Raw genomic sequence first — 55,162 nt, 5'->3', positions numbered from 1 at the left:
CACAGGGTGACGTTTTCGCGTCGACGCGTCTCAACCATCGAGGCGCGCAGGGCCCAGTAAAGCGCCAGAACGTCGAGCCCCAGAAAGCCGACAATCGGCCAGGCCCCGGAGAGGTAGAAGATGGTGCCGGGAATGAGCGCCAGGCAGGCCGTGAATAGGACGAGATAATGCAGCCCCTTTTCGCTCAACGAGCGGTAGGGCGACAGGGTCGCCGCGAACAGGGGCGGCGAATCGGCGGGGTCCAGGGCCGGATCGGTCTGATTGGGGGTCATCATTTCGGGTCACCGGGCGTTGCGGATTTGCCTGTCGTCTCCTCGGTGACTATAGCTCCGAATGAAAAGCGACAACAATTCGACCGCCCATCAAATCCGGTTCATCAGATCATGGCCCCAGCGCGTCCCCGCTCCCGTCTCTCCAGGGCGGCGATCCAATCGATGTTCGAAAAGTTCGAGGCGGCCAATCCGCATCCTCAAGGCGAGCTCGATTATGTCAACGAGTTCACGCTGCTGGTGGCGGTGGTGTTGAGCGCGCAGGCGACCGATGCCGGGGTCAACAAGGCGACCAAAGGACTTTTCGCGGTTGCAGACACCCCGGAAAAAATGGTGGCGCTCGGCCTCGAGGGGATCACCGAACATATCCGCACGATCGGGCTCTTTCGCAACAAGGCCAAGAATGTGCTGGCGCTTTCAAAGGACCTGATCGCGCATCACAACAGCGCCGTGCCGCGCAGCCGCGAGGCGCTCGAGGCCCTGCCGGGGGTGGGCCGCAAGACCGCGAATGTCGTCCTCAATATCGCCTTTGGCGAGCCGACCATTGCGGTCGACACGCATCTGTTCCGGATTGCCAACCGCACCGGGCTGGCGCCGGGCAAGACACCGCTGGCGGTCGAAACGCTGCTCGAAAAGGTCATCCCCCCGCAATTCCTGTTGCATGCCCATCACTGGCTGATCCTGCATGGGCGTTATGTGTGCAAGGCGCGCAAGCCCGAATGCCATCGCTGCATCATCGCCGAGGAATGCCTTTTCAAGGACAAGACCCTCTGAAACCGCCCAAAATTGCCGCAGTGAGGGCCTTTGGCGTTGCGATGCGGACGCTGGCCCTTATAGTTCGCGGCTTCGGCTTCAGCCATCGAAAGGCCATCAATGCAGACCCGATTTGACGTGCTGACCATCGGCAACGCGATTGTCGACGTGCTCTCCCGCGTGGAAGAGGATTTCATCGTTTCCCAGGGGCTCAAGAAGGGCATCATGCATCTGATCGATGCGGACCGGATGAACTTCTTTTATGAGCGCCTGCCGGTCGGGGTGCAGGAAATCTCGGGCGGCAGCGCGGCCAATACGGCGGCCGGGGTGGCGAGCCTTGGTGGTCGGGGCGCGTTTGTCGGCAAGGTCGCGGCGGATGATTGGGGCCGTTTCTTCGCCAAGGACATGCACCGGATCGGATGCCATTTCGAAACCCCGATGCTCGAACATGGCAGCGAGACCGCGCGCTCGATGATCCTGATCACGCCCGATGGCGAGCGCACCATGAACACCTATCTTGGCGCCTGCCAGGAACTGACGGTCAACGACATTATCGAAGACGAGATCGGCGGGTCCGCCATTACCTTCATGGAAGGCTATCTGTGGGATCCCCCCGAGGCCAAGCGCGCCTTCGTCAAGGCGGCGGAGCTTGCCCACAAGCATGGCCGGTCGGCGGCGATCACCCTGTCGGACCCGTTCTGTGTCGACCGGTTCCGCACCGAGTTCATCGATTTGTTGCGCAGCGGCACGATCGACACGCTGCTGGCCAATGAAGAAGAACTGATCTCGCTTTATCAGACAGCAACGCTCGACGAAGCGGTGACCGCGCTCAAGGCGGATTGCAACCGCGCGGCCATCACCCGCGGCGCCAATGGCGCCATGACGGTTGTGGATGGCGAGGTGACCGAGGTGCCGGTCTATCCCGTCGAGACAGTGGAAGACGCGACCGGGGCCGGTGATCTGTTTGCCTCAGGGTTTCTGTACGGGCTCGCGACCGGGCGCAGGCATCACGACGCGCTGGCGCTCGGATGCCTTTGCGCTGCCGAGGTGATCACCCATGTCGGGGCGCGGCCCGTGGCGCATCTCAAGACGCTGGCGACGAAAGAGGGCCTGCTCGGGGGGTGACGTGATGGGCGCGGAAGCGCTCCCATCACGAGCCGCCCCGGATTTGGCGGTGGCAAGCCCCGGCTCGGAGGCCGGGGCGGCCTGAGGGTGGCATTCCACGCCCTCGTCCTGAACCTGTCGAAGGACAAGGGCTCAGCTTCCCCTCAGATTTCTTCGACCTTGATGACTTTCCCCTCGGCGTCGAACTCGTAAATGATCGGCGCGCCGGTGGCGATTTCGCGCTTGAGGATTTCCTCGGGGCTGAGGTTTTCGAGCTTCATGACCAGCGCGCGCAGGGAATTGCCATGGGCGGCCACAAGGATGGTGCCGCCATCGAGAACGCGCGGGGCGATCTCTGCCTCGTAATAGGGCAGAACACGGTCGGCGGTGTCCTTCAGGCTTTCGCCGCCCGGGGGCGGGGTATCGTAAGACCGGCGCCAGATGTGAACCTGCTCGTCTCCCCATTTCTTGCGAGCGTCGTCCTTGTTCAACCCGGCCAGATCGCCATAGTCGCGCTCGTTGAGCGCCTGGTTGCGGATGATCGTAATGTTCTCGATCTCCATTTCCTCGAGCATCAGGTCGAGGGTGCGCTGGGCGCGGGTGAGGGCCGAGGTGAAGCACAGCTCGATCTCGTAATGGCGCGCCTTGAGGGCCTGTCCGGCCCTGCGCGCTTCATCGATGCCTTTTTCCGTGAGGCCCGGGTCACGCCAACCGGTGAACAGGTTCCTGAGGTTCCATTCCGATTGCCCGTGACGAACGAGGATGAGACGTCGGTCCATTTTAGCTATTCCCCGGTGGGTTGAATTCGTGTGGTGAAGAGATGGGAGACGGTCAGTCCCGCAATCCAAGAACGTCGTGCATATCGTAGAGTCCGGCCGGTCGGTCTGCCGCCCAAAGCGCGGCGGCGATGGCACCACGGGCGAACAGCGAACGGTCCTGAGCCTTGTGGGTCAGTTCGATCCGCTCGGAAGGGCTGGCAAAGATTACCGAATGCTCGCCGATAACCCCGCCGCCGCGCAGGGTGGCGAAGCCGATCGTGCCCTTTTCGCGGGCGCCGGTGATGCCTTCGCGGGATTTGACGGCGTGGGTGTCAAGATCGATACCGCGCCCTTCGGCGGCGGCTTCACCCAGCATCAGCGCAGTGCCGGACGGAGCATCGACCTTCTGGTTGTGGTGCATTTCGAGAACTTCGATATCGAAATCGTCCCCGAGCGCTTCGGCAGCCTTTTTAACGAGGCCCATCAAAAGGTTGACCCCGAGCGACATATTGCCGGCCTTGACGATGCGGGCGCCGTTTTTCGCGGCTTCGGCGATGGCGCTGTCATGATCCGGCGCAAAGCCGGTGGTGCCGATGATGTGGATCAGACCGCGCGAGGCCGCCTCTTCGGCCAGTGCGACACTGGCATCGGGGGAGGTGAAATCGATGATCGCCTGGGCGCCTTCAAGAGCGATTGCCGGATCATCGGTGAGAGTGATGCCCAAAGGCGGTTCGCCGGCCAACATGCCGGCATCGTTGCCGAGCGCCGGGGCGTCTGTGCGGTCGAGCGCGCCGGCGAGTCTCAGCCGGTCGTCGCTCAACACGGCGGCGAGATTGGCGCGGCCCATGCGGCCGCCGGCTCCGGCAATGGTGACGGCCAGCTTTTTCACTGCGCCCTCCTTGGCGAAAGAGGCGGGATAAATCGTGTCCGGGCTATAGCAGCCCTTTGCCATGAAGCAAATGGGCGCCTGGAAATTGCAGGCCGCACAGGCATTGCCTAGTCGAGGTAGCGAATCAAGGCCTCGCGCGGCGAAAGCGCGCCAATGGCGATCTCGATCTCGGAGGTTGCGAGCTTTTTGAACCCCTCGCCCTGCGCGCTGACCGGGAAAGGAACGAAGCCGGCCCGGCGATACCAGGGTCCGTTGAACGGCACCGCGGCGAACGTCAGCAGGCTGACCGCCGGAAAGCCGGCGCCCCGCGCATGATCAAGCACGCCCCGCAACAACGCCCTGCCGATGCCGCGCTGCTGGCAGGCGGGATGGACGGAGATCTGGCCGAGATAGAGCGCATCGTCGACAGGCCGAAACACGGCGAAGGCCACCACCTCGCCCTCGATCTCGGCAATCAGCCCGGAGCCGGGCGGATAGGCGGATTTGAGGATATCGGGGGATGCGTTGGCTTCGAAAAGATAGCCGGCGAGCTCGGGCACCGTCGCATAGAGACGGTCGGCTTCGGTCTCGAGACCGGGAATGAGGGCATAATCGGATTCGCCCAGCGGGCGGATCCTGAACCCGGCTGACCGGCCTGTCCGTGTGCTCACTCGGGGATGGAATCGAGAATGGCGCGAGCGGCGGCGGCGGGGTCGGGTGCCGCGGTGATCGGCCGGCCGACAACAATATGGCTGGCGCCGCGGTCAAAGGCCATTTCGGGTGTGGCGACGCGCTTCTGATCGTCGGCCGTCGCACCGGCCGGGCGAATGCCCGGGGTGACGATGGCAAGGCCAGGCCCGGTGCCGGCCCGGGCGCGTCGGGCCTCGACGGGCGAGCACACAATACCACCCATACCCGCCTCCAAGGCCTGAAAGGCGCGTTTGGTGACCAGTTCTTCCGGTGTCTGGGAATAGCCGGCCAGTAACAGATCGGCTTCATCCATGGAGGTCAAAACGGTAACCCCCAAAAGGCAAAGGTCGCTCCCCTCTGCTCCTTTGACGGCGGCGTGCATGGCGTTGGGATAGGCGTGGACGGTCAGCATATGCGCGCCGGTTTCGGCGATGGCGGCAACGCCCTTCTCGACCGTGTTGTCGATATCGAGCAGCTTGAGGTCGAAGAAGACCTTCTTGCCGGCCCTGATCAGGGCCTTGCCGAGATTGAGGCCGTCCCCGCCATAAAACAGCTGGTAGCCGATCTTGAAGAAGCCGGCATCATCGCCCAGCGCTTCGATCATGGCTTCGGCCTGCCCCCGGCTTTCGACATCGAGGGCGACGATCAGGCGATCCTTGCGATCGACCGCAGGCATGGTGAGTGCAGCAGACGGGGTGTCGGCGGGCATGGGACGGCTCCGGGTTCTGTGAGATCGCCCGGTGATACCCCCGGCGTACGCAACTGGCAAGGGTGGCGGGCAAGGTGGCGGCGCCGGATCGGCCTAGAACTGGCGGCGGGTGATCATGAGCTGTTCGACGACGCGGTCGCAGGCCCTCAACGCGCCTTCATCGACGAGGTTCCCCTCGGCGTCGAAATCGTCCTCGATCGGTCCGATCCGCACCTGGGCCGGCACCGTCAGGGCGCCGATCTTGGTGAGGGTTTCGCGCAGATGCGACAGCCCGACCACGCCCGAGAGCTTGCCCGAAGAGCAGGCGCCAAGCCCGAAAGTGGGTCTGGCGAAGACCTTGAGCCGGGTGCGGGTCAGCCAGTCGATGGTGTTCTTGGTCAAGGGCGCGATGCCGCCATTATATTCAGGCGTGGCGAAAAAGATCGCGTCGGCCTCGCGCAGCAGACCGCCGAGTTCCATCGCTTTGTCGGGGAACTCGTTTTCCTCGAGGTCTTCATTGAAGACCGGCAGGGTGTACTCGCCCAGATCGACATAAGCCGCGTCGGCGCCGGCTTCGGCGAGCTTTTGCGCCATCAGGCGAGCGAGCCGGGCGTTGTAGCTGTCGCGCCGGACCGAGCCCGACAGGGTGAAAGCCTTGACCAAGATGTCCTCCATCCAATTATGCGTTAGGGCGGCGGGAATGTGCCGAAGACCTATCAAGGCTTTGCAGCGCTGGCCAGAATGGTTGCACTTTGAGGTAAGCCGATCGGGTCACGATCGCGTTCTGGTGACGCGAAGCCCCAAACCTTCAAGCGTCATCACCCGATTTATTCGGGTGATCCAGTCCGGACCACCCGGACAAGCCGGGTGGCGACGAAGGAGATGATTGCTGGATCCGGGGACAACGGCGCGCGCTTGAGCGGCCTTTCGAGCCACCCTTCGAGCATAGCTCTCAAAGTCTTCGGCCCTTCATATGCGCCACCGGAGCAAATCAGCCTGACGGCACGGTTCTCAGTCTCAAGGCGTTCGTCGCTTGCCGCTTCGGCCTTTCGAGCATAGCTCTCAAGGCGTTCGCACCTAAAATCGTGCCACCGGCACGATTTTGCCTCACGGCCCGGCGCTCACTAATCAGACCGTTCGAAAATGCCCTTGAGCTTGGAGAAGAAGCCCGTGGATGAGGGATTGTTGTCCTTGGTGGCGATGGCCGCGAATTCCTCCAAGAGCTCACGTTGGCGCTTGGTGAGGTTCTGCGGGGTCTCGACATCCATCTGCACATACATGTCGCCGACCTTTGACGAGCGCAGTACCGGCATACCCTTGCCGCGCAGGCGGATGCGCTGACCGGGCTGAGTGCCGACCGGGACCTGGATGCGGGCGCGGGTGCCATCGAGCGAGGGCACCTCGAATTCGCCGCCGAGCGCAGCGGTGGTCATGGCGATCGAAGCACGGCAGTGAAGATCGGCGCCGTCACGCTGAAACAATTCATGCGGCTTGATGGAGACAAAGACATAGAGATCGCCTGCCGGGCCGCCGCGCATGCCGGCCTCGCCTTCGCCAGAGAGGCGGATGCGAGTGCCGTCCTCGATGCCCTGGGGCACGTCGATGGTCAGATTACGGGTCTTTTGCCGCCGTCCCTGGCCGTGGCAGTCGGAACAGGCCTGGTCCATGGTCTCGCCACGGCCATGGCAGTGCGGGCAAGTCCGCTCGATGGTGAAAAAGCCCTGGGCGGCGCGCACCTTGCCCATGCCGTTGCACGTGCGGCAGGTGGAAAAACCGGTGCCGGGCTTGGCGCCCGAGCCTTCACAGGTGTCGCAATGCACCATGGTCGGCACGTCGATCTCGACGGTCTGGCCACCAAAGGCGTCGATCAGCTCAATCTCGAGATTGTAACGAAGGTCGGAACCGCGATGGCGGGCATTGGCGCCGCGGCGCTGTCCACCGCCCATGAACTCGCCGAACAGATCGTCGAAAATGTCGGACATCGACGAGCTGAAATCGGCCCCGAAACCGGGACCGGCGCCGCCGCCGCCACCATTGAAGGCGGCATGGCCGAAGCGATCATAGGCAGCGCGCTTTTGCGGATCCTTGAGGGCATCGTAAGCCTCGGAGACTTCCTTGAAGCGGGCCTCCGCATCCGAATCGCCGGGATTGCGGTCCGGGTGGTATTGCATGGCGAGCTTACGGTAGGCGGATTTGAGCGCCTTGTCGTCCGCGCTGCGCTCGACACCGAGGATTTCATAGAAATCGCGTTTGGACATCGGCTATTGGGCCTGGGGCTGGCGTTGCCGTGCAGAACGGGCCGGCAGAAAACTGCCGGCCCGTTCCGATTTGAATGAAGACTCAGGCGGACTTTTTCGAATCGTCCTGGCCATCGCTCTGGCCGTCGTCTTCCTTGACTTCCTCGAACTCGGCGTCGACGACATCGTCTTGTGCCTCGTCGGTGGTCTCTTCGCCTTCAGCCGCTTCCTGCTGGGCGGCGTACATGGCTTCGCCGAGCTTCATCGAGGCGGTGATCAGCGTGCCGGTCTTTTCCTTGATGGCTTCGGCGTCATCGCCTTCAAGCGCGGTCTTGAGCGCGGCAATCGCATCCTCGATGGCGGCACGGTCAGACGATTCGAGCTTGTCGCCATGCTCCTTGAGCGAGGATTCGGTGGTGTGCACCGCGGCCTCGCCCTGGTTGCGGGCTTCGGCGGCTTCGCGCTTCTGCTTGTCGGCCTCGGCATTGGCCTCGGCGTCCTTGACCATCTGCTCGATATCGGCGTCGGACAGACCACCGGAAGCCTGGATGCGGATCTGCTGCTCCTTGCCGGTGCCCTTGTCCTTGGCGGACACGTTGACGATGCCATTGGCGTCGATGTCGAAGGTCACCTCGATCTGCGGCACGCCACGCGGTGCGGGCGGGATACCGGTCAGATCGAAACGGCCCAGCGACTTGTTGTCGGCCGCCATTTCGCGCTCGCCCTGGGAGACGTTGATCGTCACCGCCGACTGGTTGTCCTCGGCGGTCGAGAAGACCTGGGACTTCTTGGTCGGGATGGTGGTGTTGCGATCGATCAGCCGGGTGAAGACACCGCCAAGGGTTTCGATGCCGAGCGACAGCGGGGTCACATCGAGCAGCAGCACGTCCTTGACGTCGCCCTGCAGCACGCCGGCCTGGATGGCGGCGCCGAGCGCGACCACTTCGTCCGGGTTGACGCCCTTGTGGGGCTCCTTGCCGAAGAATTCCTTCACGGTCTCCTGGACCTTGGGCATGCGGGTCATGCCGCCCACCAGAACCACTTCGTCGATTTCACCAGCCGAGATGCCGGCGTCCTTGAGGGCCGCCTTGCACGGGTCGACGGTGCGCTTGACCAGATCCTCGACAAGCTGTTCGAGCTTGGCGCGGGTCAGCTTGAGCTGCAAATGCTTGGGGCCGGACTGGTCAGCGGTGATGAAGGGCAGGTTCACCTCGGTCTGGGTCGAGGAGGAGAGTTCGATCTTGGCCTTTTCGGCGGCTTCCTTGAGCCGCTGCAAGGCAAGCTTGTCGCCGCGCAGATCGATGCCGTTCTCGCGCTTGAACTCGTCGGCGAGGTAATCGACCAGACGCATGTCGAAGTCTTCACCGCCGAGGAAGGTGTCGCCATTGGTGGACTTCACCTCGAACACGCCATCGCCGATTTCGAGGATGGAGATATCGAAGGTGCCGCCGCCAAGGTCGTAAACGGCAATGGTGCCGCCTTCCTTCTTGTCGAGGCCATAGGCGAGGGCCGCAGCCGTCGGCTCGTTGATGATGCGCAGGACTTCAAGCCCGGCGATCTTGCCGGCATCCTTGGTGGCCTGGCGCTGAGAATCGTTGAAGTAGGCCGGGACGGTGATGACCGCCTGTTCGACCTTCTCGCCGAGATAGGATTCGGCGGTTTCCTTCATCTTTTGCAGGATGAAGGCGGAAATCTGGGACGGAGAATAGGTGTCGTCGTGAGCCTTGACCCAGGCATCGCCATTGTCGGCCTTCACGATCTCGTAAGGGACAAGCTTCTTGTCCTTGGCGACCGTGGGGTCCTCATACCGGCGGCCGATCAGCCGCTTGATGGCGAACAGGGTGTTTTCCGGATTGGTGACCGCCTGGCGCTTGGCCGGCTGGCCCACAAGCCGCTCATCTTCCGTGAATGCGACCATGGAAGGCGTGGTGCGCCCGCCCTCGGCATTTTCAATGACCTTGGGGTCCTTGCCGTCCATCACGGCTACGCACGAGTTGGTGGTGCCCAAATCGATACCGATGACTTTAGCCATTTTTCGTCTTACCTCTTGTCTGGCGGGCTCTCCAAAGGCCCCGAAACCGGCAGCCTTTCCGATCCTTGCGGACCGCTGTAGCCCCTCTTGGGTATGAAAGTCACCCCATAAGGGAGTGTTCGGAGGCTATATAAGGAGGCTGCCCGAGGGCTTCAAGCGCCCCACCCCACAATTTGCGGGCGTTTTCGGGTTGCCGAACAGGGTTTGGAAGGCGCAGCCTTCCGGGCCCGGTTCCAGCGTGCGGAGGCGTCATGCGCCACCTACCCGGCTATCTCGATTCGACCGACCAGTACGCGCTGGCCGGCAAGGTCGCGGACATACTGCATCACGCGCCATTGTTCCAGCCCTTCCTGCCGCGCTGGGGCACGCCTTTGTCGGTGCGCATGAGCAATTGCGGGCCGCTGGGGTGGGTGGCGGACAAATCGGGCTATCGCTATCAGGCGACCCATCCGGACACAGGCCGACCCTGGCCGCCCATGCCGGGCGCATTGCTGGACCTCTGGGAGGCAGTATCAGGCTATGAGGCGCCGCCCGAGGCCTGCCTTGTCAATTACTACGCACCCACCGCGAAGATGGGGCTGCACCAGGACAGGGACGAAGCGGATGTCGACGCGCCGGTGGTGTCGATCTCGCTTGGCGACCGCGCCCGTTTCCGGCTCGGGGGCGACAGCCGCAAGGGGCCGACCGACAGTGTTTGGCTCGAAAGCGGCGATGTTGTCGTGCTCGAAGGCAAGACCCGGCTGGCCTTTCACGGTATCGACAAGGTGGAACCGGGCAGTTCGGACCTTCTCGGCGGCTGGCCGGATCTTTTCCCGGCAGGCGGGCGGCTCAACCTGACGCTGCGGCGGGTCACCGTTCCCGGCAAGGCGTCTGTGCGTTGACAGATAATGCCCGCCGATAGGTGTTAATGCGTGAGCGTGGCTACGGCTGCGCTCCGCCCCTTCGCGCGCGACAGTGCCGTGCGGCAGATCCGCCGCGAAGGGGAGACATCATGAGCGTATTTCAAGGGCAGTACACCAATTCAGGCACCGGGGTAACACTCGATCTCAACGCCGAAGACGCCAGCAAGCAGACCCTCTCCGGCACCCTGTCGGGTGTGCTCGGCCAGAGTTTTACCGTCAATGGTTCGTATCTGGGGTGGGACACGCTGCATTCGCGCTACCTGATCGAACTCAGCGGTCATTTCACGATCTACGATACCCAGCACCAGCCGCCCTCGCGGGATTACCTCGTCACGCTTGTCGGCTATGCGCCGGCCTCATCGGCCAGCGATCTCGTGCACCATATCACCTATCTGCAAAGCGGGGCCTTTGACATGAAGGGCACCGGCAATGACGTATTCCACGACCAGGTCAGCTATGTGTCGCGCTGAACGAAAACAGGCGGCCCGGAATCCGGACCGCCTCAACCTCATTGACTGGCTCAGGCCGCCACCGGCTATGGGCAGGTGACCGGCTCGGGATCCTGGAAGAAGGGCGCCTGGGTGGCGGCATAATAAGAGCTCTTGAAGTCGACCTCGATGAGAGGTTCGGCGACTTCATTGCCTTCGAAGAACATGCGCAGATAGACCGCGCCGGTCGATTTGAGCCGGAGGACCAGGAAATATTCCTCGGCGACGTCGGGAATGTCGGCGGTGCGGTAGATGAGCGCATCCCGGTAATTGAAGCGCGCCATCTGGGCGCCGACGGCCACGGTAAGCTGTTCGCGCTGGGCGTCGGACCAGTGTCCGGCCATCTTTTCCATGTACTGGTTGGCCGACTGGATCCCGCTGTCGCGCAGGACCTCGGCATAACCGCAGACCTGATCGACAGGCGCTGCCAGGGCCGGGGCGGTGGCGGCCAGTACACCGGCGGTCAGGGTCAGGGCGATGGCGAGGGGTTTGTGCATGGCGTCCTCCTTGTGCACATATCGGGCCGCGCGGTCTTCGCAGCTCTCCAGCTAGCATTCTGACGCCGGGCACGATCCAAGGCCAGCGGAAAACAAACCACCGGAACGCTGGTCAAGCGGGCCGCGAGCGGTCTATAATTGACATTCAACCACCCACGAAAGGAGAGCGTTTCATGACTGTCCTTTGTTCCCACGCGCTGCACCGGCGCGCCGGACGGGTGGCTTGCGCCCTTTTTGAATCTTGCGCCCTGTTTGCCTGACGGCCCTTTGAGGGTGCGTTCTCCCGCCGGACCCCGGTCAGCCCCGTTCCCGCCATCCCCATCCGGATGCGGGGGCAACGCACTGTGTTTCGACTTAGAAGTTCTTGCCCCATGCCCTTGCCCCATCAGGGGCGGCGTGCGGGCCAAGCGGGAAAACCGATGACCGAACCCGACAATCCGACTGAATACACGCTGGCCCAACTGGGCTGGTCCCCTTTCTTTGTGCGCCAGATCGATCCCGAAGCGCTTGATCACGCCGAGCCGGCGCGGGTGCTGGCGACCCATCGCGACGCGCTCGAGGTGGTCGGCGAAGGCTACGCCATGCGCGTGCCGCCGCTGGTGCCGCGCGCGGATGAAACAGAGGCCGCAACCGTTGGCGATTTCGTGCTTGTCGACCGGCAGGCCGGACGCGCCACCACGCTGGTGCCGCGCAAATCGCTGTTCAAACGCGGCGCCAAGCGTGGCGAATCGAAGGTTCAGCTGATCGCGGCGAATGTGGACACCCTGTTCATCGTCACGGGCTGCGACCGGGACTTCAACCCGGCGCGGATCGAGCGTTACCTGGCGCTGGCGCGAGAAGCCGATGTTACTCCCGTGGTGGTGCTGACCAAGGCGGACCTTGCCGAGGACGTGCATGAATTCATCGACATGGCGGCGCGGCTGATGCCGGGCCTGATGGTCGAAGCACTCGATGCGCGCGAGCAGGCTGCCGTCGAACCCTTGCGGACCTGGTGCGGGGCGGGCCAGACCGTGGCGCTGCTGGGATCATCAGGGGTGGGCAAGTCGACACTGGTTAACTCGCTGACAAGGCGGCAGGACCAGGAGATCGGCGGCACCCGAAAGGGCGACGGCAAGGGCCGGCACACCACCACCGCGCGGGCGATGATTCCGCTCGACGATGGCGGCTGGCTGATCGACACACCGGGCATGCGCGAATTGCGATTGGCGGATATGGAAGCCGGGCTGGCCGACGTATTTGCCGATGTCGAAGAGATCGCGTCACAGTGCCGGTTCTCGGACTGCAAGCACGAGACCGAGCCGGGCTGCGCGGTCAGAACCGCCATCGAGGACGGGTCGCTCGATGAAGCCAAGCTGCAACGCTATCTCAAGCTGAAGGCAGAGGAATTCCATGCCTCCGCCAGCATCGCCCAGCGCCGGTCCAGGGCGAAGGGCTTCGGCAAGATGGCCAAGCGGGTGCAGGCGGTGCGCAACAAGCGCAATTACTTCGAGGATTGAGGCGCACCACCGGATCTGGGTGGCAGCCAGCGGTGTACAAGACCGCCATTCCCGTGAAAACTTGGCCTCGCGCCGGCCGGGCTGGTCTGCCTCACGCCGGCGGGCTGGCCGTGAATGACGGCGGGTTAGTGCCTGGAGAGGTCGAGACACAATCTCTGACCTCATCCTGAGTTGGGAGCGCCATTGGCACGACCCTCGAAGGGTGTGCGGCGCCTGTCACCTACCCCCCGCCGTCACCCCGGCGCAGGCCGATGTCGAGTAATCAACGCAGCCACATAACGAACGAACGTTCGTTCTATACATCTGAGTTGGCTTGATTCAGGCTTCCGCCGGAATGACGGATGAGAGTGGGGCAGAACACATCCAGAAATTCAGTGTCATTCCCGCCAATATTGTCTCGCGCCGGCCGGCTAACGGGAACCCAGCGGCGGGCTATCCAGCCCGCCAAAAGGCCACTTCTGCCAAGCACGGTGTCTCACGCGCCATGACATGGCGCACTGGGTTCCGGCAATTTGCCTCACGCCGGCGGGCTGGTCGGGAATGACGCGGAGGGGATGGTATCGCCTATCTCCAACCGCCTCGTCACCACCCGACTCGTTCGGGTGGTCCATCTGGCCGCCTCCGATGGATCACCCGGCTCAACCGGGTAATGCCGGCGGTCTGGTTGGAAGCTCGACACACAATGTCTGATCTCATCCTGAGCTTGTCGAAAGATGGGCCACACGTCCCGCCCTCGCCCTTCGAGGCTCGGCTACCTCAGGGCGAGGGCTTGGGGGGATCCTCGCGCGCCCTCCCGGACTTGATCCGGGACCTCATCGCAAGCAGGCTGCAGGCTTGGGGGAAGCCTCAGACTTCCTTGTCGATATGCGGGTCTGCGCCACCGGTCTCGCCGTTTCCGGCCTCGGTTTCACCTGCCGGTTCGGCCGCCGGGGCCGGTTTGGCCGCTTTCGGCCCGCCCTTGGCGACCCCGACCATGGCCGGGCGCAACACGCGCTCGCCGATCACATAGCCGGACTGCATGACCTCGAGGACGGTCTGTTCGGGAACCTCCGGGTTCGGGATTTCGAACATGGCCTGATGGAAATGCGGGTCGAAGCGTTCGCCCTTGGGGTCGATCTTCTTGACGCCGTTCTTTTCGAGAAGCCGCTGCATTTCGCGCTCGGTCATCTCGACGCCCTCGATGAGGCCCTTCATGGCGTCGGTCGCGGTTTCGCGGTCCTCGGCGGGCAGGGTCCCCAGCGCACGCGACAGATTGTCGGTCGCGGTCAGCATGTCGCGGGCGAAATTGGAAATCGCATAGGCGCGGGTGTCACGCATTTCGCGCTCGGTGCGCTTTCTGAGATTGTCCATTTCGGCAACGGCACGCAAAAGCCGGTCCTTGAGCTCGTTGCGCTCGGCTTCGAGCGCGGCGATGATCTCGGCCTCGGCAGAGGCGGCAGACGCCTTGGTGGCATGGGCTTCGGTGGCATGGGCTTCGGCGGCACGGGCTTCGGCGGCCTCGTTTTCGGGTGCCGGCCGGTCCTGTTCGTCACTCATGGCTGCTTTGTCCATTGGTTTGAAGTTTGTCGGGGCCGCATATCGGGCATTCCAACCGAAATTTCAACCATCGCGCATGATCGCGCGCACGGTTACCGGCCCCGGCGGATCAGTTCAGAGACAACATTTGCAGTGTAGTCGACCACCGGCACGATACGCGAATAGTTGATCCGGGTCGGCCCGATCACCCCCACGACCCCAACCACCTTCTGATTGGTGTCGCGATAAGGCGAGAGAATCACCGATGAGCCGGAAAGAGAAAACAGCTTGTTTTCCGAACCGATGAAGATGCGCACGCCTTGCGCGGTCTCGGTATCGCCGAGCAGGTCGATCAGCGCCTTCTTGCTCTCGAGTTCGTCGAAAAGCTGACGCACCCGGTCGAGATCCTCGGAGGCCATGGTGTCGCCGATGAGATTGGCGCGGCCGCGCACGATCAGGGTCGGGGTGAGAGAATCACGCGCTTCGGTGAGGCTGGCGAGCCCGGTATCGATGAGCTTTGAGGTCAGTTCGTCGAGCTCGGCCTGCTTGCGCGCACGCTGGGCCTCGATCACATCGCGGGCCTCGGACAGGGTGCGTCCGACAACGTGGTGGTTGAGGTAGTTGGCCGCCTCGGTCAAAGCGCTCGCCGCCAGCCCGAGAGGCAACGGAAACAGGCGGTTCTCCACATGCCCGTCCTCGCCCACCAGGATCGCCAGCGCCTTGTCCTGATCGAGCCGGACGAACTCGATATGGCGGAGCACCGTGTCGGCCTTCGCGGTAATCACAAGCCCGGCGCCCTGGGAGAGGCCGGAAAGCACCTGGCTGGCTTCGGTCAGCACCTCCTCGACCCGGCCGGCGCTGGAGGAATGCTCGATCTGGTCGGCGATGCGGCGGCGCTCGGTCTCGTTGACCGCGCCAATCTCGAGCATGGCATCGACGAAGAACCTCAGCCCCTGCTGGGTGGGCGCGCGGCCGGCGGAGGTGTGCGGGGCCGCGATCAGGCCCAGATCCTCGAGGTCGGCCATGACATTGCGCACCGAGGCAGGAGAAAGCTGGGTCTCGAGCATGCGCGCAAGCTGGCGCGAGCCGACCGGAGCGCCAGTCTCAAGATAGCGCTCGACAAGCCGGCGAAAGATTTCCTGCGCCCGATCGTTGAGCACGGAAAAGAAGTCGCCCTGTGGATGGTTGCTGGACACGGTTTTCATGCAGACGCGGTTAATGACGCAATACGCCTGTATTTAGGCCTAAATCCGGGCGCCGCCAACCGCAGACGACCCCAAAGGCCGGTTCCGGCCCGACCGGCCCGCTTTACCGCCTCAAGGCAACAGGCTAAGAGGCAGTTCCCTACGGTTAACAGGATGTGAATCAGTGATGCGACCCTCCGGTCGAGCGCCAGACCAATTGCGCCCCCTTACCATCGAACGCGGTGTGAACCCTTATGCAGAGGGCAGCTGCATGATCTCATGCGGGGGCACGCGGATCCTGGTGACGGCGAGTGTCGAGACCTCGCTGCCGCCCTGGCGGCGCGGGGCGGGGCTCGGCTGGGTGACCGCAGAATACGGCATGCTGCCGCGCGCCACCGGCCAGCGCACCCGCCGCGAGGCGACCGCGGGCAAGCAATCGGGCCGCACCCAGGAGATCCAGCGCCTGATCGGGCGGTCACTGCGGGCCGTTGTCGACATGAAGGCAATCGGGGAAAACCAGATCACGGTCGATTGCGACGTGATCCAGGCCGATGGCGGAACCCGCACCGCATCGATCACCGGCGCCTTTGTGGCGCTCTCGGACGCGATCGGTTGGATGCAGGCGCGCGAGCTCGCCGGGCCGAACGCGATCACGACCGAGCTGGCCGCGGTTTCCTGCGGGATCTATCGCGGCACGCCGGTGCTCGACCTCGACTATGCCGAGGATTCGGAAGCGGAGACCGACGCGAATTTCGTGATGACCGGAGACGGGCGATTCGTCGAGATCCAGGGCACTGCGGAAGGCGCGCCGTTCTCAGCGGACGAATTGTCGGCGCTTACGGCGCTGGCGCAAAAAGGCGTCGGCGAACTGATCGAAGGCCAGAAACAGGCGCTTTCCCAAGCGGTGGCGGACTGAATGAACGATTTCCGGCTCACCCGCGGCACAAAGCTCGTTATCGCGACCCATAATGACGGCAAGCTTGCCGAGTTCCGCGAATTGTTCGCGCCATTCGGGCTCGACCTGACGTCGGCGGGTGAACTGGGCCTGCCCGAGCCGGCGGAAGAGGGCACGACCTTCGCCGAGAATGCCCGCACCAAAGCCCATGTAGCTGCCGAAGCCTCGGGGCTGATGGCGCTGTCCGATGATTCGGGGCTGTGCATCGATGCGCTCAATGGCGATCCCGGAGTCTATACCGCGGACTGGGCCGGGGTGCCGCGAGATTTCATGGCCGCCATGCAAAGGGTCGAAGACCTGCTCAGGAAAAAAGACGCGAAGACGCCGGCGCAGCGGCGTGGCTCGTTCAACGCCACGCTGTGCCTCGCCCTGCCCGACGGGCGCGACCAGCTCTATGTGGGCAAGGCAGAGGGCACGCTGGTCTGGCCGCCGCGCGGGGACAAAGGCTTCGGTTTCGATCCGGTGTTCCAGCCGGAGGGATTCGACACCACCTTTGGTGAAATGACCTCGGAAGAAAAACACAGCTGGTCGCCGGGCCATGTCGGGCTCTCGCACCGGGCACGCGCTTTTGCCGCGCTTGTGGAGGCGTGCTGCGATGTTTGAGATGGCCCGCGGTGGGGACAATGCGTTCGGGGTCTATGTGCACTGGCCGTTCTGCGCGGCCAAATGCCCTTACTGCGACTTCAATTCGCATGTCCATCGCGGCGCCTTTGACGAAGAGGATTTCGTCACCGCCTATGAGACCGAGATTGCGACGCTAGCCGAACGCCTGCCCAACCGGACAGTCGCCTCGGTGTTTTTCGGGGGCGGTACGCCCTCGCTGATGGCGCCGAAATCGGTCGAGCGGATCCTTGCGGCGATCCAGCGCCACTGGCAGATGGACAATCGCGTCGAGATCACACTCGAGGCCAATCCGACCAGCGTCGAGGCCGACCGGTTTCGCGGCTATCGCGCCGCCGGGGTCAACCGGGTGTCGCTGGGCGTGCAATCGCTAGACCCCGACGCGCTGGCCGCCCTGGGGCGTCTGCACACGGTCGGGGAGGCGGTGGCGGCGGTCCGGCTGGCGCAATCGATCTTCGAGCGCTCGAGCTTCGATCTCATCTATGCCCGCCCACACCAGACGCTGGAGGCCTGGGAATACGAGCTGACAGAGGCACTGGCGCTTGCGGCCGGGCATTTGTCGCTCTACCAGCTCACCATCGAACAGGGCACGCGCTATTTCGATCTCTATGAGGCGGGCAAACTGATCATGCCCGACCCGGATCTTTCCGCCGATTTCTATGAGCTTACCCAGGAGCTGACGGCGAAAACCGGGCTGCCGGCCTATGAGATCTCGAACCATGCCCGCCCCGGCCAGGAAAGCCGGCATAACCTGGTTTACTGGCGTTATGGCGAATATGCCGGGATCGGACCGGGCGCCCATGGGCGGCTGTTGATCGACGGGGTGCGACACGCGACCGTTGACGAGAAAATGCCCTTCCCCTGGGCCGAGCGGGTCAAGGCGCGCGGGCATGGCATGACGCTCGACGATGCGCTCAACCAGGAAGAACAGGGCGACGAATATCTCGTCATGGGCCTGAGGCTGGCCGAAGGCATCAGCCCCGAGCGCTATCGGGCGCTTTCGGGCCGGACGCTCAGAGACGAGCAGATCGCGGAACTGACCGGGATCGGCTTTTTGAGCCAATTGCCAAACGGCAATCTGCGCGTCACCGACAAGGGTTTTCCGGTGCTCGACGCCGTGGTCGCCGACCTCGCCGCCTGATCTGAAATCCCGAAACGGGCTTAGAGCATCTTCCCTTAAGGCATTTTGGCCGGGTCGACGACGCGCGAACCGCCGAGCTCTGCCTGTTTCATGACAAGCGCATGGGTGTTGGTGCCGTTCGAAAGGAACCGGAACACCCCGTCACGGCCGTCAAACCCGTTCGAGCGCGTCAGCGCGGTGCGCGAGAAGGGCGGGTTCGCCTTGGCCAGCGCATCGGAATTGGCGAGCAATACCGCGGTGTAGGCAAAGGTCGAGAGCGGGTGCGGCTTGGCCCCGAAAACCGGCTCATACTGCGCGGCCATGCGCTCGTAGCCGGTGGGATCGACGCTCGGATAGAACGCGCCGGCAAGATAGGGGGTCGACTGGATCTTGCTGTCGCCATCCCAGTCGGACGAGCCGATAATGGTGATGGCATTCTTGTCGACGCCCGCATTTTCGAGCAGCAAAGCGATATTGGGCGCAAAGCGGCGTTCAGGCAGGAACAGGGTATCGACCTGGCCCGACTGGATGATCGGGATGATCAGATTGGCCTGGTCCTGGAACTCGGAGAGCGAATTTTCCGAAAAGCGATAAACGCCCTGGATCGGAGTCCCGGTGGCGGCCGTTGCCGCCTGCAGGGCAGCCATCTGCACATCGCCAACCGTTGAATTGGAGACCAGCGCGACAATATTCGAGCGGCCGAGCGAACGTGCATAGTCAAGCGAGCGGCGAGCTTCGGTCTCGGGCAGAATATTGAGAAGAAAGACGCCGTCCGAGGCGACCCCGGACTGGTTGGAAAAGCCGATCACGGGTACGCCCTGGGTCCGCGCAGTGGCGCCGGCGGCACGCACGCTCTCGGCCAGAAGCGGGCCGAGAATAAGCTGCGAGCCTTCCGCGATGGCTTCGGAGGTGACCTGACGGGCGCGGGTGGAGCTGCCCTGGGTGTCCTTGATGGTGAGCTGGATATTGGCCGGAATGCGGGTGTCGCCCTCGATCGCCTGCATGGCCAGCCGTGCGGCATTGGCCATGGAGGTGCCGACATTGGCAAGGCCTTCATCCCCGGTGAGCGGCAACAGCAGCGCCACGCGCACAGGCCCGGTGCCCAGCACCTCGCCGGCGGCCGGCGGCAGGTTGGAAGGGATCTGCACGGTCTGGGGTCCGTCGATGCCGGTGGCGACCGTACCGCCGCGCGAGCCGAAGACATCGCCTGCCGGTGAACAGGTCGAGACCTGCATCAGGATCATGGCGGCCAGGGCCCAGAGCGCGGCGGTGAGCATCCCGCGCGGCCAGCGCGTCATGGCACGGCCCGCCCCTTTTTCCATGGTTGCTGTGCCCATGGTCATTGTCATCGACATGATCTTCCCCTTATTGCCCCGCCGCGTCTGATTGTCCGGAATGCATCCGGCGGCCCCGGTACGGGCGTCAAGCTATACAAAACCCGCCCCCGCGCTTAAAGACGTCATTGCGCTTTTATCCCGAAACGCGCCCAAAACGCATCAGGGGATCGAGCAGCGCGGGCGGGCATGCCCCGCCCCATGCAGACACCGGAAATGGGGCAAGAGGTGGATCGCAGCGTGACAGAGAGCGGAAAATCCCCCGAAGCCGGGCGGCGTTATGTGATCGAGGGGTCTGCCTTCGAAGCGCCCCGGCTGCCTCAAGGGCTCTATCCCGTGGCCACGCCGATCGGCAATCTCGGCGACATGACCCTGCGCGCGCTCAGGACCCTGGCGGGGGCAGATCTCATTCTTTGCGAGGACACGCGCACCTCCGGTGTGTTGCTGACGCATTTCGGCATCTCGACACCAAGACGCGCGCTGCATGAACACAATGAACGCCAGCAGGCCGAAACGATGGCGGAGCGGATTGCCGGCGGAGAGGCGGTGGCACTGATCTCGGATGCCGGCACCCCGCTGATTTCCGATCCCGGTTTCGTGCTGGTGCGCCTGTTGCGCGACCAGGGACTGCCGGTCATCCCCATTCCGGGCGCGTCTTCCGTCGTCACGGCCCTGTCCGGGGCGGGTCTCCCGACAGACGCCTTCACCTTTATCGGGTTTTTGCCATCCAAGGCAGGTGCTCGCGAGACCGCGTTGCGCGATCTCGCCGAGCGTGGCGAAACGCTGGTGTTTTTCGAATCCCCGCGCCGGGTCACCAAGACCCTTGGCGCCATGGCGGGCGTGTTCGGCAGCGACCGGCAGGCGGTGGTGGCGCGTGAACTGACCAAGGCGCATGAGACCTTTCACACCGGCACGCTCGGCGCTCTCGCCGAGGGTTTCGCGGACCAGACCGTGCGCGGAGAGATCGTCATTCTGGTTTCGGGCGCCGAGGAAAGGGTAGCGAACCCGGACGAATGGCGCGATGCGCTCACGGTGCGGCTCAACGATGTGCCGCTCAAACAGGCGGCAGCCGAGATTGCCGAGGCGTTTTCGCTGCCCAGGCGCGACGTCTATCAAGCCGGGCTTGAACTGAAGAAAGGCAAGCGCGGTGGCTGACCGCAAGCGCGCCGAGCAGTTCGGGCGCCGCGCCGAAACCGCCATCGCGCTTTGGCTGCGGCTGCGCGGCTGGCGGATCCTCGACAGGCGCGTGCGGACCCCGCGCGGGGAGATCGATCTGATTGCGCTGCATCGCGGGACACTGGTGTTTGTGGAAGTAAAGGCCCGCTTGCGGAACGCCGAAACCGCGCTGATGGCGGTCAACCAGCACCGGATCGTCGAGGCGGCCCGGTATTGGGTGGGCCGGCACCCCAACCATCAGGGGCGTGATATGCGATTTGACGTGATCCTACTTGCGTCCGCGCGCTGGCCGCGCCATGTGAGACACGCATTCGAGACGAGCGAAAGGACAACCGGGTCATGGCTTTGACGAGAAAACCCCTCAAGGTGGCAGTGCAGGCCGACCCGGCAGCGGGCCTTCATGCGGAAGGCGATTCGACCGTGGCGCTGATGCGCGAGGCGCAAACGCGCGGGCATGCGCTGTTCTACTACACGCCCGACACGCTGGCGCAGACCGGGCGCACCGTTTCCGCTTCCGTCTCGCCGATCACGGTCAATGACGACGACAAGCGCTGGTACGAGATGGGTGATGCGGCGCGCACGGATTTGCGCGAGTTCGACGTCGTTCTGCTCCGCCAAGACCCGCCCTTCGACATGGCCTATATCACCACGACCCATATGCTCGAGGTGATCCATCCCGAGACCCTGGTGGTCAATCATCCCGGCCATGTGCGCAATGCGCCGGAGAAGATTCTCGTCATGGAGTTCCCCGAACTCATGCCGCCGACACTCGTCACCCGGGACCGGGCCGCGGTGCGCGCCTTTCGCGAGGAGCATGGCGATGTGATCATCAAGCCGCTTTACGGCAATGGTGGCGCGGGGGTGTTTCATCTGCGCGAAGAGGATTCGAACCTCAACGCGCTGCTCGAAATCTTCGAGGCAACCTGGCGTGAACCCTATATCGTGCAGGGCTATCTACCGGCTGTGCGCAAGGGCGACCGGCGCATCATCATCGTCGATGGCGAGCCGGTGGCCGCGCTCAACCGCATTCCGGCATCGGGTGAAGCGCGTTCGAACCTGCATGTGGGCGGACGCGGCGAACTGGTCGAACTGACCGCACGCGACCGCGAGATCTGCGAAACGATCAGGCCGGCGCTTGTCGAGCGGGATCTGATCTTTGTCGGGATCGACGTGATCGGGGACTATCTGACCGAGATCAACGTCACCTCCCCGACCGGCATCCGCAACATCACCGATCTTGGCGGGCCGGATATCTCGCCATTGATCTGGGACGCGATCGAGAAGCGGCGGGTAGATTGACCATCCGGTGGAACAACACTGCGTCATTCTCGGGCTTGACCCGAGAATCCATGATGAAGTGACGCTCAAGAACCGGTCCCTCATCAATCGCAAGTGCTAATCGAGCAGCGCGGCCTCATGGACCCTCGGATCAAGTCCGAGGGTGACGAGGTGGTGGGGGTCAGGCCTGACACCCGGCAAACCCGCCATCGAATTTGAAACCTCAGGACGATCTCACAACTACAGCCGTCGCAGGGCCACCCGATCGATGGCGTGGTCATGGCTCTTGGTCAGAATGAGATCGGCCCGGCCGCGGGTGGGCACGATGTTTTCCGTCAGGTTGGGCAGGTTGATCGAGGTCCAGATCTCGGCGGCAAGTTCGCGCGCCTCGGTCTCGGTCAGCTTGGAAAAGCGATGGAAGAATGAATTCGGGTCCTTGAAGGCAGTGTCGCGCAAGGACAGGAAGCGTTCGACATACCACTGGCGCAATAGCGGCTCCGGCGCATCGATATAGACCGAGAAATCCAGAAAATCGGACGCGAACACCACCGGCTTGCCGGTTTTGGGCAAATCGCCGGGTTGCAGGATATTGAGCCCTTCAACGATCAGGATGTCAGGCCGGTCGACGGTGACCGTTTCACCCAGCACGTCATAGGTGAGGTGCGAATAGAGCGGCGCCTCGACATTGGGCTTGCCGGACTTGATCGCTGCGAGGAATCGCAGAAAAGCCAGCCGATCATAGCTTTCGGGGAAGCCCTTGCGCTCCATGAGCCCGCGTTTTTCGAGCTCTGAATTGGGCAGAAGGAACCCGTCGGTGGTGACCAGATCGACCTTGGGCGAGGCGGGCCAGCGCCGCAAAAGCGCGCGCAGGATGCGGGCGGTAGTCGATTTGCCGACCGCGACCGAGCCGGCGACCCCGATGATGAACGGAGTCCGTTCGCCATTGTGCTGCAAAAAGGCCGAGGAGACATGGTGCAGCCCGTGGATGGCCTCGACATAGAGCGAGAGCAGGCGGGTAAGCGGCAGATAGATCTGCTCGGCCTCGGCCATCGAGATCGGGTCGTTGAGCGAACGCAGGCGCTTGATATCCTCCGGCTCGAGCGTCATCGGCTCGTCGGCGCGCAGGCGTGCCCATTCGGCAGCGGAAAACTCGTGATAGGGCGAGAGCTCCGCCCCGAAGATGGATTCGATCATTCGGCCGGCCCCCGCGCCGTCTTCACGCATCGGCCTCGCGTTCGATGCCGGCTTCGGCAAGGCCCTGGCGGTGCTGGCGTGCGCCAAGCTCCTCATAGACCTCGCTGAGGTCGACCCCGCTGGCACGCAGGGTGACGAGCAGATGATAGAGCAGGTCAGCGGTCTCGCGGATCAGTTCCTCGCGGTCGGGTTTGACCGCGGCAATGGCTGCCTCGACCGCTTCTTCGCCGAGCTTTTGCGCGCATTTGGCGACGCCCTCGGCCATCAGCCTAGCGGTGTAGCTCTCCGCCGGCGAGGCGGTGGCGCGATTGGCGATGACCTTTTCGAGGTCGTCGAGCGTGAATGTCATGGTCCCCTCCAGGAAAGGCCCCTCCGGAAAAACTCAGGGGCAGGGCCGCGCGGCTCAGGCGGTGTCGAGCCGCATGGGAATGCCCGCTTTTGCCAGATGGGCCTTGGCCTCGGCAATGGAAAAACGGCCAAAATGGAAGATCGAGGCCGCCAGCACGGCGCTGGCATGGCCCTTGAGGACGCCCTCAGCCAGATCGTCGAGGCTGCCGACGCCGCCCGAGGCGACCACAGGCACAGGCACCGCATCGGCGATGGTGCGGGTCAGCCCGAGATCAAAACCCGATTGGGTGCCGTCGCGGTCCATCGAGGTCACCAAGAGCTCCCCTGCCCCGCGTTCGGCCATCTCAACGGCGAATTCCACCGCATCGATGCCGGTTTCATTGCGCCCGCCATGGGTGAAGATCTCCCAGCGCGGAGGCTCGCCTTCGGCGGAGACGCGCTTGGCGTCGATCGAGACGGTGATGCACTGATTGCCGAACTTGTCGGCGGCCCGGTTGACGAAATCACGGTCGCGCACCGCGGCGGTGTTGATCGAGACCTTGTCGGCGCCTGACAAAAGCAATTTGCGGATATCCTCGACCGCGCGCACGCCGCCCCCGACCGTCAACGGCATGAAGCAATGTTCGGCAGTGCGGGCGACCAGATCGAACAGGGTTGCGCGGTCTTCATGGCTGGCGGTGATATCGAGAAAGCAGAGTTCGTCCGCCCCCGCAGCATCATAGGCGATGGCGGCCTCGACCGGATCGCCGGCATCGATCAGGTCGACGAATTGCACGCCCTTGACGACGCGGCCGTCCTTCACATCGAGACAGGGAATGATGCGGTTCTTGAGGGTCATCGACTTTTCCCTTCCCGCGTCGTGTTCCCGGCTTGCGCGTCCTCGCGCAGGACGCGCTGCGGGCGACGCGTGCGACCGTCCTCCACATCGAGACAGGGAATGATGCGGTTCTTGAGGGTCATGCCGCGTTCCTCAACAATTCCAGCGCCTTGGCGGGATCGATGCGGCCATCATAGAGCGCGCGGCCGGTGATCGCACCTTCAAGGATCGCCATGTCGGGACCGGCGAGGGTCTCGATATCGGTCATGGAGGCAAGTCCCCCCGAAGCGATGACGGGGATCGAGACGGCGCGGGCCAGCTCGAGGGTCGCGGCCCAGTTGATGCCGGTGAGCACACCATCGCGATCGATATCGGTATAGATGATGGCAGCCACCCCGGCGCCTTCGAATTGCTTTGCCATTTCAACGGCTTCAAGTTCGGCGGTCTCCGCCCAGCCCTCGACGGCGACCTTGCCGCCGCGGGCATCGATACCGACCGCGATATGGCCGGGATGGGCCTTGCAGGCGGCGATGACGAGATCGGGATCGCGCAAGGCAATCGTGCCCAGAATCACCCGCGAAAGGCCCTTTTCGAGCCATGCCTCGATCTGGGCCATCGTGCGGATGCCACCGCCGAGCTGAACCGGGATATCGAGTTCGCCAAGGACCGCCTCAACCGCCTTGCCATTGACGCTCTCGCCGGCGAAAGCGCCATCGAGATCGACCATGTGCAGATACTCAAAGCCTTGATCCGCAAAGGCTTTCGCCTGGGCCAGCGGGTCGGTGTTGTAAACCGTGGCCTCGTTCATATCGCCCTTTTTGAGGCGGACGCATTCGCCGTTTTTGAGATCGATGGCGGGAAACAGGATCATCGGGTCAAGGTGTCCACTTCAGGAAATTCTCAATCAGATCAAGGCCGTAGTGCTGGCTTTTTTCGGGGTGGAACTGGGTGCCGGCGATATTGCCGTCGAGCACCGCGGCGGTCACCGGCCCGCCATAGTCGGTCGTGGCGATGACATGGGCCGGGTTGTCGGCGACGAAATGATAGGAGTGCACGAAATAGGCGTGGCCAGCCAAAACTGTGCCCGCGCCGTCCGAAAAGGGGCCGTAAATGCGGGCCTTTTCGTTTACGGCTACCTCGTTCCACCCCATATGCGGGATCTTGAGTGCGGGATCGGCCGGGGTCAGCGGCACGACCGTGCCCGGAATCCATCCCAGACCCTGATGCGTGCCTTTCTCGATGCCTTTGGTGGCGAGCAATTGCATGCCCACGCAGATGCCGAGAAAAGGATTGGCCTTTTGCCGCGCATTTTCGGTCAGCGCCTCGACGAGACCGGGAACGGCGAACAGGCCCGCGCGGCAATCGCCATAGGCGCCAACACCGGGCAGCACCAGCCGGTCGGCCCGGCGCACAATCTCCGGATCGTCGGTGACGACGATCCGAGGTGAATGGTCGAGCCGCTCGGCGGATTTGACAAAGGCGGAATGGGCCGAATGCAGATTGCCCGAGCCGTAGTCGATGATGGCGACGGTTTCAGCCATTATGCCTGTCCCTGTTCGAGCGCTTCGGCGACATAGACCAGTTCGGCCTCACGGGCGGAGGGTGCGCGCAGATCGGTGGCGTGGGTGTAGCCGCGCCGGACAAGCGCCTTGCCGCGAATAGCGGCGGCCTCGAAACCGATAAGGATGGCGACGACGAGCCCGATGCCGCCCGCCGCATCCTGACCGAAGCCGGCAGCGATGAAGGCCAAAATGACCGCGACGCCGAAATAGGCCAGAAGTTCGAGCCAGAGCCCGTGCCAGATGCACCAGAACGGCGTGAAAAGCGCGGCAGGAATGGAAAAGCGCTCGGCGAGAACGGTCAGTTCGCGCGTATCGAGCGGCGCCAGTTCCCCGCTTCTGCCGGACTTGTCTTTCTTGCCCGGATCTTTCTTGCCCGGATTGCCCTCATAAACCGAATAGATGCGCATCTGCGCCTCCGCTCACATCGCCTTAAAGCGTGCCCTTGGTCGAGGGTACGCGGTCGCCGACGCGCGGGTCGATCTCGACCGCATCGCGCAGGGCTCGGGCCAGCGCCTTGAAACAGCTTTCGGCAATGTGGTGGGCGTTCTCGCCATAGGCATTTTCGACATGGCAGGTGATGCCGGCATTCATCGAAAAAGCCTGGAACCATTCGCGCACCAGCTCGGTATCGAAATCGCCGATCTTGTCGCGCGGGAACTCGACCCGCCAGACAAGGAATGGCCGGCCGGACACGTCGATGGCGACCGAAGACCTGGCTTCGTCCATCACGAGATCGCAGCTTGCGTAACGGCGGATGCCCTTTTTGTCGCCCAGGGCCTTCTGGAAAGCCTGGCCGAGGGCGATGCCGGTATCCTCGACGGTGTGGTGCTGGTCGATATGCAGATCGCCCTTGGCGCGGATCACAAGATCCATCAGGCCGTGACGGGCCAACTGGTCGAGCATGTGATCGAAAAAACCGACACCAGTCTTAATATCGGCGCTGCCGGTGCCATCGAGATCGACGGATACGCTGATCTCGGTTTCGTTGGTCTTGCGGGCGATCTCTGCCTTGCGCATGAGCACTTCTCCGTCGCGCGCCCCGGTGCGGGGCGGAAACGGCGCTTGAGTATCAGCAATTTGGGCAAGGGGGAAGGTGGGGGTCGCCGTGCCTGGCAAAAGTAACGTCAACAGGTCCCGGATCTGCCCTCCGGCGTGAGGCCGAAGGTGTCCGGGACAGCACGAGGGTGGTCTCCAACGCCTCAGCGTTCGACCTCCTCCAAAGTACAGGCTAGAAGCCTGCCAAAAGCAACACGGGGATTGGCGCTATGACCATCAACGAGAACAAGGCCGTCGTCACGCGGTTCAACCGCGAAGTGATCGAGAAGGGCGACCGGGCAGCGTTCGAGGCGTTGGTGGCGCCGGATTTCGTCAATCACACCGCACTGCCCGGCGCCGAGCGCGGGCCCGAAGGCCTATGGACGACTTTCGAGACCATATTGCGCCCGGCCATTCCGGACCTTTGCGTGGACATCCACGATATGGTTGGCGAAGGCGAGAAGGTTGTGACCCGCAAATCGCTGACGGGCCGGTTGACCGGGCCGCTGATGGGTGCAGCACCGACCGGGGAGCCAGTCCGGATCGAGGTGATCGATATCGTCATCGTGCGGGATGGGCGCTATGCCGAGCATTGGAGCGTCAATACGATCGGGGCGCTGGTGGCGCAATTGAAGGCGCACACGCGGTGAGCGGGGTTTCGGACCGATCGGTTTTCGGATCACCCCACCCCGGCCCTCCCCGTCAAGGGGAGGGTGAAGGCCGTGCCAGATGAAGTGACGGCGCCAGACCGAACAAATGGATTACCCGGATAAACCGGGTGGTGACGCGGGTGCAAGATACCCTCGCCCTTCGAGGCTTGTTTTTTCGCGCTTCGCCTTGACCGAAAAGTCTCCAACTTTTTGGGGCTCAGCCGTCTGCTCGCACCTCAGGGTGAGGCTGGCGATTGTGTGTTGGCCCAGCCACGTCCTCTCCCGTCACCCCGGCTTTCGCCGGAACGACGGCAGAGAGTGTGGCGAAGCACATCCAGAAACTCAGTGTTATTCCCGGTTCGAACAGACCCCGGATCAAGTCCGGGGCTGCCCGAAGGAGATAGGCGGTACCTAAACCGCGCCCTCGCCGGATTCGCCGGTGCGGATGCGGATGGTGGTTTCGACGTCCCAGACGAAGATCTTGCCATCCCCCACCCGGCCCTGGCGCGCGGCCTGCTGGATGGCGTCGACGGCATCGTCAAGGATATCGTCGGCAACCACGATCTCGAGCTTCACCTTGGGCACATAATTGATCTGATACTCGGCGCCCCGGTAGATCTCCTTGTGCCCGCGCTGCTGGCCGAAGCCCTTGACCTCGGACGCGGTCAGCCCGTGGACATTGATCGCCTCGAGGGCATCACGCACTGCGTCGAGCCGGTGCGGCTGAATGACGGCCATGATCATTTTCATCGGTCCGGTCCTTTCTGTCTTTTAGAGCCGGTAGGCGGTTTCGCCGTGATGGGCGTAATCGAGGCCCTGGGTTTCCTCGTCCGGGGTGACGCGCAGGCCGATCAGGCGGCGGGTGACCAGAACGATGGCAATGGTGGCGATGATCGACCACAGGGCGGTGACCCCGACCCCGAGGATCTGCACCCCGAACTGACCAAGAAGCGTCTGGCCCTCGGCAAAGCCGGTGCCGCCGATGGCGGGCGCGGCGAACAGCACCAATGCCAGCGTGCCGGTGGCGCCGCCAACACCGTGAACGGCCAGCACATCGAGGGAATCATCGATTTTCCAGCGGTTCTTGATGAGATCGACCGCGAAATAGCACACGACACCGCCCAATAGCCCGAGCGCGAAACCGCCAAGCGGCCCGACCGTGCCCGAGGCGGGCGTGATGGTGGCGAGCCCGGCAATGGTGCCGGTGACAAAGCCGACAAGACTCGGCTTGCCGAATTTGAGCTTTTCGATCACCAGCCAGACGATGGAGGCAGTCGACGCCGAAATGTGGGTGACGAGCATGGCCATGGCCGCATTGCCATTGGCAGCGAGGGCCGAGCCGGCATTGAAACCAAACCAGCCGACCCAGAGAAGCGAAGCGCCAACCATGACCATCCAGGGCGCGTGCGGGGGCAGAACCTTTTCGGGAAAGCCTGAACGCGCGCCCAGCATGACGGCAATCACCAGCGCAGAAACACCGGCGGTGACATGAACGACGATGCCGCCGGCGAAATCGATCACACCCATTTTCGCCAGCCAGCCGCCGCCCCAGACCCAATGGACGACAGGGACATAAACAAGGATCAACCACAGGGCACAGATCAGCATGACCGCGCCAAAGCGGATGCGCTCGACAAAGGCACCGACCATCAGCGCCGGCGTGATAATGGCGAAGGTCATCTGGAAGCTGACCACCAGCGCCTCGGGCAGGCCGCTCGCCACGGAATCGCGGTCGAGCCCCAAAAGGAATATCCGGGAAAACCCGCCGATCCAGTCATTGCCGGCGGTCAACGCCAGGGTGTAGCCGCCCCCGACCCAGACAAGCGACATCAAACAGGCGATGGCGATGCAGTGCATGAGCACCGACAGCACGTTCTTGGCCTGCACGAGGCCAGCATAGAAAAGGCCGAGCCCGGGCAGGGTCATCAGCAACACAAGGGCGGTTGCCGTCAATATCCAGCTCGTGTCCGCAGCGCTCATTTCTCGATCCCCACATCGATTGCGCTTCGCCGCCGGTGTGGCGCTGTGCTGCCCAACAGGTGGGCGAAGGCTTGATTGTCCCGCCGGTTCAATACCGGGCAGGAGGGGCGCTGTCACGCGCGGGGCTTGAGTTACGCCCGCAAAAACACGGCTCTGCCGCCGATTGAGGGCGATGGTTTGCAATCACAATGCATCGGCCTACATAAGGGGCTTCGTTTGGGAGCATGAGTTTATGAGTGAACACAGCAACGATCCCACCGGCTGGCACGGCACCACCATCGTCACCGTGCGAAAAGGCAACAAGGTCGTGGTGGCGGGCGATGGCCAGGTTTCGCTGGGCCAGACCGTGATCAAGCACAACGCCAAGAAAGTCCGCCGGCTCGGCGATGGCCGCGTTGTCGGCGGCTTCGCCGGCGCGACAGCGGATGCCTTCACCCTGTTCGAGCGGCTCGAGGCCAAGCTCGAGCAATATCCGGATCAGTTGATGCGGGCCTGTGTGGAGCTGGCCAAGGACTGGCGGACCGATCGCTATCTGCGCCGGCTCGAGGCGATGATGATCGTCGCCAATGCAACAGACAGCCTGGTGCTGACCGGGACGGGTGACGTGCTCTCCCCGGACCACGGCGTGATCGGCATCGGGTCCGGCGGCAATTATGCGCTGGCGGCAGCCCGCGCGCTGATGGACACCGATTATGACGCGGAGGAAATCGCCCGGCGCTCGATGGCGATCGCGGCGGATATCTGCGTTTACACCAATAATCAGGTGGTGGTTGAAACCATCGAGACGGCCTGATGAACTTTGCGATCCGCCGATTGACCCGCGCCGACGGCGCGGCGCTCAGGGCCCTTCGCCTCAAAGCGCTGGCGGATGCCCCCGAGGCATTTGCCGAGGCCTTGGACGATGCCGAAAGACTTTCGGCAACGGAATGGCAGACCCGGGCGGAGAGCGAGTGCATTTACGGGCTTTTCGACGGCGAGACGCTTGCCGGCATGGCCCAGATCGATCGCTATCAAAGCGCGGCGACGCGGCACAAAGCCTGGCTGACTGCGGTCTATCTCGATGGGTCGCTGCGCGGGCAGGGGGCGGGGCGCTCGCTGCTGGCCCACACCATCGAGGACAGCCGGAAGCGGGGCATCCTGCAACTGCATCTGGGCGTTGGCGAGTATAATCATGCGGTCAGATCGCTTTATGAAAGCCTCGGGTTCGAGGTCTACGGGCTTGAGCCGCGCGGGCTTTTCGCCGGGGGACGCTATGTGGACGAGCATTTGATGGTCCTGCATCTCGACAAAGAGGCGGCCTCGTGAAGCAACCCAGCGCATCGGATCACGCCATCCGTCTGCTTGGCCGGGGTGACGCGGCGGTGTTTCGCGACATGCGGCTGCGCGCGCTCAAGGAAGCGCCGGAGGCGTTCGGCGCAAGCCATGAGGATACGCTCAAGGAGCCGCTGTCCTATTTCGAGGACTGGCTGACCGCGCGTCCGGTGTTCATGGCTTTCGAGATGGGTCTGGATGGTGAAACGCCCGCCGGCATGGTGGCGATGATCCGCGATCCGGGCGCCAAGATGGAGCATCGGGGGCGGCTGATCTCGATGTATGTCGCGCCGGAGGCACGGGGAACCGGGCTCGCGGCACGGCTTGTCGAAACCGTGATTGCCCATGCGCTTGAAGTCGGGGTGACGCAGATGCACCTCGTGGTGGCGGTCCATAATGACACAGCCCGGCGGTTCTATGAACGCATGGGCTTTCAGACTTACGCGACAGAGCCGCGCGCCCTCAGGGTCGGCGGCCGGTATATCGATGAATACGCAATGGTGCGCTTTTTCGATGAGGCACCCAAGGATGAAGATAATGAGTGATGTGAGCTTTTCCCCCCGCGAGATCGTTTCCGAACTTGACCGCTATATCGTCGGCCAGAAGGACGCCAAGCGCGCGGTGGCGATTGCGCTGAGAAACCGCTGGCGGCGCCAGCAGCTCTCCGAAGAAATGCGGCAGGAAGTCAGCCCCAAGAACATCCTGATGATCGGGCCGACCGGGGTCGGCAAGACCGAAATCTCGCGCCGGCTGGCGCGGCTGGCGCAGGCGCCGTTCATCAAGGTCGAGGCGACCAAGTTCACCGAAGTCGGCTATGTGGGGCGCGATGTCGAACAGATCATCCGCGACCTTGTCGAATCCGGGATATCGCTGTTGCGCGAGAAGCGCCGCGGCGAGGTGAAGGCCAAGGCCCATCTCAATGCCGAAGAACGGGTGCTCGATGCGCTTGTGGGCGCCTCGTCCTCGCCTTCGACCCGCGACAGTTTCCGCAAAAAGCTTCGGGACAACGAGCTCGACGACAAGGAAATCGAGATCGAGGTTTCGGGGGGCGGCCAGTCGAACCCGATGTTCGATATTCCGGGCATGGGCGGCAATGTGTCGATGGTCAATCTGTCGGACATGCTGGGCAAGGCCTTCGGACAGAAGGGCGTCAAGCGCACGGTCCGGGTCAAGGACAGCTATGAATTGCTGGTCAATGAAGAGGCCGACAAGCTCTTGGACCAGGACAAGCTGGTGATGGACGCCGTCGACCTTGTCGAGAATAACGGCATCGTCTTTCTCGACGAGATCGACAAGATCACCGTGCGCGAAGGGCGCGGTGGCGGCGAGGTGAGCCGCGAAGGGGTGCAGCGCGATCTGTTGCCGCTGATCGAAGGCACGACGGTCGCCACCAAGCACGGGCCGGTGAAGACCGACCATATCCTGTTCATCGCCTCGGGCGCTTTCCATGTCGCCAAGCCCTCGGACTTGTTGCCCGAACTGCAGGGGCGGCTGCCGATCCGGGTGAGCCTGCGCGCCCTCGAAAAGCAGGATTTCGTCGAGATCCTGTCGGACACAGATGCGAGCCTGATCAAGCAATATGTGGCGCTGATGCAAACCGAGGGGCTGACCCTCGATTTCACCGATGACGCGATCGATGCGATTGCCCAGCTTGCCGTGGAGATCAACGCCTCGATCGAGAATATCGGCGCAAGGCGGCTGATGACGGTGATGGAAAAGCTCGTCGAGGACATCTCTTTCGATGCGCCCGACAAATCGGGCCAGACCATCAAGATCGATGGCGATTATGTCCGCGAACAAGTGGCGAGCCTGGCCAAGAACGCGGATCTGTCGAAGTTCATCCTTTAAGGATCGTCAGGATCGAAGACGAAAGGGCGCTGAGGTTTTGGTCGTCGCATCGTTCTTGAGAAAAACCGGTACCCACTTTTTCGCACGATGCTCGAACGGCGCCCTTTCTTGTTGAGCGGGGCGGGTACGAGTGCCCAGGCTAAGACCGTCCCGCCCGCCGGCGGGCGGCGCGGTGAACGACTTCCTCGGTCAAATAGGCCAGGTCTTCTTCGGAAAGCGAATCGATGTTGGCGGCAAGGCGGTTGGCGAGCTCGGTCGCCTTGGGCGGCAGGCCGGCGGTGGGCACAGTAACCTTGGGGTCGGAGATGTCGGCCAGGCGCTGGAGCTCTTCGGCCTCGTCCCAGATGACGTTGAAATAGGCGATGATGCGCTGCAGCAGGAACCATGTGGGCTTGCCCCGGTGCCCGTGTTCAAGCGCAGACAGATAGGCGCTCGAGACGTCGAGCGCCTCGGCCATGTCCTTGAGCCTGATGCCGCGCTCGGCACGCATCTGCCGCAGTTTCTGGCCAAGCGGGGTCATCGGCGCCCTGCCCTTTTGAGCCGCACATAGATGGCACCGGTGCCGCCATGGGACTGGGCCGAGGTGCCGATGCCGGCGACAAAGGGTTTGAGCCCGGGATCGGCCAGCCAGGCCGGAACCAGATGACGCAGAATGCCGATTTGCTCGAACTGGGCGAAGCCGGTGCGCTTCACCCCCTTACCGGTGATGATCAGGACGGTGCGGTCGCCGCGCGCCACGGCCGCCTTGATAAAGCGGATCAGCACGGGATGCGCCTCGTGCTGGCGCATGCCATGCAGATCAAGGGTCGAATCGATGGGATCGCGGCCGCGCCCGATCCGGCGCTGGGTGCGCGTGTCGATGGTGGCAGGCAGCGGCTGGGCGACGAAACGATGGCCCGGTGGCGGGGTATCGGGGTCGGGCCGCACGGTGACGCGCTTTCGCGGCAGGGGCGGCGGGGCCGCCGGCTCGATGGCGGCCGTCCGGGCGGTATCCGGTTGCGCCTCGGCCTCGGGCCCAGTCGCCACGCGGCGGCCTGGCCTTGCCGGACGCCGGCGCAGGGGCTCGACCGACTTTGTGACGTCCTGCCACAAGTGCCAGTCGCTTACCGGGGCGCGGCGCCGGGGCACAAAAACCTCCCTCGCGCTCAGCTCAGCTGATTTGTGGCGACGAGCTTCCAGTTCGGATCGCGCGAGCGCACCGAGCGGGCGAAGGTCCATTCGTCGGCAATGGTGACCACCGCTTCCTCATCGCCATCGATCAGCTCGCCATCCGGATTGCGGGTGGCGGACACGACCTGGGCGTGGAATTCGACGGTGACCTGAGCGGAGCGCTTGTCGAGCTCGGCACCCACCAGCTTGACGTCGTTGAAGCCGACAAAGGTGAAATCGATCTTCTCGCCGCGGGATTCGCGGGCCGTGATCTCGCCTTCGAAGCTGTCGAACACGTCCTTGTCGAGCAGGGTCTTGAGGAATTTGCGGTCACCCTCGGCAAAGGCGGAGACGATCATCTCGTAGGCCTTGACGGCCCCATCGAGGAAACTCTTGGGAGTGAAGGTGGGGTCGGCCTCGGCCATCGCCTTGAGGGTGTTGCGGATCTCCTCATCCGCGGGCGCATAACGCTCAAGCTCGCTCTCCAGCTTGAGGGCGCGGGTTTCGGCATCATGCTGGGGCGGTTCCACCCCGCCTTCGCGGCGCGGCATATTGATGACGTTTTCGGTGCCCTGCTCCCGGTTTTCACGCCGTTCCTTGCGTTCGTAAGGATTATAGGGCTCGCGCTCATTGCCGGTGCGGGTGCCCAGCACCGAACGCAGGCGCCACAGGATCACGACAGCGAGAACCAGGAAGAAAAGGGTCGGAAGATCGAGAAAATCGGCCATAAATGCCTCGGTTCGAAGAAGCGCGGATCAAGCCCGCGCTTTGAATGTCTACATGCTGCCCTATATATAGAGGAAGATTGAGGCAAGACCACCGGTCAACCGGAGAATGGATAATTCTCCTCAATCACGAGCCGGTGAACGGACCGGCGCCCCCATGGAACCCGGCCCGAATGGCCAGCCCACAGACCCATCAGCCGCCCAAGGAGATATTTTGGCCCGCTATCTGTTCGCCCTGTTCATCATCGTTCCGGTCATCGAGATCGCGCTGTTCGTCCTGCTGGGTGATCTGATCGGCTTCTGGCCGACCATGGGCGGTGTGGTGCTGACCGCGATCATCGGGTCGCTGCTCTTGCGCTGGCAGGGCTTCAAGGTCTTCGAGCGGATCCAGACCGCCCTGGCGCAAGGCCAGTTTCCCGCCACCCCGATCGTTGACGGGGTGATGCTGGCGGTGGCCGGTGCACTGCTGCTGACGCCGGGCTTTTTCACGGATGCGATCGGCTTTTTGCTCTTCGTGCCCCAGGTCAGGCGCGCCCTGTTCAAGTTCCTGCGGTCGCGGATCACGGTCAGCGCCTACCGGGCATCCGGGCCGGGCGGGTATTCGGGCGGTTTCTCGGGCAGCTTTTCCACCGGTTCGGGCCCGCGGCCCGGTGCTGCCAATCAGGACGCGCCGCCGCGCGGAACCATCGATCTCGAGGAGGACCAATGGCGCCGCGAGGATGATGAAGACGACAGCGATCGCCGGCAGCGCTGAAAGTGAGCCCGGGCAGGCTTGCTTGCCCGGCTGGGGCAAAGATGATAGCCAGCGCCCAGCTTTTGCAAACTTCCGTTTTTTCGAATTCAAGCAGGCAATACCACAATGGCTGAAGATATTCCCGCAAATGGCGCCGCCGATGCGGCTGCCCAGGCCGCGCAGGCGGCGGGGGCCCAGCTCAACCTTCTGGGTCAGTACATTTCGGATCTGAGCTTTGAAAACCCGAACGCCCCGCAGTCGATCCTGCCGGGCAAGGACCAGCCCAAGGTGAATGTCGGCGTGTCGCTTTCGGCCAAGAAGCAGAGCGACGAGATCTACGCCTCGGAACTGACCCTGAGTGTCAAGGCGGAGCGTGAGGACAAAGTCCTTTACAATATCGAGCTGGTCTATGGCGGGCTGTTCCAGGTCAAGAACATCCCCGAGGACAAGATCTATCCGATGGTGATGATCGAGTGCCCGCGGCTGCTGTTCCCGTTTGCACGCCAGGTGATCGCCTCGACCGTTCAGCAGGGTGGCTTTCCGCCGATCATGCTGCAGCCGATCGATTTCGTGGCGCTGTTCCAGAAGAACCATCCGCCCAAGGGCCAGGTTCACGCCCCGGAGGCAGGCTCGGCCCCCAATTAAGGCGGTGCCGGTCGGCACCAGCCGATCAGGACTTGCCCAAATAGCGATCCCAGATTGGTTCGTCCGACAGGGTTTCGACAAAGGCCTTATGGGCCGACAAGGTTTCATCATCGACCCGGGCCGGCAACGGTCCGGGTCTTTGTCTGACCGGGCGCTTTTCAGCACGGTTCGCCGCTTCTTCTTCCATCTGCTGGCGCCCGAGTGCCAGGGCGACCTGCCGCCCGCCGATCAGCTCGAGATAGACCTCGGCGAGGATCTCGCTGTCCAGAAGCGCGCCATGCAGGGTGCGGCGGGAATTGTCGATCCCGTAATGCTTGCACAAGGCGTCGAGATTGACCCGCGCGCCCGGATGCACCTTGCGCGCCAGCATCACGGTATCGATGACCTTGTTGCCCAGCGGCGGTCGCGTGACCCGTTCAAGCTCGGCATTGAGAAAGCCCATATCGAAGGGGGCGTTGTGAATGATCAGCGTCGCGTCGCCGATGAACTCGAGAAACCCCTGGGCGATATCGCCGAAAAGCGGCTTGTCGGACAGGAACTCGGCTGAAAGCCCATGCACCCTGAAGGCGCCTTCGGGCATGTCGCGTTGCGGGTTGCAATAAACATGAAAATGCTCGCCGGTTGGCACGTGGTTGATCAGTTCGACGCAACCGAGTTCAACCAGGCGGTCGCCCTCGAGGGGGCTGAGGCCTGTGGTTTCGGTGTCGAGCACGATCTCACGCGTGGCCATGGCGGCAGCTTGCTCCAGTTCTTCGGTGATCGGGGGAGAGACTAGCGCTTGAGCCCGTCGCGGCAAGCCTCGATGACCTTGGCGACCTGGTTGCGCACAGATGCGAAGTCGCCCGAGGTGTCGATCTCGAAATCCGCCCGGTCGCGTTTTTCGTCCTGCGGCATCTGCCGGGCCAGGATCGCTGCCAGCTTGTCCTCGCTCATGCCGTCGCGCGCCAGCGCCCGCTCGCGCTGGATCGCCGGCTCGCACCAGGTGACGGCGATCGCATCGACCGGATAGGCCTGCCCGGTTTCGAACAGGAGCGGGATTTCGAGGATGACAAGCCCGGCTCCGGCCGTGCGGCGGGTTTCGATAAACCCGAGCATCTTTTCGCGTACCAGCGGGTGGATCAGCGCTTCGAGGCGCTTGAGGGCCTCGGGATCGCCGAGCACTTGTTGCGAGAGGGCGGTGCGATCGACCTGCCCATCCCGCGTCGTGCCGGGAAAAGCGGCTTCGACCGCGTCCACCGCCTCGCCGGCATAAAGCTCATGCACGGCCTTGTCGGCGTCATAGACCGGGATGCCGGCTTCGGCGAACATGCCGGCGACGGTTGATTTTCCCGTGGCGATCGAGCCCGTGAGTCCCAGAACGATCATCCGGCGAGCCCCATATCCTTTTCGACCAGCGCGCGCAGCGCCGGGGTGACCTCGGGTCGTGTGCCGAACCAGGCCTCGAAACCGGGCACGGCCTGGTGCAGGAGCATGCCGAGCCCGTCAACAATACGCAGCCCGTGCGCTGCCGCATCGGCCAGAAGCGGGGTGACGAGCGGGGTATAAACGATATCGGTGACAAGGGCGTGGGACGGCAGGGCGGCGATATCGATGCCTTCAAATCGCGTGCCATGCATGCCGATGGTCGAGGTATTGACGAGGATATCGGTGTTCGGTGCCACTCCAGCAAAATCGTCAAGCCCGCCGGGGCTGAGCCTTGCGGCTGTTTTGTCCTGCATTTCGGCCGCTAGTGCCCCAGCGCGGGCCGGCGTGCGGTTGAGGATGCGGATGGTTCGGGCCCCGCGGGCCGACAGGGCCGCGATAATGGCCCGGGACGCGCCGCCGGCCCCCAGAACGACAGCCGTCTCAAGATTTTCATCCCAGCCCGGTGCACGGTCATCGAGATTGGCGAGAAAGCCGATATGATCGGTGTTCGAGGCGTGGATTTGCCCAGCCTTCAGCACCAGCGTATTGGCGGCAGCGATGGCGCGGGAGGCAGGATCATGGGTGTCGGCCAGTGCCCAGGCCTGTTCCTTGTGGGGCAGGGTGACATTGCCGCCGACGAACTCGCCGGCCCGGATGCGGGCAAAGAAATCCGGCAGCCCTTCGGGTGTCACTTCGATCGGATCGTATTCGCCGGCAATTTCGTAAACCTGCAGCCAGTGCCGGTGGATGAGCGGCGAGCGTGAATGGGCGATCGGCTGGCCGATGACGAAGGCGTGTCGGGTCATGAGGTGCTGACTTTTTTGGGGGAGGCACCGGTCTGCATGATCCTGGGCGCATGATGACGCAGGGCGGCCAGCAGCGGCAGCAGGGGCAGGCCGAGAATGGTGAAATAATCGCCGTCGATCGCCTCGAACAGACGGATCGATGGGCCCTCCAGCCGATAGGCGCCCACACTCGACAGGATGGCATCGCCCTCAAGATCGAGAACCGTATCGCGGTCCTGCGGGGTAAAATCGCGCATGGTCAGCCGTGCTTCGGCGGATGCGGACCACAGGATCTGATTATCCGCGGCCAGGGCGGCAGCCGCAGTCAGACGGTGGGTGCGCCCGCGCAGTTTTTCGAGATTGCGGGCCGCCTGCTGCCGATTTTCCGGCTTGTGGAACCGTTCACCGTCGCAATCGAGCACCTGGTCGGCGCCGATCACGGTGGTGCCCGGGCGCATCTGGCTGACGGCCAGAGCCTTGGCCTCGGCCAGCGCGATGGCATGGTCGCGCGGTGCGGCGGCCCCCATGCGATCCTCGATGGCGCGTTCGTCGATATCGGCGGGAACCGGGGTCGCGGTCAGTCCCGCTCCGGCCAGCAAATCAAGCCGGGTCCGGCTCTTGGAGGCCAGGATCAGCAAGGGTTTTGCACTCATGAAATGGGTCCTGCCATGGGTATGGAATGCCTTGTTTCACACAGTTTGTTCGCCGCCAAGGGGACGGATGGTGGATAAGCCGCCGCCGGCCGGACGCGTCCCTGATTTGTGCCCGATAACCGTCGATTTGCCCACAGCAGTGACGGCCTGGGGACGAGCGCGCCGAACAGTTAGCGAATCGTTAACAACCCGCTGTGTTCACATCTGCGCACAGGCTATCCCCCGGATATACCCGCGCCATGCACGGGCATGGCCAATGGTTAACGCCCCGGTAACCATTGCCGTTAAGGGCTTGTTAACGGGTGGCCGGCGCACGGCCTTTGAACGAAACCCACCGGAAAGCCGGGCGAGATGCCGCGGTGGATGCGGTTGTGGACGTGATGGAATTCATGCAAAACACAGCCAAACAACAACAACAGATTCATAAACAAGAATCCTTTACCCCAAGGAGTGTGGATTGAGCGGGTCGTTGGAAGACACGGCGCGGACGGCAGCGCGCAAACCCCTGCTTCAGGCCGTGAGAGGGGAAGTAGCGGCACGGCCGCCGGTGTGGATCATGCGCCAGGCGGGCCGCTATCTGCCCGAATACCGGGAAGTGCGGGAGAAGGCAGGCGATTTCCTGTCGTTGTGCTATTCACCCGAATTCGCGGCAGAGGTCACCCTTCAGCCCCTGAGGCGCTTTGATCTCGATGCGGCCATTCTGTTCGCCGACATTCTGCTGGTTCCCGATGCGCTGGGTCAGCACGTGGCTTTTGAAAAGGGAGAAGGGCCGGTTCTCGATCCTGTCACCAGCGCTGATGCCATTGGCAGGCTGAGTGTGGATGGCATCGATAAGACGCTTGGACCGGTCTATGAGACGGTTGAGCGTGTGAAAGCGGCGCTGCCCCCTGAAAAGACCATGATCGGTTTCTGTGGCGCTCCCTGGACAGTGGCGACCTATATGGTGGCGGGCCGAGGCACAAGCGATCAGGCCCCGGCTCGTTTGTTGGCGCTTTCCGAGCCCGAGACCTTTGGCCGGCTGATCGACATGATTGTGGAGGCGAGTGCGCATTATCTGATCCGTCAGTTCAAGGCGGGCGCCGATGTTGTGCAGATCTTCGAAAGCTGGGCGCTCAATATCGACGAGGCTTTTTTCGCTCGCTGGATCGTTGAACCGACCCGGCGGGTGATCGACACGGTACGTGCCGAAATCCCGGATGCGCCGATTATCGGTTTTCCGCGGGGCGCGGGTCCGTTGATCCCCGGCTATATCAAGGCGACGGGCGTGAATGCCGTGGGGCTTGACTATGCGGTACCGCTCGAGTTTGCGCGCCGGGAGATATCCCCATTGGCCTGTGTGCAGGGCAATCTTGATCCGCTTCGGGTTGTTGCGGGGGGCAAACAGATGCTTGAGCGAACTGATGAGATCCTTTCGGCTTTCGAAGGGAGCCCGCATATCTTCAATCTCGGGCACGGGATCGTGCCGCAAACCCCGATTGCGCATGTCGAAGCGCTGATCGAGCATGTGAAGGGCCGCTAGGATGGAATGGGTCAAGGCACTGCATGTGATTGCCGTGATCGCGTGGATGGCGGGCACGCTCTATTTGCCGCGGCTGTTCGTCTATCACGCGGATGCCGAGCCGGGTTCGGACAAGTCGGAAACCTTCAAGGTCATGGAGCGCCGGCTGATGAAGGCGATCATGACGCCGGCGATGATCGCGACCTGGATCTTCGGGCTGTGGCTGGTGATCGGCTACCAGGCCGTTTCATTTCTCGATATCTGGGTCTGGGTCAAGGCGGTGCTGGTGCTCGCGCTTTCGGGTTATCACGGGTTGATGGCCCGGCATTTGCGGGCATTTGCCGAGGACCGGAACGACAAGCCGTCTCGCTATTTTCGCATGATCAACGAAGTGCCAACGGTGATGATGATCATCATCGTCATCATGGTGATCGTGAAGCCGTTCTGACCGTCGGATCGGGACTAGCCTGGGGCGCATCGCGTTATCGACTTGAATGCGATGGTGGTTCGCGCTATGAGAGCGGCACCAACCCAAAGCGATGCGGCCTTCTCAAGCGCCGCCGCGATCCCTCCTCCCGCCTTTGAAACAACTCCTTTGCCGTGTACGGGACACGACTATCATGGACAATATGAAGCTCAGCGCGCTCAAGGCCAAGAATCCGGCCGAACTTCTCGCATTCGCGGAAGAAGTTGAAGTTGAAAATGCAAGCACCCTGCGTAAGCAGGAGTTGATGTTTGCAATTCTCAAGCAACTTGCCAGTCAAGATATCGATATAACTGGCGAAGGCGTTGTTGAAGTCTTGCCAGATGGTTTCGGTTTTCTGCGTTCGCCGGATGCAAACTATTTGCCGGGTCCTGACGATATTTATGTCAGCCCGTCGCAGATCCGGCGATTCTCGCTGCGTACAGGCGATACGGTTGAAGGCCAGATTCGCTCGCCCAAGGAAGGCGAACGCTATTTTGCGCTGCTCAAGGTCAATACGATCAATTTCGAGGAGCCCGAAAAGGCGCGGCACAAGATCAATTTCGACAATCTGACCCCGCTTTATCCCGATGAGCGGTTGCGCATGGAGATCACCGATCCGACGATCAAGGATCGCAGCGCGCGGATCATCGATCTGGTGGCGCCGCTCGGCAAAGGCCAGCGCGGCCTGATCGTGGCGCCGCCGCGGACGGGTAAGACGGTACTGTTGCAGAATATTGCCCAGTCGATCGCGAGCAATCATCCCGAGTGCTATCTGATCGTTCTGCTGATCGACGAGCGGCCGGAAGAAGTGACAGACATGCAGCGCTCGGTGAAGGGCGAGGTGATTTCCTCGACCTTTGACGAACCGGCCAGCCGCCACGTGCAAGTTGCTGAAATGGTTATCGAAAAAGCCAAACGCCTGGTCGAGCACAAGCGAGACGTGGTGATCCTTCTCGATTCGATCACCCGCCTTGGCCGCGCCTACAACACGGTAGTGCCCTCCTCGGGCAAAGTGTTGACCGGTGGTGTGGATGCCAATGCACTGCAGCGTCCGAAGCGCTTTTTCGGTGCCGCGCGAAATGTCGAGGAAGGTGGCTCGCTAACCATCATCTCGACAGCGCTGATCGACACCGGGTCGCGCATGGACGAAGTGATCTTTGAAGAGTTCAAGGGTACGGGTAACTCTGAAATCGTTCTCGACCGCAAGGTCTCCGACAAGCGTGTTTTCCCGGCGATCGATGTCACCAAATCGGGGACCCGCAAGGAAGAGCTGCTGGTGGCGCCGGATCAGCTCAAGAAGATGTATGTGCTGCGCCGGATCCTCAACCCGATGGGCACGGTCGATGCCATCGAGTTCCTGCTCGACAAGCTCAGGCAGACCAAGACCAATTCCGATTTCTTCGATTCGATGAATACATAAGGCCGGCGGCGCCGGGTTCGCTTCCGGATTTTAAATGGCCGCTGCCGACATGCATCATCATGACACGATCGTTGCGCTGTCCTCTGGCAGCGTGCCATCCGGCGTGGCTGTTATCCGATTGTCGGGACCCAAGGCGGGCGAAGTGCTGACCGGGTTGGCAGGATCATTGCCCTCGCCCAGGCATCTGGCTTTGCGGCAGATCACCGGACATGATTCACGTGAAATCGATGAAGCACTTGTGGCCTGGTTTCCCGCTCCCTCCAGTTTCACGGGCGAGGATTGCGTTGAAATTCAATGCCATGGCAGCGCAGCGGTGGTGTCGGCCATTCTCCGTGAAATCAGCAGATTACCGGATTGCCGGTTGGCGGATGCGGGTGAATTCAGCCGGCGCGCCTTCGAGAACGGCAAGCTCGATCTGACCCAGGTCGAAGGCCTCGGAGATCTGATCGCCGCCCAGACCGAAACGCAGCGGCAACAGGCCTTGGGGCGGATGCGGGGGCGGCTCTCCGAGCTGCTGACTGACTGGCGGGTCCAGATCATCGATTTGCGGGCAGAAGTTGAAGCCCGGCTCGACTTCTCCGATGAAGGCGACGTTGCCGACGCATTACCGCACGATTTCGTCCAGAATCTCGATGCCCTCGCTGGTGAATTGAAGTCGGCAATTCGCGATGTCGCGGTTGGCCGGATCGTGCGTGACGGGTTCCGCGTCACGCTTGCCGGGGCACCGAATGCCGGCAAATCGACCCTGATGAACGCGCTGGCGCAGTCGGATGTCGCCATTGTCACAGAGATTGCAGGGACCACCCGCGACGTGCTCGAGGTGCCGCTCGACATCGGCGGACAGCTCGTGCTGCTGGCGGATACGGCGGGGCTGCGGGATACACCGGATGTCGTGGAGGCAGAAGGGGTGCGCCGGGCCCAGCGCCGGATGGCGGAGAGCGATCTCGTGATCGTGCTGGTGCCGGGTGGCCATCCGGTGCCAGAGATCAAGGCGGATTGTCCTGTTTGGATCGTGCGCAGCAAATCGGACAGAAGTGATCAGCCCGTTAGCGGGGAATGCCTGGCCATATCCGCGAAAACCGGGTTCGGTATGAAGGCGCTGATGGCCGAATTGCAGTCGCTTGTCACCCGGCAGGCCTCTGCGGCGGCGAAAGGCGAAGCGGTACTGGTCTCACGCGAGCGGGACCGTGTGCTACTGAGTGAATGCCTCCAGCACCTGAACCGTGCCCGCGACTTCCATGAGGTCAATGAGTTGCTGGCGGAAGAACTGAGGTTGGCCGGGGACGCCATTGGCCGGATGACAGGCGTTATCGACGCGGAGCATGTGCTTGATCGTCTGTTTGCCGGGTTTTGCATCGGGAAATAGATTCACGTGAAACGGCCGCAGGAGCGGATTCACGTGAAACGACCAAATGGATTGAAAGCCGGCGCCGGAGCGCGTATGCAACGCGCCGCAAAGGACAGGCAGATGCACAGCCAATTTGACAGATTTGACGTCATCATCGTTGGGGGCGGACATGCCGGCACCGAGGCCGCCGCGGCGAGCGCCCGCCGGGGTGCACGGACGGCGCTGGTGACGCATCGAATCGATACGATTGGCGAGATGAGCTGCAATCCGGCCATCGGCGGGTTGGGCAAAGGGCATCTGGTCCGGGAGATCGACGCGCTTGATGGTTTGATGGGCCGCGTTGCAGACCAGGCGGGTATCCAGTTCCGAATGCTCAACCGGCGCAAGGGTCCGGCGGTGCGCGGCCCAAGAGCGCAGGCGGATCGCGCACTTTATAAGCGCGCCATGCAGGCCGCCATTGCCGAGCAGGATAACCTCACGGTCATCGAAGGTGAGGTTGATGATCTTGTCGTTGAGAACGGTCGGGTTGCTGGAGTTTGCCTCAAGGACGATAGCCGGATCCCGGCAAAGAGTGTCGTGCTGACCACCGGGACCTTTTTGCGCGGCCTGATCCATATCGGGGAGAAGCAGATCCCCGCCGGCCGGGCCGGGGAAGGCCCGGTTCTCGGACTTTCCGACAGGCTTGAGGCGCTGGGGCTGGCGCTGGGGCGTCTGAAAACAGGGACCCCACCTCGCCTTAATGGAAAAACTATTGATTTCAGTGTCTTAGAAGAGCAACCGGGGGATGAAACACCCGAACCCTTCTCGCGTCTCACCGAGAAAATCACCGTTCCGCAGGTGTCGTGTCACATTACCCGAACCCACCAGGGGATGCATGACATCATAGCTGCAAACCTTGAAAAATCGGCGATGTATTCCGGCCGGATCGAAAGCCGAGGCCCGCGTTATTGTCCGTCGATCGAAGACAAGATCGTGCGGTTCGCCGACCGCGACAGTCACCAGATCTTCCTCGAACCAGAGGGGCTGAAGGACGATACGATTTACCCGAACGGCCTGTCGACCTCGCTGCCGGAAGACGTTCAGCTCGCCTTCGTGCGCGCCCTGCCCGGGCTTGAGAGTGTCGAGATCCTGCGGCCTGGTTATGCGATTGAATATGACTATGTCGATCCCCGGGCGCTGCGGCCGGATCTCGAGTTGAAGGCACTGCCCGGGCTGTTCCTGGCGGGGCAGATCAATGGCACCACCGGTTACGAAGAGGCGGGGGCACAGGGACTTGTGGCTGGTTGCAATGCGGCGGCCAATGCCCTGGGCGCGGAGGGGTTTGTCCCCTCCCGTACGGACAGCTATCTCGGGGTGATGATCGATGATCTTGTGTCGCGCGGCGTGACCGAGCCCTATCGCATGTTTACCTCCCGTGCCGAATTCAGGCTGTTCCTGCGGGCCGATAATGCGGATCAGCGCCTGACGGAACGCGGTCGCGCGGCCGGCCTTGTCGGTGAGACGCGCTGGGCTGCCTATTCGAGGCGGGCCGACTCCCTGGCGCAGGGTGAGACTGAGTTGAAGGCGCTGTCGGCAACACCGCCCGTGCTCCGCAAGGCCGGAATCAATGTGAACGAAGATGGTGCCCGACGCTCGGCCTATGAGCTGCTGTCTTATCCCCATGTCGAGCCAGACATGGTGAAGGCCGTCTGGCCGACACTCGATTCCCTGGATGACGCCATCTTCGATCAATTGGCGATTGATGCGCAATATGCGGTCTACCTCGATCGGCAACGTGCAGACGTTGAGGCTGTGCGACGGGATGAAGAGCGTGCTGTACCTGCCTGGATGGATTATGACGAGTTGCCGGGTCTTTCCGGAGAAATGCGCCAGAAGCTGAAGGCAGCGCAGCCGCAAACCATTGCGCAAGCTCAACGAATCGAGGGCATGACCCCCGCGGCGATCACCTTGATCTTGTCGGTGATAAAGCGGGGTTATCTCCGCAAACAGGCCGGGTGATGGATTCACGTGAAACGCTGATCGCACCACTGCTTCCTGACTGGGCACAGCCGCTTGATGCGGTGATCTCGGGTCTGCACCAATATGAAGCCCTGATTCGGCGCTGGAACGCTGTGCAGAACCTGGTTTCACGTGAAACACTCGATTCGCTCTGGGATCGGCATTTTGCCGACAGCCTCCAGATTCTGCTGCTTCTGGCCGGAAAACCGGGTGTTCTTCTCGATTTTGGCAGCGGCGGCGGGTTCCCGGCCCTGCCGCTCGGTCTCGCCTGTGGGCCTGAAACGCGTGTCATTACCATCGACAGCGTCAAGCGAAAGGCCTCATTTCTGCGTCAAAACGCCCGGGTGCTGGGGGTTTCGCTGGAAGCGATCGCCGAGCGAATCGAATCGGTCGACCCGGCGAAACTGCCCCCACCCGACCTGATTACGGCGCGTGCTTTTGCGCCATTGCCGGCGCTTTTCGGCCATATCGAGCCGTTCTGGAGCGTTGAAACAACCGCCTTGCTGCATAAAGGTCGGGATTATCGCCAAGAAATCGACGCGGTGGATTCAGCTTTCCAGTTCGATCTGGTAGAACATGAGAGCAGGATCGAAGCTGGCAGTGTTATCCTCGAAATCCGAAATTTGCGCCGCCAGCCGTAACCCAAGCAATTTGAGAGGTTTAGCGTGCGGCCGCGAATTTTGACCCTGGCCAACCAGAAAGGCGGGGTGGGCAAGACCACGACAGCGATCAATCTGGCGACCGCGCTGGCCGCCATCGGCGAACGCGTTCTGATCATCGACATCGACCCGCAAGGCAATGCGAGTACGGGGATCGGTATCGAGCGCGATGCCAGGCAGTATTCTGCCTATGACCTCATGACCGGCGATGTGACGATCGCGGAGGCCATGGTGAAGACCAAGGTGCCGCAGCTCGGCATTATTCCCTCGACCATGGATCTGCTGGGGCTCGAGCTGGCCATCGCCAATGAGAAGGATCGTGCTTTCCGGCTGCGCAACGCGCTGGAGAATGCAGGGGATGCCGGCTTCGACGATCGGGGTTTGAGCTATATCCTGATCGATTGCCCGCCTTCGCTCAATCTGTTGACAATCAATGCCCTGGCTGCGGCCGATGCGGTGCTTGTCCCGCTGCAATGCGAATTCTTTGCGCTTGAAGGGCTCAGCCAGCTTTTGCAGACTGTCGAGCAGATCAAGACGGCGCTCAATCCCGCACTTTATATCCAGGGCGTTGTGATGACCATGTATGATCAGCGAAATAACCTTTCAGAACAGGTGCTTAGCGATGTGAAGTCGCATATGGGCGGCCTGGTTTATGACACGGTTATTCCCCGCAATGTGCGGTTGAGCGAGGCGCCTTCCTATGGCAAGCCGGCGCTGCTCTACGATCTCAATTGCGCGGGTAGCCAGGCTTATCTTCGGCTCGCGACCGAAGTGATCAAGCGTGAGAAGAAGTTGCGCGCGGCTTGATGAGTGCGGCCGTAACAGTGTTTGCAGCAAGACTGTGAGACCATGAACGAGAAGAAGACCAATCAGCGCCTGGGGCGCGGCCTTGCCGCCCTTATCGGAGATGTTGCACCGGCGGAAGCGCCGCGGGTTGCGGACCGGAGCGGCGTCAAGCGCCTGCCCGTCGAATTCATCGTGCCGAACCCCAATAATCCGCGGCGCGATTTTGATGCTGAGAATCTCGATGAACTGACTGAATCAATCCGCGAGAAGGGGGTGATGCAGCCGCTTCTGGTGCGGCCGGGCCGCCAGGATCCGGACCGGTTCGAGCTCATCGCCGGGGAGCGGCGCTGGCGGGCATCGCAACGGGCGGGCCTGCACGAAGTGCCGGTCATCATTCGCGATGTCGACGATCGCGAAGCACTCGAGCTGGCGATCATCGAGAACGTCCAGCGTGCCGATCTCAATCCGCTCGAAGAGGCCCAGGGTTACCAGCAGCTCGTCGATCAGTTCAGCTATTCACAAAACGAACTGGCCCAGGTGATTGGCAAGAGCCGGAGTCACGTGGCCAATACGCTTCGACTCATGAAGCTGCCCGAGAAGGTGCGCGACTATGTGGCCAGAGGCGAGTTGACCGCCGGCCATGCGCGGACCTTGATCACGGCAGACGATCCCGAAGCCCTGGCCAAGCGGATCGTCGATGGCGGGCTGAGCGTGCGCGAAGCCGAAGTGCTGCAACAGAAGATGTCGGCACAGAAAAAGACCGGCGAAAGCGGCCGGGCGGCAGAGACCAAATCTGCCGATACCCTGGCGCTCGAGAAGACGTTGAGTGATACAACGGGTCTCAAAGTCAGCATCGACCACAAGGAGCGCGGCGGCAAGGTGGAGATCAAATATCGCACACTTGAGCAGCTCGATGCGATTTGCCGACTTTTGCAGGGCTCCTAACTCTCTGAAATATATTGGTTATCTGAATCCGGGCGGCTGAGAGGCCGCCCTTCGTGTATAGAGGCGGCAATCGCGGTTCAGATCGACGAGAGATGTCGTTTTCGTTATGTGTTAAATATTATGTTTCACGGGAAACGGGGTGTAGATTCACCGTTTTGGAATGTGCGGGTGCCGCTCGACACACGGGTGTGACACCTAGAGCCGGGCGGCCATCACCGACAATGATAAAAGTGCATGGCGCGTGGCGCTGACCGCGAGGTCGGGCTGGGTACGCGTGATTGCCGTGGTTTCCCGAATGCGCTCTCCAGCCTTTGACAGCGCCCTGTCTGACCAGGACCGGATCTGAGTTTCGACGGCCGATGAGCGGCTGAAATGGATGCGGCCCGAACGCACAAGCTGTGCCGGGGCGGTACCGGCATCGAACTGACGGCGCATGGCTCGCAGACCCGAAAAATGATTCTGCATGAACGCAAGAATGGCGGCGACATCCATGCCGCTGGCCAGCGCCCGATTGAAAGCGTCGTCGAGTTTTTCCGCGTGGCCTGTGCCCACCGCGTCGGCGATCTGGTCGAGCGCGAGGGCAGCGTTGTCGCCACAAAGGGTGATCACGTCCTCCCGGGTGACCCTTTTTGTCTCTGCTGCATAAAGGGTCAGCTTTTCAAGCTCGGAGCGGGTGATGGCCCGGTCATTGCCCAGAATGTCGCGCAAGGCCTGGACGGCATCATTGTCGATGGCGATTTCATGCTGACGAAATGTGTCGAGTACAAGCTGGTTGAGTGCCTGGGCATTATCCGCATAGCAGGGCAGGGCGCGGGCGCCGGCATGCTTTTCGGCGAGCTTGCGCAATCCGTCGCGTGGGGTCAGCGATCCGGCCTCGACAATGACGGGGATGGTCAAGCCTTCATCGAGAAGCTGTTCGAGGACCGGCGCGATGGGATTGCCGGCGCCGCGCAGGCGAATAATCCGGCTGCCGCCGAATAGTGAAACCGATTTCGCTTCGACAGCGAGCTGACCGGGGTCGGAATCGATGTCGGCGAAGTGCAGATTGACGAGATCGGTATCGCCATTTCTGGAGAATGCGGCCACCAGACGGTCGGCGAGCTCGCGCACAAGACCCGCATCGGGGCCGTAGGCCAGCATGACGCCGGCAGCGAGATCTGGCCGCGCGACGAAATTCTCGATGGCTTTGCCTTTGAGGGCGGTCATGAATTATTTAGGAAAATCAACAGCCTAGCACTCAAGACCTCAGCAAGTCGCGCGGCTGCGCGCTCTTGCGCATCCTCGACATTGGCGCGGTTGGCGGATGATTGCGGACCGGTTGTGTATTGTGCCGATGCGTTGCGGCCTTCACTCAGCACGGTCTCTCCGGTCACGGCGTCGCGGACCGTCAAGGTGCCGGAAATCTTCATTTCATAGAGCTCGGCGGGATCGTCGCCATCGATCTTGCTGATGCGGCTCCCACTGGTGCTGGTGCTCACGCTGGCGGTGTAAGGTGCTGCCGTGCCTCCATCGCCGAAACGGCGTTTGAGCGCGTTGAGAACGATCTGGGATTCCCGATTGCCCGGTTCCGCCCATGACACACGGTCAAGCACAGCTGCGCCCCGGTTCTGATAGGCCGGGGTCAGCGTGCAGGCCGCAAGGGTGAACACGAGTGCCGTCAGCGCGGCCATGATTGCCGCGGCACGCGGCATGGAGACAGGTTTCATGACGCGGTGCGCCCTCATTCGCGTTTCATATCCGAATGCGGCCGGCGCATCCGCCGGCCCGCTCAACACATCTGGCTCGCGCGCCGCGAAACCCTTGCGCGCATTGCCACCGGAATCAGATCACAACGTTGACGATCCGGTCGGGAACGATGATCAGCTTCTTTGGCGCGCGCCCTTCAAGCATGCGCTGAACCGCATCCAATGACAAGGTTGCCGCCTCGATGTCGGCCTGCGGAGCGCCACGCGCCACAGCGATCTCACCGCGGCGCTTGCCATTGACCTGAACCGGCAGGGTTACCGTGTCTTCGACCAACAGCGCTTCATCTACTTCGGGCCATTTGGTTTCAGCCAGAAGCGCTTCTTCGCCGAGGCGGCGCCAGCAGGTTTCGGCCAGGTGCGGCACGAAGGGGCCGGCCAGCATGACCAGACGGCGAATGGCGCTCGAAAGCGCCTGGCGTTCCTCGCCATTGGCGGCGTCACCCAGGGTGGAGATCGCCTTACCGACGGTGTTGGCCAGTTCATAGATATTGGCGACCGCGACGTTGAAGCGGATAGTCTCGATCGCCTTGCCGACTTCGCGGGTGGCCCGGTGGGCTTCGCGGACCAGCGCCGCGGTGTCGATGCGGGTTTCGCCGGCATCACGCTGCGGGGCATCGAGGATCGCGGCGGCTTCGGCAGTCAGGCGCCACAGGCGCTGGGCAAACCGCCAGGCGCCTTCGATGCCGGCATCGGTCCATTGCACATCGCGCTCGGGTGGCGAGTCGGACAGCACGAACCAGCGGGCCGTGTCGGCGCCATAGGTTTTGACGATGTCCTCGGGCGCGACCACGTTGCGCTTGGATTTCGACATCTTCTCGATCGAACCGATCGAGACCGGTTCACCGGTCTTGGCGTGGGTGGCCGAACGCTTGCCGGCGTCATTGGCCAGCACGACATCCTCGGGAAACAGCCATTCCCCGGCTTTGTCTTTGTAGGTCTCGTGGGTGACCATGCCCTGTGTGAACAGACCCTTGAAGGGCTCGTCGAGCTTGAGATGCCCGGTGCGGTGCATGGCCCGGGTGAAGAAGCGCGAATACAAGAGGTGCAGGATCGCGTGCTCGATGCCGCCGATATACTGATCGACGGGCAGCCAGTCGGTGGCCATGGCCGGCTCGGTGGGCGAAGCGGCCTTGGGGGCGGTGAAGCGGGCGAAGTACCAGGACGAATCGACAAAGGTGTCCATGGTGTCGGTCTCCCGCAGCGCATCGGCACCGCAGCTCGGGCAGGAGACGTGTTTCCATGTCGGGTGGTGATCGAGCGGATTGCCGGGACGGTCAAAGGTGACGTCCTCGGGCAGTTTGACCGGCAAATCTGTCTCCGATACGGGCACGGTGCCGCAATTATCGCAATGGATGATCGGGATCGGGCAGCCCCAATAGCGCTGGCGTGAAATACCCCAGTCGCGCAGGCGGTAATTGACGCGGCGCTCGCCTTGCGGTTTGCCTTCAAACTGCGCGTTCTCGAGCCGTCGGGCGACCTCGTCAAACGCGTCTTTCGGGCTCAGCCCGTCAAGGAACTGCGAATTGATCATCACCCCGTCGCCGACATAGGCGGTGTCGGTGATGGTGAAATCATCATCCGCGTCCTCGGGTTTGACGACGGCGGTGACCGGCAGGTCATATTTGCGCGCAAAATCGAGGTCGCGCTGGTCGCCTGACGGGCAGCCGAAAATCGCGCCGGTGCCATAGTCCATCAGAACGAAATTGGCGACATAAAGCGGCAGCTCCCATTCGGGATCGAAGGGATGCTTCACGTGAATCGCAGTCTTGTAGCCTTCCTTCTCGGCGGTCTCGAGCGCGGCGACCGAGGTGCCCATGCGGCGGCACTTGTCGATAAAGGCGGAGAGCTCGGGGTCGGCTTTGGCGGCGGCGCGGGCGAGCGGATGGTCGGCGGCCACGGCCATGAAGGACGCGCCGAACAGGGTGTCGGGCCTTGTGGTGAACACATCAAGCGCGGTGTGGCCTTCTGGGGCTGTGCCCTCAACGATCTCCCAGCGGATCAGCATGCCTTCGGATCTGCCGATCCAGTTGCGCTGCATCAGGCGGACCTTGTCCGGCCAGCCATCGAGGGTATCGATGGAATCGAGCAGATCCTCAGCGAAATCGGAGATGGTGAAGAACCACTGGGTGAGTTCTTTCTGCTCGACTTCGGCACCCGAACGCCAGCCGCGCCCGTCGATCACCTGCTCATTGGCGAGCACGGTCTCGTCGACCGGGTCCCAATTGACCTTTGATTTCTTGCGGCGGACGAAGCCGGCCTCGAGGAAATCGAGGAACAGCTTCTGCTGCTGGCCATAATAGTCGGGATCGCAGGTGGCGAGCTCACGGGTCCAGTCGAGCGACAGGCCCATCAGCTTCAGCTGGTCGCGCATCGCGGCGATATTGGCATAGGTCCACTCGGCGGGGTGCACACCCTTCTGCTTGGCGGCATTTTCCGCCGGCAGGCCGAACGCGTCCCATCCCATGGGGTGCAGCACGTTCTTGCCGCGGGCACGGTGATATCGCGCCACGACATCGCCCATCGCGTAATTGCGGACATGGCCGACATGGATGTTGCCCGAAGGATAGGGGAACATCTCGAGGACGTAATATTTCTCGCGCGGGTCGTTATTGTCGATGACAAAGGTGTCGCGTTCCGCCCAGACGGATTGCCAGTGAGGCTCCATCTCCCGGGGGTTGTAGCGTTCGATATCCTGCTCGCTCACGGATCCTCGCGTCGGCTTGAAAACGGTATGGGTCTTGATTTAGGGGGACCTTCACCAGAAAAGCGTAAAGGGGTCAACAAAATCCCCGGCAACGCGGTATCGAAGGCACAGGGAGACGGCCCGAACGGCCGGCAAAGCTTATGGCGAATGACAGGCTCGACGCGGTCAAGGCTCAGATCGCCAAGGCGGCGAAACGCTACCATCCGGAAGGCCGGGCGGTGACGCTGATCGCGGTATCAAAGACCTTCGAGCCGGTGGATATCGAACCGGTGCTTGAGGCCGGACAGATCGATTTCGGCGAGAACCGCGTGCAGGAAGCCAAGGGCAAGTGGCCGGCGCTCAAGGAAAAATATCCCGGCACGGTGTTGCATCTGATCGGGCCCCTGCAGACCAACAAGGTCAAGGATGCGGTCGCGCTGTTCGATGTCATCCACTCGGTCGATCGGGAGAAGCTGGCCCGCGCGCTCAAGAAGGAGATGGATGCGCAGAATCGGCATCTGCCGGTCTTCATCCAGGTCAATATCGGGGCCGAAGAGCAAAAGGCCGGCATACCGGTCGATGATACGCCGGCGTTTGTCCGGTTGTGCCGGGACGAGATCGGGCTCGATGTCAAAGGGCTGATGTGCATTCCCCCGGCAGGGGAACCGGCGGGCACCTATTTTGCGCTGTTGCGACAGCTCGGCGAACAGGTCGGCCTCGGAGGCCTATCGATGGGCATGAGCGCGGATTTCCCCAAAGCAGTGGAAATGGGTGCTACTCATGTGCGGGTTGGCTCGGCCATTTTCGGCTCGCGGCATTAATGGTAAATTGGCGTCACGGGCTTTTGATTGGCGCGCGATGAAGGATTTGGCGGAAAAGCGATAATGCAATCAAGCCGTTGGTGAAACGGTTCTTGCGCCCGGCAAGCCGCCGACAAGGAGACAAGCGATGACCAAACGGCGAGTACTGATCGTCGATGACGATGCCGATCTGCGCGGGGCTCTTGTCGAACAGCTCACCCATTACCGCGAATTCGACATTTCCCAGGCGGAGAATGCCCGCGAGGCGATGGAGGCCGCCAAGCAGGCGCATCTCGATCTCATCATTCTCGATGTCGGGTTGCCGGATATGGACGGCCGCGAGGCGGTGAAGATCATGCGGCAGGACGGTTTCAAATCGCCAATCCTGTTGCTGACCGGGCATGATACGGATTCCGATGAAATCCTCGGCCTTGAAAGCGGCGCCAATGATTATGTGACCAAACCGTTCCGGTTTTCGGTGCTGCTGGCGCGTATCCGGGCGCTGCTTCGTCAGCACGACCAGAGCGAGGATGTGGTGTTCACCATCGGGCAGTACAGCTTCCAGCCGGCGGCCAAACTGCTCGAAAACGAGACCGGGCAGAAGATCAGGCTGACCGACAAGGAAACCTCGATCCTCAAATATCTCTACCGCCAGGGCCCCAAGACGATCTCGCGCGATGTGCTGCTTCAGGAGGTCTGGGGGTATAACAACCGGGTCACCACCCACACGCTTGAGACCCATATCTATCGCTTGCGGCAAAAAATCGAGCGTGATCCATCACATGCGCGCTTGCTGGTGACCGAGGAAGGCGGGTATCGTCTGGTGCCATAGCCCTTTTGGGGGGCTCGAGGCTGATGGGGGCCCATGTCACTCGATACCATTACTGATGCACTGGGTAAGGCTCAGGCCTTCGCCGGGCTCGATAGCGAGCAGCTCAGGCTGCTTGCGTTCTCGTCCGAACGCAAAACCTACACAGACGGCGCGGTCCTTTATGAATCCGGTACCGAACCTGAAGGGGCCTTTGTGCTGGTCTCTGGCAAACTCAGTGTGATCGACGAGCGGGGCGATGCCAAGCCAACCAGTGTCGAGGAACCCTATTCCACCGTGGGAGAGATGGCGCTCATTCTGACCCGGCCACGCCCGACCACGGTCAAGGCCGACGGATCGTGTGACGTGATCTTCGTGCCGCGGCAAGGGTATCGCAAACTGCTCGATGCCTATCCCGAACTGGCCCGGGCCATGGCCAACAAGCTGCAGTCCTCGCTCGGGCAGTTCCTCAACGCCCTCGAGCCGACCCGGAAAAAGATCCAGGAGTGAGGGCCTTGCCTTCTGGCACAATCGTGCCTGTGACACGATTGTCGGCCCGAATACCCTGAGAGCTGTGACCTCCACTGCGCCTGCGACAGCGCGCTGTGTTTGTTCGGCGCTGCAACACACTCTGTCCTCATCCTGAGCTTGTCGAAGGATGGGCCACTCGGGTCACCCTCGCCCTTCGAGGCTCGGTTTCACCTCGCACCTCAGGGTGAGGGCTCGGGGTGCAACCTGCCGGGCCGCCCTGGACCTGATCCGGGGCCTAGACATTACACGAGGTCCCGGCTCTCTCTTTGTCTCACGGCGCGTACCGCTCCGGTCACGACGCTGGTCGCTGTGACCTTCGCTGCGCCTGCGACGGCGCGGCGCAAAAGTTGGCCCACAGCCCTGCGCGCGTAGCGCTCCGGGCGTTCTTCCCTTCAATCGGTCCACCGGACCGATTGCCCCGCAAAGCGGGACGGTCATAACTCCTCGGCTCGAGTGAGCCTCGTCCTTCTTTTCCCTCGCAACGCTTCTTTTGTTTCTATCGGACATGCCTCAAGGCCCGGCAGACTGACGTCTCCAAGGTATCAAAGGGCAGAGCGGGAGAGAGGCGCAGGGCGTCTCGTCGCAAAACTAAAACAATGAGACGGCCAGCGCCTCTCTCACCCGGGGTTTTGGGCTTGGACTGCGTCAACGGGCTGGGGTCAATCCCCGCT

At 62.6% G+C, this 55,162-nt stretch carries 61 protein-coding genes (1 of these 61 cut by a window edge); 29 read left to right on the top strand and 32 right to left on the bottom strand.

The genetic code is table 11. The annotated features are described in order from the left end of the window. A protein-coding gene (locus G489_RS0107440) for a DUF2244 domain-containing protein (RefSeq protein WP_051332404.1) crosses the window boundary here: on the bottom strand, positions 1-275 show its 5' portion. The gene continues 232 nt to the left of window position 1, outside the view; the window shows 275 of its 507 coding nt (coding positions 1-275); it begins with the start codon at positions 273-275; its stop codon lies beyond the left edge, outside the window. Between the two features lie 108 nt (positions 276-383). Between G489_RS0107440 and nth the strand changes: the two genes are divergently transcribed. After that, positions 384-1,043 carry an endonuclease III gene (nth, locus tag G489_RS0107435; protein WP_035871953.1) on the top strand — a complete coding sequence of 220 codons (660 nt, stop codon included), beginning with the start codon at positions 384-386 and terminating at the stop codon, positions 1,041-1,043. A gap of 99 nt (positions 1,044-1,142) precedes the next feature. Beyond that, a complete protein-coding gene (locus tag G489_RS0107430) occupies positions 1,143-2,147 on the top strand; it encodes an adenosine kinase (protein WP_029041009.1) in 1,005 nt (334 codons plus the stop codon). Between the two features lie 143 nt (positions 2,148-2,290). Here G489_RS0107430 and G489_RS0107425 read toward each other — a convergent pair whose 3' ends face one another. The 7 genes from G489_RS0107425 to dnaK all read right to left on the bottom strand — a co-directional run bounded on the left by G489_RS0107425 (position 2,291) and on the right by dnaK (position 9,462). Next, positions 2,291-2,905, bottom strand: a complete 615-nt coding sequence (locus tag G489_RS0107425; RefSeq protein WP_029041008.1) for a 2,3-bisphosphoglycerate-dependent phosphoglycerate mutase — start codon at positions 2,903-2,905, stop codon at positions 2,291-2,293. A gap of 52 nt (positions 2,906-2,957) precedes the next feature. After that, on the bottom strand, positions 2,958-3,764 hold the full coding sequence (dapB, locus tag G489_RS0107420) for a 4-hydroxy-tetrahydrodipicolinate reductase (protein WP_029041007.1): 807 nt from the start codon (positions 3,762-3,764) through the stop codon (positions 2,958-2,960). 116 nt (positions 3,765-3,880) lie between these two features. Continuing rightward, on the bottom strand, positions 3,881-4,423 hold the full coding sequence (locus G489_RS21695; protein ID WP_051332403.1) for a GNAT family N-acetyltransferase: 543 nt from the start codon (positions 4,421-4,423) through the stop codon (positions 3,881-3,883). Beyond that, on the bottom strand, positions 4,420-5,118 hold the full coding sequence (pyrF, locus tag G489_RS0107410) for an orotidine-5'-phosphate decarboxylase (protein WP_029041006.1): 699 nt from the start codon (positions 5,116-5,118) through the stop codon (positions 4,420-4,422). The genes G489_RS21695 and pyrF overlap by 4 nt, the downstream gene beginning before the upstream one ends. A 126-nt stretch (positions 5,119-5,244) precedes the next feature. Next, positions 5,245-5,793, bottom strand: a complete 549-nt coding sequence (locus G489_RS19520) for an NADPH-dependent FMN reductase (RefSeq protein WP_162142413.1) — start codon at positions 5,791-5,793, stop codon at positions 5,245-5,247. A gap of 461 nt (positions 5,794-6,254) precedes the next feature. Further along, on the bottom strand, positions 6,255-7,388 hold the full coding sequence (gene dnaJ, locus G489_RS0107395; protein ID WP_029041005.1) for a molecular chaperone DnaJ: 1,134 nt from the start codon (positions 7,386-7,388) through the stop codon (positions 6,255-6,257). Positions 7,389-7,470: 82 nt separating this feature from the next. Then, positions 7,471-9,462, bottom strand: a complete 1,992-nt coding sequence (gene dnaK / locus G489_RS0107390) for a molecular chaperone DnaK (RefSeq protein WP_281173307.1) — start codon at positions 9,460-9,462, stop codon at positions 7,471-7,473. Between the two features lie 188 nt (positions 9,463-9,650). On the opposite strand from dnaK, the gene G489_RS0107385 reads away from it, so the two are divergent. Both G489_RS0107385 and G489_RS0107380 read left to right on the top strand, forming a co-directional pair. Continuing rightward, complete coding sequence (locus G489_RS0107385) at positions 9,651-10,280, top strand: alpha-ketoglutarate-dependent dioxygenase AlkB (RefSeq protein WP_029041003.1); 630 nt, start codon at positions 9,651-9,653, stop codon at positions 10,278-10,280. 110 nt (positions 10,281-10,390) lie between these two features. Beyond that, entirely contained in the window at positions 10,391-10,771 is a 381-nt protein-coding gene (locus G489_RS0107380; RefSeq protein ID WP_029041002.1) for a hypothetical protein, read from the top strand. Between the two features lie 65 nt (positions 10,772-10,836). On the opposite strand, the gene G489_RS0107375 is transcribed toward G489_RS0107380, so the two are convergent. Further along, positions 10,837-11,286, bottom strand: coding sequence for a hypothetical protein (locus G489_RS0107375; protein ID WP_029041001.1), 450 nt, complete (start codon positions 11,284-11,286; stop codon positions 10,837-10,839). Between the two features lie 419 nt (positions 11,287-11,705). Here G489_RS0107375 and rsgA point away from each other — a divergent pair, with 419 nt between their 5' ends. Then, a complete protein-coding gene (gene rsgA, locus G489_RS0107370) occupies positions 11,706-12,782 on the top strand; it encodes a ribosome small subunit-dependent GTPase A (protein WP_029041000.1) in 1,077 nt (358 codons plus the stop codon). Positions 12,783-13,628: 846 nt separating this feature from the next. Here the strand turns inward: rsgA and grpE are convergent. Next, positions 13,629-14,318, bottom strand: a complete 690-nt coding sequence (gene grpE / locus G489_RS19515; protein ID WP_051332422.1) for a nucleotide exchange factor GrpE — start codon at positions 14,316-14,318, stop codon at positions 13,629-13,631. Positions 14,319-14,410: 92 nt separating this feature from the next. Then, positions 14,411-15,502 carry a heat-inducible transcriptional repressor HrcA gene (gene hrcA, locus G489_RS0107360; protein WP_051332402.1) on the bottom strand — a complete coding sequence of 364 codons (1,092 nt, stop codon included), beginning with the start codon at positions 15,500-15,502 and terminating at the stop codon, positions 14,411-14,413. 166 nt (positions 15,503-15,668) lie between these two features. Between hrcA and rph the strand changes: the two genes are divergently transcribed. From rph to hemW, 3 genes are read left to right on the top strand one after another with little or no spacing between them, the layout of a single operon-like run. Next, positions 15,669-16,397, top strand: a complete 729-nt coding sequence (gene rph, locus G489_RS0107355; RefSeq protein WP_029040998.1) for a ribonuclease PH — start codon at positions 15,669-15,671, stop codon at positions 16,395-16,397. After that, positions 16,398-17,039 carry a non-canonical purine NTP pyrophosphatase gene (locus G489_RS0107350; RefSeq protein ID WP_029040997.1) on the top strand — a complete coding sequence of 214 codons (642 nt, stop codon included), beginning with the start codon at positions 16,398-16,400 and terminating at the stop codon, positions 17,037-17,039. Position 17,040: 1 nt separating this feature from the next. Then, positions 17,041-18,198, top strand: coding sequence for a radical SAM family heme chaperone HemW (hemW, locus tag G489_RS0107345; RefSeq protein WP_029040996.1), 1,158 nt, complete (start codon positions 17,041-17,043; stop codon positions 18,196-18,198). Between the two features lie 35 nt (positions 18,199-18,233). Here the strand turns inward: hemW and G489_RS0107340 are convergent, their stop codons facing one another. Beyond that, positions 18,234-19,532, bottom strand: a complete 1,299-nt coding sequence (locus tag G489_RS0107340; RefSeq protein WP_029040995.1) for a penicillin-binding protein activator — start codon at positions 19,530-19,532, stop codon at positions 18,234-18,236. A 219-nt stretch (positions 19,533-19,751) separates the two neighbouring features. On the opposite strand from G489_RS0107340, the gene rsmI reads away from it, so the two are divergent. The 3 genes from rsmI to gshB are packed head-to-tail and all read left to right on the top strand — an operon-like array spanning position 19,752 to position 21,986. Beyond that, positions 19,752-20,666 carry a 16S rRNA (cytidine(1402)-2'-O)-methyltransferase gene (rsmI, locus tag G489_RS0107335; protein WP_029040994.1) on the top strand — a complete coding sequence of 305 codons (915 nt, stop codon included), beginning with the start codon at positions 19,752-19,754 and terminating at the stop codon, positions 20,664-20,666. Then, a complete protein-coding gene (locus tag G489_RS19510) occupies positions 20,659-21,036 on the top strand; it encodes a YraN family protein (RefSeq protein ID WP_035871949.1) in 378 nt (125 codons plus the stop codon). The genes rsmI and G489_RS19510 overlap by 8 nt, the downstream gene beginning before the upstream one ends. Beyond that, entirely contained in the window at positions 21,027-21,986 is a 960-nt protein-coding gene (gshB, locus tag G489_RS0107325; RefSeq protein ID WP_029040993.1) for a glutathione synthase, read from the top strand. The genes G489_RS19510 and gshB overlap by 10 nt, the downstream gene beginning before the upstream one ends. Before the next feature lie 219 nt (positions 21,987-22,205). On the opposite strand, the gene coaA is transcribed toward gshB, so the two are convergent. Genes coaA through hisB form a run of 8 tightly spaced genes read right to left on the bottom strand, consistent with a single transcriptional unit; the run spans position 22,206 to position 26,903 of the window. Next, positions 22,206-23,159, bottom strand: coding sequence for a type I pantothenate kinase (gene coaA / locus G489_RS0107320; protein WP_029040992.1), 954 nt, complete (start codon positions 23,157-23,159; stop codon positions 22,206-22,208). A gap of 22 nt (positions 23,160-23,181) precedes the next feature. Further along, a complete protein-coding gene (locus G489_RS0107315) occupies positions 23,182-23,508 on the bottom strand; it encodes a phosphoribosyl-ATP diphosphatase (RefSeq protein WP_029040991.1) in 327 nt (108 codons plus the stop codon). A 54-nt stretch (positions 23,509-23,562) separates the two neighbouring features. Next, on the bottom strand, positions 23,563-24,345 hold the full coding sequence (gene hisF, locus G489_RS0107310; protein WP_029040990.1) for an imidazole glycerol phosphate synthase subunit HisF: 783 nt from the start codon (positions 24,343-24,345) through the stop codon (positions 23,563-23,565). Next, the gene (locus G489_RS22835; RefSeq protein WP_281173304.1) at positions 24,342-24,467 is read right to left on the bottom strand and encodes a hypothetical protein; all 126 of its coding nucleotides are present in this window, start codon (positions 24,465-24,467) and stop codon (positions 24,342-24,344) included. Before G489_RS22835 ends, hisF begins: the two co-directional genes overlap by 4 nt. Next, positions 24,464-25,195 (bottom strand): 1-(5-phosphoribosyl)-5-[(5-phosphoribosylamino)methylideneamino]imidazole-4-carboxamide isomerase, encoded by a 732-nt coding sequence (gene hisA, locus G489_RS0107300; protein ID WP_029040989.1) that lies wholly within the window; start codon positions 25,193-25,195, stop codon positions 24,464-24,466. Before hisA ends, G489_RS22835 begins: the two co-directional genes overlap by 4 nt. A gap of 4 nt (positions 25,196-25,199) precedes the next feature. Continuing rightward, positions 25,200-25,868: an imidazole glycerol phosphate synthase subunit HisH gene (gene hisH / locus G489_RS0107295; protein WP_029040988.1), complete on the bottom strand. Its 669-nt coding sequence runs from the start codon at positions 25,866-25,868 to the stop codon at positions 25,200-25,202. Beyond that, a complete protein-coding gene (locus tag G489_RS21690) occupies positions 25,865-26,293 on the bottom strand; it encodes a DUF2628 domain-containing protein (RefSeq protein ID WP_051332401.1) in 429 nt (142 codons plus the stop codon). Before G489_RS21690 ends, hisH begins: the two co-directional genes overlap by 4 nt. 22 nt (positions 26,294-26,315) lie before the next feature. Then, on the bottom strand, positions 26,316-26,903 hold the full coding sequence (gene hisB, locus G489_RS0107285; protein ID WP_029040987.1) for an imidazoleglycerol-phosphate dehydratase HisB: 588 nt from the start codon (positions 26,901-26,903) through the stop codon (positions 26,316-26,318). 248 nt (positions 26,904-27,151) lie between these two features. Between hisB and G489_RS0107280 the strand changes: the two genes are divergently transcribed. After that, complete coding sequence (locus G489_RS0107280; protein ID WP_029040986.1) at positions 27,152-27,571, top strand: ester cyclase; 420 nt, start codon at positions 27,152-27,154, stop codon at positions 27,569-27,571. A gap of 411 nt (positions 27,572-27,982) precedes the next feature. Here G489_RS0107280 and G489_RS0107275 read toward each other — a convergent pair whose 3' ends face one another. Beyond that, entirely contained in the window at positions 27,983-28,321 is a 339-nt protein-coding gene (locus G489_RS0107275) for a P-II family nitrogen regulator (protein WP_029040985.1), read from the bottom strand. A gap of 21 nt (positions 28,322-28,342) precedes the next feature. Continuing rightward, positions 28,343-29,551: an ammonium transporter gene (locus G489_RS19500; RefSeq protein ID WP_035871945.1), complete on the bottom strand. Its 1,209-nt coding sequence runs from the start codon at positions 29,549-29,551 to the stop codon at positions 28,343-28,345. 232 nt (positions 29,552-29,783) lie between these two features. On the opposite strand from G489_RS19500, the gene hslV reads away from it, so the two are divergent. Genes hslV through hslU form a run of 4 tightly spaced genes read left to right on the top strand, consistent with a single transcriptional unit; the run spans position 29,784 to position 32,710 of the window. After that, complete coding sequence (gene hslV, locus G489_RS0107265; protein WP_029040984.1) at positions 29,784-30,344, top strand: ATP-dependent protease subunit HslV; 561 nt, start codon at positions 29,784-29,786, stop codon at positions 30,342-30,344. Further along, a complete protein-coding gene (locus G489_RS0107260) occupies positions 30,344-30,856 on the top strand; it encodes a GNAT family N-acetyltransferase (protein WP_029040983.1) in 513 nt (170 codons plus the stop codon). Before hslV ends, G489_RS0107260 begins: the two co-directional genes overlap by 1 nt. Then, positions 30,853-31,407: a GNAT family N-acetyltransferase gene (locus G489_RS19495; RefSeq protein WP_051332400.1), complete on the top strand. Its 555-nt coding sequence runs from the start codon at positions 30,853-30,855 to the stop codon at positions 31,405-31,407. The genes G489_RS0107260 and G489_RS19495 overlap by 4 nt, the downstream gene beginning before the upstream one ends. Continuing rightward, the gene (gene hslU, locus G489_RS0107250; RefSeq protein WP_029040982.1) at positions 31,400-32,710 is read left to right on the top strand and encodes an ATP-dependent protease ATPase subunit HslU; all 1,311 of its coding nucleotides are present in this window, start codon (positions 31,400-31,402) and stop codon (positions 32,708-32,710) included. The genes G489_RS19495 and hslU overlap by 8 nt, the downstream gene beginning before the upstream one ends. A 139-nt stretch (positions 32,711-32,849) precedes the next feature. On the opposite strand, the gene G489_RS0107245 is transcribed toward hslU, so the two are convergent. From G489_RS0107245 to G489_RS0107235, 3 genes are read right to left on the bottom strand one after another with little or no spacing between them, the layout of a single operon-like run. Beyond that, a complete protein-coding gene (locus G489_RS0107245) occupies positions 32,850-33,230 on the bottom strand; it encodes a helix-turn-helix domain-containing protein (RefSeq protein ID WP_029040981.1) in 381 nt (126 codons plus the stop codon). Then, positions 33,227-33,838: a Smr/MutS family protein gene (locus G489_RS0107240; protein ID WP_035871943.1), complete on the bottom strand. Its 612-nt coding sequence runs from the start codon at positions 33,836-33,838 to the stop codon at positions 33,227-33,229. Before G489_RS0107240 ends, G489_RS0107245 begins: the two co-directional genes overlap by 4 nt. A gap of 17 nt (positions 33,839-33,855) precedes the next feature. Further along, on the bottom strand, positions 33,856-34,587 hold the full coding sequence (locus tag G489_RS0107235; RefSeq protein WP_029040980.1) for a Tim44/TimA family putative adaptor protein: 732 nt from the start codon (positions 34,585-34,587) through the stop codon (positions 33,856-33,858). A 211-nt stretch (positions 34,588-34,798) separates the two neighbouring features. On the opposite strand from G489_RS0107235, the gene G489_RS0107230 reads away from it, so the two are divergent. Continuing rightward, complete coding sequence (locus G489_RS0107230) at positions 34,799-35,338, top strand: FxsA family protein (protein WP_035871940.1); 540 nt, start codon at positions 34,799-34,801, stop codon at positions 35,336-35,338. A 105-nt stretch (positions 35,339-35,443) separates the two neighbouring features. Continuing rightward, entirely contained in the window at positions 35,444-35,962 is a 519-nt protein-coding gene (secB, locus tag G489_RS0107225; protein ID WP_081691448.1) for a protein-export chaperone SecB, read from the top strand. A gap of 25 nt (positions 35,963-35,987) precedes the next feature. Here secB and dnaQ read toward each other — a convergent pair whose 3' ends face one another. The 4 genes from dnaQ to G489_RS19490 are packed head-to-tail and all read right to left on the bottom strand — an operon-like array spanning position 35,988 to position 38,804. Then, the gene (dnaQ, locus tag G489_RS0107220; protein ID WP_035871938.1) at positions 35,988-36,692 is read right to left on the bottom strand and encodes a DNA polymerase III subunit epsilon; all 705 of its coding nucleotides are present in this window, start codon (positions 36,690-36,692) and stop codon (positions 35,988-35,990) included. A gap of 41 nt (positions 36,693-36,733) precedes the next feature. Beyond that, complete coding sequence (gene coaE, locus G489_RS0107215; protein WP_029040976.1) at positions 36,734-37,327, bottom strand: dephospho-CoA kinase; 594 nt, start codon at positions 37,325-37,327, stop codon at positions 36,734-36,736. Beyond that, positions 37,324-38,172 carry a shikimate dehydrogenase gene (locus G489_RS0107210; protein ID WP_029040975.1) on the bottom strand — a complete coding sequence of 283 codons (849 nt, stop codon included), beginning with the start codon at positions 38,170-38,172 and terminating at the stop codon, positions 37,324-37,326. The genes coaE and G489_RS0107210 overlap by 4 nt, the downstream gene beginning before the upstream one ends. Continuing rightward, positions 38,169-38,804, bottom strand: a complete 636-nt coding sequence (locus G489_RS19490) for a Maf family protein (protein WP_051332399.1) — start codon at positions 38,802-38,804, stop codon at positions 38,169-38,171. The genes G489_RS0107210 and G489_RS19490 overlap by 4 nt, the downstream gene beginning before the upstream one ends. A gap of 457 nt (positions 38,805-39,261) precedes the next feature. On the opposite strand from G489_RS19490, the gene hemE reads away from it, so the two are divergent. From hemE to G489_RS0107165, 8 genes are all read left to right on the top strand, one after another. Further along, positions 39,262-40,323 (top strand): uroporphyrinogen decarboxylase, encoded by a 1,062-nt coding sequence (hemE, locus tag G489_RS0107200; RefSeq protein ID WP_245578843.1) that lies wholly within the window; start codon positions 39,262-39,264, stop codon positions 40,321-40,323. Position 40,324: 1 nt separating this feature from the next. After that, a complete protein-coding gene (hemJ, locus tag G489_RS0107195) occupies positions 40,325-40,750 on the top strand; it encodes a protoporphyrinogen oxidase HemJ (protein ID WP_029040973.1) in 426 nt (141 codons plus the stop codon). A 172-nt stretch (positions 40,751-40,922) separates the two neighbouring features. Then, positions 40,923-42,188 carry a transcription termination factor Rho gene (gene rho / locus G489_RS0107190; protein WP_029040972.1) on the top strand — a complete coding sequence of 422 codons (1,266 nt, stop codon included), beginning with the start codon at positions 40,923-40,925 and terminating at the stop codon, positions 42,186-42,188. Positions 42,189-42,222: 34 nt separating this feature from the next. Continuing rightward, positions 42,223-43,554 carry a tRNA uridine-5-carboxymethylaminomethyl(34) synthesis GTPase MnmE gene (gene mnmE / locus G489_RS0107185; protein ID WP_029040971.1) on the top strand — a complete coding sequence of 444 codons (1,332 nt, stop codon included), beginning with the start codon at positions 42,223-42,225 and terminating at the stop codon, positions 43,552-43,554. A gap of 102 nt (positions 43,555-43,656) precedes the next feature. Further along, a complete protein-coding gene (mnmG, locus tag G489_RS0107180) occupies positions 43,657-45,534 on the top strand; it encodes a tRNA uridine-5-carboxymethylaminomethyl(34) synthesis enzyme MnmG (protein ID WP_029040970.1) in 1,878 nt (625 codons plus the stop codon). Beyond that, on the top strand, positions 45,534-46,175 hold the full coding sequence (gene rsmG / locus G489_RS0107175) for a 16S rRNA (guanine(527)-N(7))-methyltransferase RsmG (protein WP_035871935.1): 642 nt from the start codon (positions 45,534-45,536) through the stop codon (positions 46,173-46,175). Before mnmG ends, rsmG begins: the two co-directional genes overlap by 1 nt. Before the next feature lie 24 nt (positions 46,176-46,199). Beyond that, positions 46,200-47,000 (top strand): ParA family protein, encoded by an 801-nt coding sequence (locus tag G489_RS0107170; protein ID WP_029040968.1) that lies wholly within the window; start codon positions 46,200-46,202, stop codon positions 46,998-47,000. Between the two features lie 42 nt (positions 47,001-47,042). Further along, complete coding sequence (locus G489_RS0107165) at positions 47,043-47,924, top strand: ParB/RepB/Spo0J family partition protein (protein WP_029040967.1); 882 nt, start codon at positions 47,043-47,045, stop codon at positions 47,922-47,924. A 195-nt stretch (positions 47,925-48,119) separates the two neighbouring features. Here the strand turns inward: G489_RS0107165 and holA are convergent, their stop codons facing one another. The 3 genes from holA to leuS all read right to left on the bottom strand — a co-directional run bounded on the left by holA (position 48,120) and on the right by leuS (position 52,373). Continuing rightward, the gene (gene holA, locus G489_RS0107160) at positions 48,120-49,130 is read right to left on the bottom strand and encodes a DNA polymerase III subunit delta (protein WP_029040966.1); all 1,011 of its coding nucleotides are present in this window, start codon (positions 49,128-49,130) and stop codon (positions 48,120-48,122) included. Beyond that, positions 49,127-49,630 (bottom strand): LPS assembly lipoprotein LptE, encoded by a 504-nt coding sequence (gene lptE / locus G489_RS0107155; protein WP_035871934.1) that lies wholly within the window; start codon positions 49,628-49,630, stop codon positions 49,127-49,129. Before lptE ends, holA begins: the two co-directional genes overlap by 4 nt. Before the next feature lie 115 nt (positions 49,631-49,745). Beyond that, positions 49,746-52,373 (bottom strand): leucine--tRNA ligase, encoded by a 2,628-nt coding sequence (leuS, locus tag G489_RS0107150; protein WP_029040964.1) that lies wholly within the window; start codon positions 52,371-52,373, stop codon positions 49,746-49,748. 140 nt (positions 52,374-52,513) lie between these two features. Between leuS and G489_RS0107145 the strand changes: the two genes are divergently transcribed. From G489_RS0107145 to G489_RS0107135, 3 genes are all read left to right on the top strand, one after another. After that, positions 52,514-53,173, top strand: coding sequence for a YggS family pyridoxal phosphate-dependent enzyme (locus G489_RS0107145; RefSeq protein ID WP_029040963.1), 660 nt, complete (start codon positions 52,514-52,516; stop codon positions 53,171-53,173). 127 nt (positions 53,174-53,300) lie between these two features. Next, positions 53,301-53,984, top strand: a complete 684-nt coding sequence (locus G489_RS0107140) for a response regulator transcription factor (protein ID WP_029040962.1) — start codon at positions 53,301-53,303, stop codon at positions 53,982-53,984. Positions 53,985-54,017: 33 nt separating this feature from the next. Beyond that, a complete protein-coding gene (locus G489_RS0107135; RefSeq protein WP_029040961.1) occupies positions 54,018-54,470 on the top strand; it encodes a cyclic nucleotide-binding domain-containing protein in 453 nt (150 codons plus the stop codon). Positions 54,471-55,162 lie beyond the last annotated feature (692 nt).

Origin of the sequence: Cucumibacter marinus DSM 18995, from assembly GCF_000429865.1 — a bacterium.
GTDB classification, from domain to species: domain Bacteria; phylum Pseudomonadota; class Alphaproteobacteria; order Rhizobiales; family Devosiaceae; genus Cucumibacter; species Cucumibacter marinus.
Note: the sequence above shows the minus strand (reverse complement) of the source record. Positions and strands in the feature narration are given on the sequence as shown.

Bases quoted from the DNA above. Each gene is read 5' to 3' on its own strand.
- nth (WP_035871953.1), top strand. From the start codon at position 384: ATGGCCCCAGCGCGTCCCCGCTCCCGTCTCTCCAGGGCGGCGATCCAA.
- G489_RS0107430 (WP_029041009.1), top strand. From the start codon at position 1,143: ATGCAGACCCGATTTGACGTGCTGACCATCGGCAACGCGATTGTCGAC.
- G489_RS0107425 (WP_029041008.1), bottom strand. From the start codon at position 2,905: ATGGACCGACGTCTCATCCTCGTTCGTCACGGGCAATCGGAATGGAAC.
- pyrF (WP_029041006.1), bottom strand. From the start codon at position 5,118: ATGCCTGCGGTCGATCGCAAGGATCGCCTGATCGTCGCCCTCGATGTC.
- dnaJ (WP_029041005.1), bottom strand. From the start codon at position 7,388: ATGTCCAAACGCGATTTCTATGAAATCCTCGGTGTCGAGCGCAGCGCG.
- G489_RS0107385 (WP_029041003.1), top strand. From the start codon at position 9,651: ATGCGCCACCTACCCGGCTATCTCGATTCGACCGACCAGTACGCGCTG.
- G489_RS0107380 (WP_029041002.1), top strand. From the start codon at position 10,391: ATGAGCGTATTTCAAGGGCAGTACACCAATTCAGGCACCGGGGTAACA.
- G489_RS0107375 (WP_029041001.1), bottom strand. From the start codon at position 11,286: ATGCACAAACCCCTCGCCATCGCCCTGACCCTGACCGCCGGTGTACTG.
- rsgA (WP_029041000.1), top strand. From the start codon at position 11,706: ATGACCGAACCCGACAATCCGACTGAATACACGCTGGCCCAACTGGGC.
- grpE (WP_051332422.1), bottom strand. From the start codon at position 14,318: ATGAGTGACGAACAGGACCGGCCGGCACCCGAAAACGAGGCCGCCGAA.
- hrcA (WP_051332402.1), bottom strand. From the start codon at position 15,502: ATGAAAACCGTGTCCAGCAACCATCCACAGGGCGACTTCTTTTCCGTG.
- rph (WP_029040998.1), top strand. From the start codon at position 15,669: ATGCGACCCTCCGGTCGAGCGCCAGACCAATTGCGCCCCCTTACCATC.
- G489_RS0107350 (WP_029040997.1), top strand. From the start codon at position 16,398: ATGAACGATTTCCGGCTCACCCGCGGCACAAAGCTCGTTATCGCGACC.
- hemW (WP_029040996.1), top strand. From the start codon at position 17,041: ATGGCCCGCGGTGGGGACAATGCGTTCGGGGTCTATGTGCACTGGCCG.
- G489_RS0107340 (WP_029040995.1), bottom strand. From the start codon at position 19,532: ATGTCGATGACAATGACCATGGGCACAGCAACCATGGAAAAAGGGGCG.
- gshB (WP_029040993.1), top strand. From the start codon at position 21,027: ATGGCTTTGACGAGAAAACCCCTCAAGGTGGCAGTGCAGGCCGACCCG.
- coaA (WP_029040992.1), bottom strand. From the start codon at position 23,159: ATGATCGAATCCATCTTCGGGGCGGAGCTCTCGCCCTATCACGAGTTT.
- G489_RS0107315 (WP_029040991.1), bottom strand. From the start codon at position 23,508: ATGACATTCACGCTCGACGACCTCGAAAAGGTCATCGCCAATCGCGCC.
- hisF (WP_029040990.1), bottom strand. From the start codon at position 24,345: ATGACCCTCAAGAACCGCATCATTCCCTGTCTCGATGTGAAGGACGGC.
- G489_RS22835 (WP_281173304.1), bottom strand. From the start codon at position 24,467: ATGACCCTCAAGAACCGCATCATTCCCTGTCTCGATGTGGAGGACGGT.
- hisA (WP_029040989.1), bottom strand. From the start codon at position 25,195: ATGATCCTGTTTCCCGCCATCGATCTCAAAAACGGCGAATGCGTCCGC.
- G489_RS21690 (WP_051332401.1), bottom strand. From the start codon at position 26,293: ATGCGCATCTATTCGGTTTATGAGGGCAATCCGGGCAAGAAAGATCCG.
- hisB (WP_029040987.1), bottom strand. From the start codon at position 26,903: ATGCGCAAGGCAGAGATCGCCCGCAAGACCAACGAAACCGAGATCAGC.
- G489_RS0107280 (WP_029040986.1), top strand. From the start codon at position 27,152: ATGACCATCAACGAGAACAAGGCCGTCGTCACGCGGTTCAACCGCGAA.
- G489_RS0107275 (WP_029040985.1), bottom strand. From the start codon at position 28,321: ATGAAAATGATCATGGCCGTCATTCAGCCGCACCGGCTCGACGCAGTG.
- G489_RS19500 (WP_035871945.1), bottom strand. From the start codon at position 29,551: ATGAGCGCTGCGGACACGAGCTGGATATTGACGGCAACCGCCCTTGTG.
- hslV (WP_029040984.1), top strand. From the start codon at position 29,784: ATGAGTGAACACAGCAACGATCCCACCGGCTGGCACGGCACCACCATC.
- G489_RS0107260 (WP_029040983.1), top strand. From the start codon at position 30,344: ATGAACTTTGCGATCCGCCGATTGACCCGCGCCGACGGCGCGGCGCTC.
- hslU (WP_029040982.1), top strand. From the start codon at position 31,400: ATGAGTGATGTGAGCTTTTCCCCCCGCGAGATCGTTTCCGAACTTGAC.
- G489_RS0107245 (WP_029040981.1), bottom strand. From the start codon at position 33,230: ATGACCCCGCTTGGCCAGAAACTGCGGCAGATGCGTGCCGAGCGCGGC.
- G489_RS0107235 (WP_029040980.1), bottom strand. From the start codon at position 34,587: ATGGCCGATTTTCTCGATCTTCCGACCCTTTTCTTCCTGGTTCTCGCT.
- secB (WP_081691448.1), top strand. From the start codon at position 35,444: ATGGCTGAAGATATTCCCGCAAATGGCGCCGCCGATGCGGCTGCCCAG.
- dnaQ (WP_035871938.1), bottom strand. From the start codon at position 36,692: ATGGCCACGCGTGAGATCGTGCTCGACACCGAAACCACAGGCCTCAGC.
- coaE (WP_029040976.1), bottom strand. From the start codon at position 37,327: ATGATCGTTCTGGGACTCACGGGCTCGATCGCCACGGGAAAATCAACC.
- G489_RS0107210 (WP_029040975.1), bottom strand. From the start codon at position 38,172: ATGACCCGACACGCCTTCGTCATCGGCCAGCCGATCGCCCATTCACGC.
- G489_RS19490 (WP_051332399.1), bottom strand. From the start codon at position 38,804: ATGAGTGCAAAACCCTTGCTGATCCTGGCCTCCAAGAGCCGGACCCGG.
- hemJ (WP_029040973.1), top strand. From the start codon at position 40,325: ATGGAATGGGTCAAGGCACTGCATGTGATTGCCGTGATCGCGTGGATG.
- rho (WP_029040972.1), top strand. From the start codon at position 40,923: ATGGACAATATGAAGCTCAGCGCGCTCAAGGCCAAGAATCCGGCCGAA.
- mnmE (WP_029040971.1), top strand. From the start codon at position 42,223: ATGGCCGCTGCCGACATGCATCATCATGACACGATCGTTGCGCTGTCC.
- mnmG (WP_029040970.1), top strand. From the start codon at position 43,657: ATGCACAGCCAATTTGACAGATTTGACGTCATCATCGTTGGGGGCGGA.
- rsmG (WP_035871935.1), top strand. From the start codon at position 45,534: ATGGATTCACGTGAAACGCTGATCGCACCACTGCTTCCTGACTGGGCA.
- G489_RS0107165 (WP_029040967.1), top strand. From the start codon at position 47,043: ATGAACGAGAAGAAGACCAATCAGCGCCTGGGGCGCGGCCTTGCCGCC.
- holA (WP_029040966.1), bottom strand. From the start codon at position 49,130: ATGACCGCCCTCAAAGGCAAAGCCATCGAGAATTTCGTCGCGCGGCCA.
- lptE (WP_035871934.1), bottom strand. From the start codon at position 49,630: ATGAAACCTGTCTCCATGCCGCGTGCCGCGGCAATCATGGCCGCGCTG.
- G489_RS0107145 (WP_029040963.1), top strand. From the start codon at position 52,514: ATGGCGAATGACAGGCTCGACGCGGTCAAGGCTCAGATCGCCAAGGCG.
- G489_RS0107140 (WP_029040962.1), top strand. From the start codon at position 53,301: ATGACCAAACGGCGAGTACTGATCGTCGATGACGATGCCGATCTGCGC.
- G489_RS0107135 (WP_029040961.1), top strand. From the start codon at position 54,018: ATGTCACTCGATACCATTACTGATGCACTGGGTAAGGCTCAGGCCTTC.